This is a genomic window from Kribbella sp. NPDC049227, from assembly GCF_043197265.1.
Classification (GTDB): domain Bacteria; phylum Actinomycetota; class Actinomycetes; order Propionibacteriales; family Kribbellaceae; genus Kribbella.
The window spans coordinates 674,590-731,476 of the sequence record NZ_JBICST010000002.1 but is presented as its reverse complement, the minus strand read 5'-3'; the positions used below and the strand labels follow the sequence as shown (position 1 = coordinate 731,476).

Here is a 56,887-nt window from a genome sequence, read left to right as displayed (position 1 = left end):
AGAGCCTCGAGCACGCTCTCCGAGGCGCCGGACAGGTTTCCCCGCTCCAGCCGGACGTAGTAGTCGACCGAGACGCCCGCCAGCAGGGCGACTTCCTCGCGCCGCAGGCCCTTCACCCGGCGATTGCCGCCGTACACCGGCAGGCCGGCCTGCTCGGGGGTGAGCCGGGCACGGCGGGAGCTGAGGAATTCCTTGATCTCGGCTCGGTGGTCCATGTCGTCAACACTACGGACCGTCGCGATCCCGAGGGAGGCACTGGCGTTACCTGGAACGACAGTGACTCCCCCACCCACCCTCCGTGACCTTCACTGGGACCATGCGAGCGACTTACATGTACAGCGCCGGCGACGTACGGGTGATCGACGTACCGGACCCGGTGATCCAGCAACGAACCGATGCAGTGGTGCGGGTGACCGGCTCCTGTATCTGCGGCAGCGACCTGCACCCGTTCCACAACCTGCCGGCGACACCCGGCGGCAAGTCGATGGGACACGAGTTCGTCGGCGTGGTCGAGGACGTCGGTGCCGACGTGGCGACGCTGCGGAAGGGCGACTTCGTCATCGCACCGTTCGCCTGGTCCGACGGGACGTGCGACTTCTGCCGGGAGGATCTGCAGACGTCGTGCCGGCATGGCGGGTTCTGGAACGCGAACGGCGTCTTTGGCGGTCAGGCAGAGGCGGTCCGGGTTCCGCTCGCGGACGGGACGCTGGTGAAGGTTCCCGCCGGCGAGGATTCCGGTCTCCTGCCGTCGTTGCTCACCTTGTCCGACGTCTACGGCACGGGGTACCACGCTGCTCTGAAGGGCGGCGTCGACGAGCGCACCTCGGTCACGGTCATCGGCGACGGCGCGGTCGGCCTGCTCGCCGTGCTGTCGGCCCGGCAACTAGGTGCCCAGCGCATCATTCTGATGGGACGGCACAAGAAGCGGACCGACCTCGGCGTCGAGTTCGGCGCGACCGAGGTCGTCGCCGAGCGGGGTGAGGAAGGCATCGCCAAGGTTCGTGAACTCACCGGCGGCGACGGCACACACGTCGTCCTCGAGGCCGTCGGCCACATGCCGGCGTACGAGCAGGCTGTTGGTGTCGTTCGCCCCGGCGGCGTGATCAGCCGTGTCGGCGTACCCCAGTACCTCGACGCTGCGGTGGGCTTCCCCAGTCTGTTCGGCCCCAACATCACGTTGACCGGCGGACCGGCTCCCGCCCGCGCCTACATCGAACGCCTGCTGCCCGGCGTCCTGTCCGGAAAGGTCAACCCTGGCAAGGTTTTCGACCGGACCGTCACCTTGGGCCAGGTCCCCGAGGGCTACCGCGCCATGGACAGCCGCGACGCCCTCAAGGTCCTGATCCGGTGACCCGCTCCGGACAGGACGACTAGCCATTGCCTTGACGTCGTCATCGCGGGGGCCGCCGTTGTCGGCCGATAGTGACCAATTCGTCACAGTTGGTGAGATCGTCGGGCAGATGTGTTAATTCCGTGACGAAAATGTCCCGGTGAAGCCCCCGCGCGGCTAATCTGCCGGACCATGCACAGACGCGCGCCGGCCCGCCCCAAGGTCGTCCAGTCAGTGGTTCTCTTCCTGCTGACCAGCGCTCTCGCCGGAGCGCTCGTCGCCGGCCTGGCCCTTCCGCTCGCCGGACTGGCCGGGGTGACCACAGCGAAGGCCCACGACACGGTCCAGTACCTGCCGCAGGACCTCAAGGCGGCGCCGGTTTCCCAGAAGAGCATCATCCAGGCGGCCGACGGCTCGCTCATCGCCACTCTGTACCAGGAGAACCGGGTACCGGTGACGTTGCGGCAGATCAACCCGATGATGCGCAAGGCGATCGTCGCGATCGAGGACGACCGGTTCTACGAGCACGGCGCACTGGACCTGAAGGGCACCCTGCGCGCCCTGCTGCGGAACCAGTCGCAGGGTGCCGTCCAGCAGGGTGGTTCCAGCATCACCCAGCAGTACGTGAAGATGAACCTGGTCGAGAAGGCGAAGACACCGGACGAGGCCGCGGCCGCCACGGCCGACACCTACGAACGCAAGGTCGCCGAGCTCCGTTATGCGATCGCCGTCGAGAAGGAGTACTCCAAGGACCAGATCCTGGAGAAGTACCTCAACCTCGCGAACTTCGGTGATGGTGCCTGGGGCATCGAAGCGGCCGCCTTGCACTACTTCTCGGTGCACGCGTCCCAGCTGACGCTGCCGCAGGCCGCCATGCTCGCCGGTCTGGTGAAGAACCCGACCGGGTACGACCCGACGAACAACATGAAGCGGGCCAAGGACCGCCGCGACGTGGTGATCCGGCGGATGCAGGAACTGAACATCGTCACCGCCGCGCAGGCCGCGGCCGCACTGAAGACCCCGGTGATCGATCCGAAGAAGGTCCGCAACGTACCGAACGGCTGCGCGAACTCGAAGTACCCGTTCTACTGCGAGTACATCGTCTCCCAGCTGAAGAACAACCCGAGTTTCGGCAAGACCCCGCAGGCCGCGGAGAACTACATCGAGACCGCCGGTCTGGTGATCCGGACGTCGCTGGACCCGAAGATCCAGAAAGCGGCCGAGGACTCGATGAAGAAGCACTCCAAGCCCAGCGACCAGGCGGTGGCCGCGGTCACCATCGTCGAGCCCGGCACCGGCCTGGTGAAGGCGATGGCCCAGAGCAAGCCGTACGGCAACAAGAAGGGCCAGACGTCGTACAACTACAACGTCGAGAAGTCCTATCCCGGCGGGTACGGCGGGTTCCAGAACGGATCGACGATGAAGGCGTTCACGATCGCCGCCGCGATCGAGAAGGGTGTCCCACTCACCTACCGCATCACCTCGCCGCAGCAGATCGACCTGAGCGGCAAGAAGTTCAGCACCTGCAGCGGTACGACGTCCGACCCGGACTACAAGCCGAAGAACTCGACCAAGACGATTCTGGACCCGTCGATGATCGACGCGGCGAAGGCGTCGACGAACACCTACTTCCTGCAGCTGTCCGAGCAGGTCGGTCTGTGCCCGATCGCCACCATCGCGTCCAAGCTCGGCATGCAGGATGCCCAGACGATGAAACCGCTGCAGCAGGTCCCGTCGTTCACGCTCGGGTCCGCCGGTCTGATCACGCCGCTGATGCTGGCCAACGCGTACGCGACCTTCGCCGCCCGCGGCAAGTTCTGCACACCGGTCCTCGTCACCGCGGTCACCACCAGCAAGGGCAAGTCGATCCCGGTCAAGGGCCGCAGCTGCAAGCAGGCGCTCACCCCGCAGGTCGCCGACGGCGTCAACTACGTGCTGAACAAGGTGATGGGCGACGGCGGCACCGGCAGCAAGCTGAAGTTCGGCCGCAGTGACCTGGCCGGCAAGACCGGAACGATCAACGGCAACATCGCCGTCTGGTTCGCCGGCTACTCGTCCAGGCTCGCGGCCGCGTCGGTGGTGGCCGACGCGACGCCGAAGTACACGGACCTGGCCGGGCTGACGCTGAACGGCAAGGAGATCGGGAACGCGTCCGGCTCCGGGACCGCGGGGCCGATCTGGGAGACCGCGCTGCAGGGAGCCTTGAAGGGTCTGCCATCAACCCACTTCGTGCAGCCGGACGACAAGACGATCCGCGGCGACGTGAAGGACCTGCCACAACTCAAGGGCGTCATGCCCCCGATCGCGATCGCCCAGCTGCAGCAGCTGGGCTTCCAGGCCGAGGTCGCGCCGACGCCGGTCGACTCCGACGCACCGGCGGGCACCGTCGCGTACACCAGCCCACGCCAGGAGGACGGCGCACCAGCCGGTGCGAAGATCACGCTGTACCTGTCGAACGGCAGCCAAGCGACGCCGCCGCCGACGACACCAGGACCGCCCGGTACGCCGCCGACGATCCAGCTGCCGCCGGGCTGGCCGACCTGCCCGCCGACGGACCCGCGCTTCCCGAAGTGCCGGCGACGCTGACCCTGCCCACAGTCGCGGTCGGGCGATCACTAGGCTTGGACCATCACCCGACCGTGAAAGGACTCCCGTGAGCGTCGACGAGCTGACCGCCCAGCGTGACCGTGCCCGCCAGGACTACGAAGCGCTGGTGGCCAAAGGGCTGAAGCTGGACCTGACGCGTGGGAAGCCGTCGCCCCGGCAGCTCGATCTCGCCAACGGTGTGCTCGGGCTCGAAGGTGATCCGGTCGGAGCCGACGGCACCGACCTGCGCAACTACGGCGGCCTGAACGGGCTGCCCGAGCTGCGGGCGATCTTCGCGGCGGATCTGCAGGTGCCGGTCGAGCAACTGCTGGCCGCCGGGAACTCCAGCCTCGAGCTGATGCACGACGCCGTGGTGTTCGCGCTGCTCGGCCTGGTGCCGGGCGCCGAGCGCCGGTGGGCCGACCAGCCGGAGATCGCGTTCCTGTGCCCGGTGCCGGGGTACGACCGGCACTTCGGCATCTGCGAGCGGTACGGGATCCGGATGATCCCGGTGCCGATGACGCCGGACGGCCCGGACATGGACGTGGTCGAGCGCCTGGTCGCCGAGGACGCCCGGATCAAGGGCATCTGGTGTGTGCCGAAGTACAGCAACCCCGACGGCTCGGTCTACTCCGACGAGACCGTGCGGCGGCTGGCCGCGATGGAGACCGCGGCGCCGGACTTCCGGGTCTTCTGGGACAACGCGTACGCCGTACACCACCTGACCGACGCACCGGCGGAGATCGCCGACATCCTGGCGCTGTGCGCGGAGAACGGTCACCCGGACCGGGCCTTCGTGTTCGGGTCCAGCTCGAAGATCACCTTCGCCGGCTGCGGCGTCGCATTCTTCGGCTCCTCCCCCGCGAACGTCGAGTGGTGGCTGAGCCACACGGTCAAGCGGAGCATCGGGCCGGACAAGATCAACCAGTTGCGGCACGTCCAGTTCCTCCGCGATGCCGACGGGCTGCACGAGCACATGCGGAACCTGGCCGGCCTGATCCGGCCGAAGTTCGACGCGGTCGACAAGATCCTGGCCGCCGAGCTCGGCGGCACCGGGCTGGCGACGTGGACGAGCCCGGCCGGTGGCTACTTCATCAACCTCGAGGTGCCGGAGGGCTGCGCCCGTGAGGTCGTCGCCAAGGCGAAGGCGGCCGGCATCGCCATCACCCCGGCCGGCGCGACCCACCCGTACGGCGACGACCCGGCCGACCGCACCATCCGGATCGCCCCGACGTACCCGGAACTCCCCGAGGTGGAAGCCGCGATCGCCGGTCTCGCCACCTGCGTCCGCCTGGTCGGCACGGAGAAGCTCCTGGCCGGCTGAGGTCAGGCGGTCGGCAGCTCGAAGATGAGGCAGGTGGAGGTGGCGTGAGCCAGCAGCGCGCCGGCCTCGTCGAACAGCCGTGACTCCGCGACCGCGGTACGGCGGCCGCGGCTGATGATGCCGCCTTCGCAGCGGAGCAGACCGGACTTGGTCGTCACCGGCTTGATGAAACGCGTCATCAGGTCCAGCGAGGTGTAGCCGAACCCGGCCGGCAACGTCGAGTGGACGGTGCAGCCGGCCGCCGTGTCGAGCAGGGTCGCGATGATCCCGCCGTGCACGGTGCCGAGCGGGTTGTAGTGGAATTCCTGCGCCGGCATCAGCACGGTGACCCGGCCTTCCTCTGCCTCCATCCCGGTGGCGCCGACCAGTTGCAGGATCGGCGGCGCCGGGATCTCGCCGTTGCCCATCGCGTGCAGCATCTCGAGCCCGGACGTGGTCCCGATCCGCGCCGCGGTCAGTGCCGGGTCGGTCCACGAGAAGGTCCGGCTGCGAGTCTGCTCCTGCGTCTCTGTCATGGACCGAGCTTCACACGCCGAGCTGGGTCCGTCAACGAGACCTAGCACTCACTACCGTTCAAGCGCATGAAAACAAGGGGTTCCGACCCCGGTACTTGCCTCTGGCGCGGCCCTCGCTAGGCTGCTGGGCGTACTGGGGGAGGTTTGCGTGAGGCAGTTCAACACACCGCCGGAATGGCCCGATCCGCCGACGGCGCGGTGGCGGCCACCGAGACGCTGGAGGCCGAACGAGTCGTGGCCGCCCGCCCCGGCGGGATGGTCCTTCTGGGTAGACGAGCGCGGGCGTCGCGTCCGTGGCCCGTTCGGACGCTACGGCGGTCCGAGCACGGTCAAGCTGGCGGCGATCACCGTGATCCCGCTCGTCCTGATCGGCGCGCTGCTGTTCTACCAGCCGTTCAGCAGGGGCGACACGGTCACCTCGGCGACGGCTCCGGAGCCAACGGTGATCCAGTCCACCTCGGTGGCACCCGCCACCGAGCCGCCGACAGTGCGTCGTACCGAGAAGCCGACCCGGCAGATCGAGCGCACGCCGACGTCGACACCGGCACCGTCGGCCACGCCGCAAGGAACGCCGGTCGTCGAGCCCACCGCCGAGCCGACGGACCCGTCAACGGCCCCAGGGCCGTCAGCGACGCCGATCGTCTCGTCGACGCCGTCGACCTCCGTCGTGAGCGCGGTCCACTACCAGGACTGCGCCGAGGTCCGCGCCGCCGGCAAGGCGCCGCTCCATCGCGGTGACCCCGGCTACTCGCGCGACCTGGACCGCAACGGCGACGGCGTCGCCTGCGACCACGGCAACTCGTGACCCGGCCCGATCACGGCCGGACGACCACCGGCTGGAAGGCGGCCCGCACGCTGGCGCTGGTCGGGGTCACGTACTCCGTGGACGGCACGTAGAGGTCGGAGTCGAAGTACGACGTGAAGTGGAGCGTCCGCGGACACGACGAGCCGTTGATCTGGAGCGTGGTGCGCGCCACCAACCGGCCGGTGCGCAGCTCGTAGGCCTTCAGCGGGATCGCCATCTTGTGGAAGGTCACGTCGGTCGGGAAGGCGCTCGGGTTCTTCACCGGCGTGTACGGGCAGGTGCGAACCGCCGTCCCGTAGGCGGGATCGTCTGCACAGACGATGAGGGAGGCGACGGTCGGGTCAGTCGTCTTCCAGCTGCCCGGCAGCTTCGCCGTGTAGTCCTCCGCGTCGCCGAGGAACAGCGTCCGGTTGACGCCGCGGTGGTACGGCGGCGCGGCGCTGTACCTCCGCACAGGCCACCAGCGCGGCCGGCTCGATCCGCGGGACGACAGCGCTCGAGCGGTCCAGCGCCGTGTGGTTCGGGGTGCGGGTCCGGAGCCAGCCGGCGATCGGGACGTTCGCGCACGGGTCGTTCTTCGGCAGTGCGGCGAGGAACTCGTCGAGGGCGACCCCGACCGTCTGCTCCTGCCCCGGCTCACGCAGTACCGAGTCGAGGATGCGGAACCCGAACGCCAGCTCTTCGGGGTCACCTGACAGCGCGGCACGAAGCTGCTCCCTGCCGGTGCCGATCCGATCGCACGCATTGACGTCGGCCTCGGCACGCGCGGTCTTCGGGCCGTCCACGACGCGGTGGCCGAACCAGTACCGCTGCTCGGCTGTCGTCACGCACCACAGTCGCCGGCCTCGCGCGCCCCGGTCACGCTGCCGTCGATCCGCGACGCGTCGAACCGCAGGAGTCCGACGACCAACAGGATCGGCACCGTCACCCCGAGCGCGATCAGTCGCTTCCGGCGGACCGCCGCCTGCCACGGTTGTGCTCTGGCCAGGAACCACCCGTGGACGGTGACGAGCACCCACAGGCCGGCGATGGCGAGCTCGCACCACAGCTCTCGCAGAACCACCGCGAGTACGACGAGCGTCGCGGTGACCAGCCAGTTCGCGACCGCCGTCTTCCACCGCCGCATCATCAGGTAGCCGAGGCCGAGGAGGGAAGCGTTGCCCAAGGCAACGGCCAGCGGGTCGTGCGCCACCGGGCGCGGCCCCGGGTAAGGGCCGGTGCCCGGTGCGGGCGGCGGCAGGAAGCTCATGCTGAATCACTTTCCGTCACAGATCGTCACTCAGAGCATGAGGTGTTCTGCCGGCCGCCGCCGCGGCCTGTCCGGTTCCTGCCAGCTACAGGCGAATGGACTTCTTGTTCATGAACTCCTCGATGCCGGCCGGCCCGAGTTCGCGGCCCATGCCGGAGCGCTTGATGCCTCCGAACGGGAGGTCGGCCTGGGAACCGCCGGCCCGGTTCAGGTAGACCATGCCCGCCTCGATCTGTTCGGCGACGCGCCGGGAGCGCTCGTCGTCGGTGCCCCAGACCGATGCGCCGAGACCGAACGGCGTGTCGTTCGCGAGGGCGATCGCCTCGGCCTCGGTCTCGGCCTTGAACACGATCACCACCGGCCCGAAGATCTCCTCGTAGTACGCGTCCATCTCCGGCGTGACGTCGGTCAGCACGGTCGCCTCGAGGAACGCGCCCGGGGTGATCCGCCGGCCACCGGTGCGCAGGGTCGCGCCCTGCTCGACCGCCTTCGCCACCTGGCCCGCGACCTCGTCCGCGGCCGCGTCGGAGGCGAGCGGCGGCAGCTTCGTCTCCGGGTCGCCGGGATCGCCGGGGACGTAGTACTCGGCGACGCGCTTGGTCAGGCGGTCGACGTACTCGTCGTAGATGTCGGCGAGCACGATCATCCGCTTCGGCGCGTTGCAGGACTGGCCGCAGTTCCGCATCCGGGCTGTGGCGGTCGCGTTGACGGTTTCGTCCATGTCCGCGGTGTCGAGCACGATCAGCGGGTCGGACCCGCCGAGCTCGAGCACGGTCTTCTTCAGGTTCTTCCCGGCTTCGGCGGCGACCGAGACACCGGCCTGCTCGCTGCCGGTCAGCGAGACGCCTACGATCCGCGGGTCGGCCAGGATCGCCGGGATCTGCCGGCTGGACGCGAACGTGTTCACGTACACGTCGTCCGGTACGCCGGCCGCCCGCAGGATCTCCTCGATCGCGCGGCCCGAGCGCGGGCAGATCGACGCGTGCTTGAGCAGGATGGTGTTGCCGAGCACGAGGTTCGGCGCGACGAACCGGGCCACCTGGTAGCACGGGAAGTTCCACGGCATGATCCCGAGCAGCGCGCCGATCGGGCCCTTCGTGATGACGGCCCGCCCGCCCTTGATGTCCAGCGGTTCGTCGGCCAGCAACGCCGGTCCGTTCTCGGCGTAGTACCGGAAGATGTCGACCACGATGCCGACCTCGCCGCGGCCCTCGTTGATCCGCTTGCCCATCTCCTGCGTCATGATCGCGGCCAGCTCGTCGGCACGCTGTTCGAACAGGTCCGCGGCGCGTGCCACGATCGCGGCCCGCTCCTCGACGGTCCGGCGCCGCCACCCCGGATAGCCGGAGTGCACCCGCCCGATCGACTCCCGCACCTCCTCGTCCGTCGAGTTCGCGACTTCCTCGATCAGCACACCCGTGGCCGGGTCGGTGACTGAATACATGGGTCCTCCATCCAAAGACGACGCAAGCGCCCAGGCTAACCACTTCACTCCATACTGTATACAGTGGTCTCACCTGTTGTCGTCAGGGGTGTCGCCGAGGCATGCTCATCGCTGTCCCGCCCACTCGTTGATCGGATGCCCGCCCGTGTCTGAGCTACGGAAATACCGTCTTGTCGTTGTGCGGCTGGTCGCCGTACTCGCTGCTGTCTCGGTGCCGAGTCTCGCGCTCGCCGCGCCGAACGCCACCGCTCCCCCGGATCCCGCGAACGCCTGGCAGTACCCGCACTGGCCACAGCAGCAACCGTGGCAGGAGTCGGGCACGGCCGGGCCGGAACAGCGGATCGCCACCACGGCGAAGGACGGCCTCCCCGCGCCGATCGATCCGCAGAACTGGGAGAACCCCGACCACATGACCTGGAACGACTACCGCAAGCCGCCCGGGACGAACTGGGCCGACCCCTCGGTCCCGGGCTCGGTGCGGACGTTCAAGGGTGCGCTGGTGCTGGTCGACTACCCGAACCAGGACTTCGTCATCACCAAGCCGAAGGGCTCCACGCCGTTCGGCAACCCGAGCGCCGAGGCGAACGGCGTACCGCGGGACCAGGTCGCGCAGTTCTACAAGAACTTCCTCAACACCCCCAGCGCGCTGAACCGCGGACACACCCTGCACGAGTACTGGATGGAGGACTCCGGCGGCCGGTACGGCGTCGACCTGACCGCGTTCGGTCCGTACCGCATGCCGGGCAAGTCGCACGAGTACGCGATGGAGTTCCAGGGCGACTCGGCCTGCCCAGCCGGTGACGACTGCACCAAGGACATCCGTGCCGACGGCCGCGCCGCCTGGATCGCCGACCAGGGGACCGAGGTCCCGGCCGGGTTCGACTTCGTCTTCTTCCTCAGCGCCGGGCAGGACGAATCGTCCACCTGGCAGGAGTTCGGGATGATGAAGTTCCCGAACAAGGAGGACGTCACCGACGACTTCGGCCCGCCCGACCCGGCGCTGCCGAACTGGTCGGACACCCGGTACGTCGACTGGACCTCGTGGGCTGCCGGCGCGTCGATCTGGCCGAACGCCGGCGGCGGTTCGTCGACCCAGGCCGAGAGCTCCGGGATGGCGGTCTTCGCGCACGAGTTCAGCCACATCCTCGGGATCGGCGACAACTACAACAATCCGTACGGCGTACCACCGAGACGCGCGTACACCGGGATCTGGGAGATGCTCAGCCGCGGCAGCTTCAACGGTCCCGGCGGGCCACACAGCCGGTGGATGATCCCGGCCACCGGTGGCGCCTCGATGGGCGCGCAACACATGCTGCGCAACAAGATGAAGCTGCAGATGGTCGACGAGCAGAACGTGCTCCGGCTGTCCCGCGAAGCCCTCGCCTCGTCCGGTGTGGTGATCGCCGACGTCACCGCACGGTCGGTCGAACCGGGAGCGAAGGGCCTGTCCGGGGTCAACATCGAGCTCGGCGGCGCGGGCGACCTGGCACCGCCCTGCGACGTCAACACCGACGCGTTGTGTGACGGCCGCGGCTACCAGAACTACACGGTCGAGGTGGTCGACCGGATGGGCACCGACTCGTTCACGCCCGACTCCGGGGTCCTGCTGGCCAAGACCAAGAACCAGGACCGGGCGCCGTTCGAGTGGGTCGTCGACGCGAACCCGCAGGACATCAAGATGACCGACTACGTGCTGCCCGACGGCACCGAGGTACCGATCACCATCGGCGACTACCGTCAGCTGTCCGACGCCCTGTTCCACGCGGGCACGAGCTCCGGCAGCGAGTACGAGTACACCGACACCGCCAACCGGCTGCACTTCTACATCACCAACATCCACCGCAACAGCCAAGGCGTCCTGTCCTACACGGTCGCGATCCGCTCGCTCGACGGCGCCGGCCCGCAGAAGCGCGGTGTCCGGGTCCTGCCCACGGTGGCCAAGCCGGGCCAGGGCGGTGTCCAGACCTGCAACTTCTCCCTCACCAACACCGGCAAGGCCGGCACCGGAGCACAGCACCCCGAGGACGTCACGCCGTACCTCAAGGGCGATGTGTACCGCGTGTCCGCGAAGGTCGACGGCAAGAACTGGAACGTCCAGCTCCCCAACGCCCTGGCCACCGCCAACGCCGGCCAGCACGTGAACGTCCCGGTCTATGCGAAGGCCGGCACCTCTCCACTCGCCAAGATCACTCTCACCGCCACCTCCGAGAGCGACCCCACCAAGAAGTCCACCGCCACCTGCGTCGCGATCAAGCGGTAAACAGGTCGGTCAGTGCGCCGGGCGTCCACGACAGTTGGACGCCCGGCGCGGCGTACAGGTAGTCGACGATCCGCGGTGTGGTCCAGCCGTGGGATTCGGTCAGGCCGGTGGCTATCCAGCGGAGGTACGGCGCTGTGGGGGCGCCCGGGTCCAGGTCGGACGCGTTTCCGTGGGTGACGGTGAACATCGGGAGGCCGTCGCGTTCGCCGAGGCGGGCGACGGTTTCGTAGCGGCCCGGACCCATGGTGTGGAGGGACTCGACGTTGGCCAGGAGGCCGGCGAGGTCGCGGGCGAAGGGACCGCCCGGCTCGCGACGCATCTCCTGCGCGGCGACGTCGCCGAGCTGGTCCGGGGTCAGCAGGTACGCACGTCCGGCGACGCGGCCGGGCCCGACCGGATCGTAGAAGGCGGACCCGCCGCCCCAGACCTTGGACGCCCCGGCGAAGAGCAGACGCCCGGGTACGTCGACCCCCGCGATCTGCTCGGGATCGCTGTGATCCCGGCAGCCCGGATACACTCGCGCGCCGCCGGCCGGGCGGCCGCCGGCCAGGTAGCAGCGGAAGCGGTCGAGGGCGAGGTTGGAACCGTAGGCGACGTACCAGACTCGCTCCATCGAACCTCTCAGATCGGGAGGGAACGCTCCACGAAGGCCTGCTCGGCCTCCGCCAGCACGATGCGGGAAGCATCACGGTACCGGCGATCCGCCTCGGCCGGAGTGTCGCCCACAGCGGTCAGCCCGAGCCGGCCCTTCTCGGTCAGGCAGCTGATCATGTGGAACACCACGCCGACCTGCCGGGCTTGGTCGAAGTGCAGCCCGTGCCGCGCGACGATGTCGAACAGGTCCGCGGGCATCAGGCCCTTCAGCAGTTCCGACTCCAGGTGATCGGTCGCGACCAGATGCTTCTCCTGGCCGCTCGACGTCAGGAACAGTGCCGTCCGCGGGTCGTAGCGCCCGTCGGTCAGGAACTGCAGCGTGAGGAACGGATGCGTCGTCCCGCCCTTGCGCAGGTTCAGTTCGATCGCGTACGGCGTCCAGCCACCGAGCTCGTCCTTGACCACGACGAAGTCGATCGCGAACCGCCCGAGCGCCCCTTCGCTCGCGAGCCGCCGCCCGATCGTCGCGGCGTGCTCGGAGATGATCCGCGCGTACTGCGGTGCTGCCGGGAAGATGCATCCCAGGTAGCTCTGACCGCTCGCACCGCCGAGCAGCTGGTCGTGGGTCGACAACAATTCGACGGCTCCTCCGGGCACGACTCGCAGTTGGACACTCGGACTCTGCAGCTCCGTACCGACGATCCGTTCCTCGACGATCCCGCCGTTCTCGGCGAACTTGGCGACGTACGTCTCGAACGCCAATTTCTGCGACTCCAGCTCCATCGCCCGCAGCCGTTCCAGCACCTCGTCGCGCTCCCCCGCCGACCCAGGCGCGGGCAACCCCTTCAGCCGCACGACCGCGTTGCCCTCGCCGGACACGCCTTCGTTGAGTTTCACGATCGCGCTGTCCATCGTGGGCCGTTCGGCCCGCATCGCGAGAAGTGCGTCGGCGATGTCGTCCAGGGTGCGCAGGTTCTCCGCCCCGAGCGGATGCGGTACGCCGATCTCGGCGAACAACCGGCGGCACCCGGATTTCGAACCCAGTGGAGCCAGCCGCGGATCGGCGGCGTACATCGGAATGCCGAGGCTGATCGCGACGTCGCGCTCGAGCTCGGTGGTGTTGTAGGGAATCAGGTGCGAACGCAACGGATTGGGGATCAGATCGGCGATCCGCTGGAGCAACCGCGGACGGGCCAGCAGCTTCTCGCTGAGCGAGATCGGCGTGGCGTCGTTCACCGCGATCAGCGACAGCCGGGCCCGCGCATGACTCGGGATCACGCCGGGCAGCAGGGCCAGGTAGTACTCGATGATCTCGGGCGTGATCGGTACCGAGGTCACGTAGATCATCCGCAGCCGCGGCTCCCGCAACAGGATCAGCAGGAACAGGAACCGTTCCTCGTAGGCCTGCATCATCGTCCCGGTCCCGGCCGACTCGGTCCGGTCCAGCGTCAGCGACGGTACGACGACCACCGACTCGTCGTCGTGGTTGAGCCGCATCGCCGCCCACACCTCGGCCATCCGCGACTGCAACTGGTCGAAGTACTGGTACCGCTCGTCCCCGGTCATGGTGGACAGGCCACGAGCCGCCTCACCCGGAGCGGTCCACAGGTCGCCGGTCATGACGCGACCTTGGAGTTGTCGAGACCGCGAATGCTGTACGCGTGCACGGTCCGGCTGAAACCGCGGACCTCCCGCAGCCCGGCATCCTCGCCGATGACCGCGTTGCCGGCGGCGCTGTAGACCCGTTCGGTGGCGAGGATCTGCCATGCCTCGGCGTCCGCGCACAGACGGGCGGCCAGGTTGGTCACGCTGCCGATCGCGGCGTAGTCCAGTCGTCCGTCGAACCCGATCGTGCCGAGCGTCGCGTAGCCCTGGGCGATCCCGATGCCGAGCCCGAGGTCGTGCCCGCGGCGGCTCCACGCCTCGGCCAGTCCACGGACCCTGGTACGCATCGCGACGCTCATCCGCAGAGCCCGCAGCGGTCCGTCCTCGCAGCGCACCGGGTCGTTGAAGAACACCATCAAGCCGTCACCCGCGAACCGTTCCAGCGTCCCCTCGAACCGGAAGATCAGGTCACCGAGCGCGTGGTGGTACTCCTCCAGCACGCCCATCACCTCCTCCGGCTCGCTCGCCTCGGCGAACGTGGTGAAGCCGCGCAGGTCGCAGAAGACCACGACGATCTCGCGCCGGTGGCTGGCCAGGAACGACTCGTCGCCGGAGTCCACGATCAGCTCGGCCAACTGTGGGCTGAGGAAGCGACGCAGCCGGTTCATCCGCTGCAGTTGCGAGACCTGGCTCTCGACCCGCGACTCCAGTTCCTGGTTCCACGCAGACAACTCGGACGCCTGGCGCTTGATCGTGTCCTGATAGTCCTTGATCCTCGCCAGCGAAGCGACCCTGGCGAGCAGTTCACTCTGGTTGACCGGCTTGGTCAGGAAGTCGTCGGCGCCTGCCTCGAGCGCCTTCACCTTCTGCTCGTCGCCGCTGGCCGTGACCATCACCACCGGCAGGTACGCCGTGTCCACCTGGTCGCGGATCCGGCGGCAGACCTCGTAGCCGTCGATCCCGGGCATCAGGATGTCGAGCAGCACGAGGTCGACGTCCTCGGCCGCGATCACCTCCAGCGCCTGTTCCCCCGACGACGCGGTGAGGACGTCGTACCCGCGCGGGGTGAGGATCGCCTCCAGCAGTCGAACGTTCGGTGGTTGGTCGTCGACCACGAGCACCTTGGTCATCGTGCACCTCCGAGCTGGAGGAAGTCCCGGACTTGCTGTGGCAGGAGGCGGACGCTGATCGGCTTCTCGACGTACCCCGTGAAGCCCGACGCGAACGCGTGTTCCCGATCGTGGTCCATCGCGAACGCGGTCACCGCGACGACCGGTACGGCGCGGCTGTGTTCGCTCGCACGGATCCGGCGCAAGGCCTCGGCACCGTCGATCCCGGGCAGCTGCAGATCCATCAGGATCAGGTCCGGCTGTTCGGACTCGGCCAGCCGGACACCGTCCTCACCAGAGGTCGCCTCGATGACGTCGTAGCCGGAGAACCGCAGCACGTCGCGCAACAGCTTCAGGTTCTTCGGGTTGTCCTCCACCACCAGGATCAGTCCTGGGCTCATCGATCCTCCCCCTCGTCTCCCGCGACGGCTCCCACAGCCCGCAAGGCCTGGAGCAACGCGTCCCGGCTCACCGGCTTGACCAGATAGGCGGCGGCACCGAGCTTCGTGCCTCGGGCCCGTTCGTCGACAATCGACACGATGATCACCGGGATGTCGCGGGTGTCCGCCTCGGCCTTCAGCGCCTGCAGCACGGCCCAGCCGTCGATCCCCGGCAGCCGGATGTCCAGCAGGACCGCGGCGGGCCGCACCCGGCGGACGGCGTCCAGTCCGGACTGGCCGTCGCCGGCCACCGTCACCCGCAGCGCGGCACCGGACAGGTACGCCGTGATCAGGTCGAGCGACGGACGGTCGTCCTCGATCACGACCACGTCGCCGACGGTCCGGGCCGCGTCCCGCCCCGGCTCGCTCTCCCTGCTCCGCAACGAGAATCCGAACGTGCTGCCGACCCCGACCTCGCTGTCCAGCCACATCCGCCCGCCGAGCAGCTCCACGATCCGGCGCGACAGCGTCAGCCCGAGACCGGTGCCCTCCTCCTGCGACGGGCCGCGGCCGCCCTGCTGGAACGACTCGAAGATCCGCTCCCGGTCCTCCGGCGGTACGCCGCGGCCGGTGTCGGTGACGGCGATGTGGACCTCGGCCCCGGACCGCGTCGCCCGGATCACGACCGCTCCGTCGTCGCCGGTGAACTTCACCGCGTTGGTCGCCAGGTTCAGTACGACCTGCTTCAGCCGGAGCTCGTCGGCGTACACCTGGTCGATGCCCGGACCGACCTCGACGTGCAGGTCGATGCCGTGCGCGGCCGCCCGTTCGCGCAGCATCGCCGCGGTGTTCTCGAGCACGCGGCGCAGCGGGAAGGTCGTGTACTCCAGCTCCATCCGGCCGGCCTCGACCTTGGACAGGTCGAGGATCTCGTTCAGCAGTTCGAGCAGGTGCTTGCCCGAGCCGTGGATGTCGCGCAGGTACTCCTCCTGGCGTTCGTTCAGGTCGCCGAACATGCGCTCCAGCAGGACTTCGGAGAACCCGAGGACGGCGTTCAGCGGCGTACGGAGCTCGTGCGACATGCTGGCGAGGAACTCCGACTTGTGCCGGCTCGCGACCTCGAGCTCCGCGCTGCGCTGCTTCAGCTCGCGGTACAGCTGCGCGTTCAGCAGCGCGAGCGTCGACTGATCCGCAAACATCTCCAGCAGCGTCAGTGTCTCTTCGGCGAACTCGCCCGGCCGCATCCGGCGGACCACCAGCGAACCGACGATCTGTCCCTCGCGCAGCATCGGTACGGCGACCAGCGAGCGCCAGCCGGCGTCGTACAGAACCTCCAGATGTGGGTCGCGCTCGACCGCGCTCAGGTCGGGCACCGCCAGGGGCCGGCCGAGCTTGGCCGCGCGACCGACGAGTGTCTCGTCGAGATGGATGCGGGTATGGCGCAGTCGTTCGATCACGCTCGGAGCGGTCTGGTAGACGCTGCGGACCAGGAAGCACTGGTGGTCCTCGTCGTACTCCATGATCGAGCCGCCGTCGGTCGCGGAGATCCGGACCGCATGCTTGGCGATTGTCGACAACACGTTCGCCACATCGAGACTGGAGTTGACCGCTTCCCCGACCTCGCGCAACGCCTCCAGCTCACCGAGTCTGCGGGTCAGCTCCGCGCCCCGCGCCTCGAGCTGCTGGACGAGCTTGACGCTGTTGACCGCCATCGCAGCCTGTCCGGCGAACGCGGTGACGAGATCCTGCTCGCCCTGGCCGAAGGGGCTGACCTCGTTACGCCAGACACACAACGCTCCGACAACCTGATCGTCGACGAGCATCGGCGCGCCCATCGTGGTCCGGAAGCCGGCCACCCGCTGGAGTTCCTGACGCCCGTACGCCGGATCCGCGAGAACGTCAGGGATCTGCTGGGTGGCGCGATCGAGGCCGACCCGGCCGATCAACGTGCCCCGGTCGACCGGCGTCGGATGCTCGATCAGATAACGGGTCGCCTCGGCCGACAGCCCGACCGCCTTGCTCAACTGGAAGTTCCCGCCTTCGAGCAGGTACAGCTGCGCGGCCTGCGATCGGCACAGGCGGCAGGCGCTCTCGACGATGGTGGTCAGGACGGTGTCCGGGTCACCGGCCGAGCGACCGACAGCGGACAGAACCTCGTTGGCCGCGGCGAACTGGTCGCTCAGTGCGGCGAACTCCTCCTGGAGCCGCGCGAGTCCGTTTTCCCTGGCGCCGAAGAGCGCGCGCCCGCCCATCGCAGCCTCCCCCAATCCCCCAGGCCGCGCTAGTCCAGTCTCCCGCCGATCATCGCGGAGAGCAATCACTGCCCGGTGATCGACCCACTTTTCAATGATCGGAATGGTGTGAACAGCAGCTGCAATGAACAGCAGAGTTCATCTTCCGTCGGTTAATCGTTCAAGCTAGGGTGCCTGCGATGCCGTGCTGGTGCTGAACCCTCCATCCGTCCCCTCCGCCCACAAGGAGAGCAGGCATGCCAGACATCAACCGCCGCAGGTTCCTGCAGCTCGCCGGTGCGTCCGCCGCGTTCGCCGCGATGGCCAACAGCATCGAGCAGGCCGCCGCGATCCCCGCGCACCGCCGGTTCGGAGACATCAAGGACGTCGAGCACATCGTCGTCCTGATGCAGGAGAACCGCTCGTTCGACCACTACTTCGGCACTCTCAAGGGCGTCCGCGGCTTCGGTGATCCGCGGCCGGTGACGCTGCCCAGCGGCAAGCCCGTGTGGCACCAGACCGACGCCGCCGGGAAGGAGATCCTCCCGTTCCGGCCCGAGGCGGACAACCTGGGCCTGCAGTTCATCCAGGACCTCGCGCACAGCTGGTCCGACGCGCACCAGGCGGTGAACAACGGCAAGTACGACCAGTGGATCCCGGCCAAGACCGCGACCACGATGGCCTACCTGACCCGCGAGGACATCCCGTTCCACTACGCGCTCGCCGACAAGTTCACCCTGTGCGACGCGTACCACTGCTCGTTCATGGGCTCGACCGACCCGAACCGGTACTACATGTGGACCGGCTACACCGGGAACGACGGCACCGGCGGCGGCCCGGTCCTCGGGAACGACGAGGCCGGCTACGGCTGGACGACGTACCCGGAACGGCTCGAGCAGGCCGGGGTGTCGTGGAAGATCTACCAGGACATCGGCGACGGGCTCGACGCGGCCGGCGGCTGGGGCTGGATCGACGACGCCTACCGTGGCAACTACGGCGACAACTCGCTGCTGTACTTCGACAACTACCGCAACGCCCAGCCCGGGAACCCCTTGTACGACAAGGCGCGTACGGGCACGAACGCGAAGGCCGGCGAGAGCCTGTTCGCCCGGTTGACGGCTGATGTGAAGGCGGACCGGTTGCCCGAGATCTCCTGGATCGCGGCGCCGGAGGCGTTCACCGAACACCCGAACTGGCCGGCGAACTACGGCGCCTGGTACATCTCCCAGGTCCTCGACGCGCTCACCTCGAACCCGGAGGTCTGGAGCAAGACCGCACTGTTCATCACGTACGACGAGAACGACGGCTTCTTCGACCACGCCGTTCCGCCGTACCCGCCGCTGTCCGCGGCGCAGGGACTGTCGACCGTCGACCCGGCGCCCGACCTGTACACCGGCACGAAGGTCTCGCACGGTGCGTACGGTCTCGGTCAGCGGGTGCCGATGCTGGTCGTGTCGCCGTGGAGCACCGGCGGCTTCACCTGCTCGGAGGTGTTCGACCACACCTCGATCATCCGGTTCATGGAGCGCCGGTTCGGCGTCCACGAGCCGAACATCTCCCCGTGGCGCCGGGACGTCTGCGGTGACCTGACGTCGGCCTTCGATTTCGGTACGACGAGTTCCCGGCCGGCCCAGTTGCCGGACACGTCGGCGTACCAGCCGCCGGACAACGAGCGGCACCCGGACTACGTGCCGACGCCGCCGCCGGTCGGCCGTGTCCCCGCTCAGGAGCGCGGCGCCCGCCGGACCCGGCCGTTGCCCTACGCACCGGTCGTCGACGGATCGGTTGCCGGTGGCAAGTACACGCTGAGCTTCCGGTCCGGTGCCCACGCCGGGGCGCAGTTCCTGATCACGTCGGCGAACCGGACCGACGGGCCGTGGACTTACACGACCGAGGCCGGCAAGAGCATCGCGGACAGCTGGAACACGATCTACTCCAACGGCGTCTACGACCTGACCGTACACGGACCGAACGGCTTCCTGCGCACCTTCCAGGGCAAGCCCGCCACCGGCTTGGAGATCACCGCCCGCGAGAACGCGCGCACCGGCAACGTCGACCTCACGCTGACCAGCGACGCCGCCCGCCGCGTCACCATCACCAATGCGTACGGCGGCAAGCCCAAGCACCTCGACCTCCGCCCGGGCAAGACCACCCACACCATCGACACGACCGAGCACTGGTACGACGTCACCGTCACCACCACGACGGACACGACGTACACCCGCCGCCTCGCCGGCCACGTAGAGACCGGCACCCCAGGCCGCAGCGACCCCGCCATCAAGACCGTCTGAGCAGCTGAAGTGGGAGGGTTCGCGAAGCCCTGGCGGGCTCCGATCGCGCTGACCGGCAAGGCCCAGAGGCGGCTCCGTCTACAGGATGGGCGCTGCGGGCTTGGTGGCGTCGGCCGGGGTGTTGTCGTCCAGTTCCTCGACGGCGTCGACGTTGATGCGGGTGGTCCAGCGGTTGTCGGGGTCGGGTTGAGGGATGGAGTCGAGCAGGAGCCGGGTGTACGGGTGGGACGGCTCGTGCATCACGGTGGAGACCGGGCCACGTTCGACGATCGAGCCCTTGGTGATCACCATGACCTCACCGCCGAGGTAGTAGACGGTGGACAGGTCGTGAGTGATGAACAGCGTCGTCATCCCGTGTTCGCGCTGGAAGTCGAGCAGGATGTCCAGGAAGTGCCTGCGTACCTGGGCATCCAGCATCGACACCGGCTCGTCGGCGATGATGAACGACGGCCGCAGCATGTGGACCCGGGCCAGCATGATCCGTTGCCGCTGGCCACCGGACAGCTGGTGCGGATACCGGCCGAGAACGTTCTCCGGCTCCAGCCGCACCGCCCGCAACGACTCCTCGATCAGCTGCAGACCCTTGGATCGGCTGCTGGTGAGCCCGAACTTCTTCACCGCCTTCCACAGCACCCGATCCACCCGGTAGAACGGGTTGAAGATCGCGTAAGGGTCCTGGAACACCGGCTGGACGTCGCGCCGGTACTGGTCGTACTCGGCTCGGCTCAGCTTGAAGATGTCCTTGCCGCCGTAGAGCACCGATCCTTCGGTCGGCTTCTGCAGGCCGAGCACGTTGCGGGCGATCGTGCTCTTCCCGCTGCCGCTCTGGCCGACCAGGCTGACGACCTGCGGCGGCTCGGCCGCGAGCGTGAAGCTCACGTCCTCGACGGCGGTGATGTAACCGCCTTCCACGCCACGCGCATGGAATCGTTGCTGTACGCCACGAAGTTCGAGCTCGGACTTCACGAGGCCCTCCGTCCTAGCCGTGGGATCGATTCGATCAGCTGCCGGGTGTAGGGATCCCGCGGGTCCTTGAACACCTGGCGTACGTCGCCGACCTCGACCAGCCGGCCCTCGTACATCACCGCGACCCGATCGGCCAGCTGCGCGTGCACTCCCATGTCGTGGGAGATCACCATCAGCGTCACGCCGAAGTCGCGGCGCAGGTCGCCGAGCGACTGCAGGATGACCCGCTGGATCGTCACGTCCAGCGCGGTGGTCGGCTCGTCCGCGATCATCAGGTCCGGCTCCAGCGCGACCGCGATCGCCATCAGTACACGCTGTTTCATCCCGCCGGACAGCTCGTGCGGGTACATCCCGGCGACCCGCGGCTCCAGCCCGACCTCTCCGAGCAGCCGCGGGATCATCGTGTCGACCTCACCCCTGCGACCGGGCGCGTGTTCGAGGATCACGTCCTTGAACTGGTCCCGGACCCGCATCACCGGGTTGAGCGAACTCATCGATCCCTGCGGGAGATAGGACAGCGCGCTCCAGCGCAGGACCCGAAGCTCCTCGCCGTTCACCTTCAGCAGGTCGACCGGTGACCGGCCGCCCGGATAGAACTTCACCGAGCCCGCGGTCACCTTGCCGGGCGGTTTGAGCAGCCGGAGCAGCGCCACCGCGAGGGTGCTCTTGCCGCTGCCCGACTCCCCCGCGATCCCGAGGATCTCACCACGCCGGACGTCCAGATCCAGCCCGCGCACGGCCTTCACGTCACCGCGGTTGGTCGAGTACGTGACGTCGAGGCCCTTCACTTCGAGCACGGAGTCACTCACCGGCCACTCCTCTCAGCCGCGGGTTGTAGACCTCTTCGAGCCCGATGTTGACCATGTTCAGCGCCGCGAACAGCAACGTCAGCAACACGATCGGTACGACGAACATCGGCCAGGCGCCCAGCGTCAGCGCACCGGTGCCGATCGCGTTGAAGATGATCTGCCCGAGGTCGATCACCCCACCGGGCCCGAGCCCGATGATCTCCAGACCGACCAGACCGAAGATCGCACCGAGGGCGGACGACGCGAATCCGACGCCGATGAACGGCAGCAGGTTGGGCAGCAGCTCGGTGACGATGATCTCCAGGTCTCTGGACTTGCTCACTCTGGCGAGGTCGACATACGGGCGCGATCGCAGACTGAGCACCTGCGACCGGATCGTCTTGGCCGCGAACGGCCAGGAGAAGATCGAGATCATCACGCCGACCTGGAACAGGCTCACGTTCTTGGCGTACGCCGACAACGCGATGAGCAGTGGGAACGTCGGGATCACCAGCAGAATCCCGGTGAAGGTCGACAGCACCCCGTCGATCCACCCGCCCTTGTACCCGGCCACGAACGCCACGATCACGCCGACGACGGTCGAGATCACGCCCGCGATCGCGCCGATCTGCAGCGACACCGAGAGCGCCTTCACCACCATCGCGAACACGTCCCGGCCGAACTGGTCGGTGCCGAGCAGGTGCTGTGACGACGGCACCAGCCACTTCTCGTACGCCGCCAACTCGATCGGATCCTGGCCACCACCGACGGCCTTCGCGATCAACGGGCTGCACAGCGCCAGCAGCACCAGCAGCACGAGGACCACCAGTCCGATGGCCAGTCGCCGGCTGTTCCGGATCGTCCGCAGTACCGCTGTCAGGAGTCTCATCGTGATCACTTCCAGTACTTGACCCGCGGATCGAGCAGCGGGAGCAGGAGGTCGAGGATCAGGACGGCAGTCAGCACCGAGAAGATCGCGATGTTGGTCACCCCAAGGATCGTGTTGAAGTCGAGCTGCTGGATCGCGGTGACCAGCGTCGTCCCGAGACCCGGGTAATTGAACAGCTGCTCGACGAGCACGTTGCCGTTGAAGATGAAGCCGAGCGAGATGCCGAACGCGGTGATCTGCGGCAGGTAGCAGTTCCGCAGCGCGTACCGGGTCAGGATCCGCGAGCCCTTCAGGCCCTTGGCCTCGGCGTACACCAGGTAGTCCTCGCCGAGTATCGGGATCATCAGCATCCGGGTGGACAGGATCCAGCTGAACGTCCCGATCACGACGATGGACAACGCCGGCAACAGCCCGTACTTGAGCACACTGCCGATGAACTCCGGCGTGATCCCCGGACTGATGTTGGAGTCGTACGCCGATCTGGCCGGCAGCATGCCGAGTGAGTACGCGAAGATGTACACCAGGATCAGCGCGACGAAGAAGTACGGCACGTGCGACAGCGCGATCGACAGGTTGGTCGCGATCCGTGATCCGAGCTTGCCGCGACGCCAGCCCGCGATCGCGCCGATCACGACGCCGAAGATCCAGGCCAGCACCGCGGAGATGCCGAGCAGACCGATTGTCCAGGGCAACGATCTGAGGATGACCGTCTGCGCCGAGGTCGGGTAGTTGATCAGCGAGGGCCCCATGTCGCCGTGCAGGATCAGCTTCTGCATGTACTTGAGGTACTGGGAGAACAGATTGCCGTCGAGACCGAACTCGTGCCGGTAGCGCGTGATGATCTCGACACTCGCCTGCTGGTTGTAGATGTAGTTCTGCTGCAGGGTCTGGATCAGCGTCTGGATCGGGTCACCCGGCATCAGCCGGAAGAAGAAGAACGCGATGGTCAGCGCTCCCCACAGCTCCACCAGGTAGAGCCCGAACCGGCGGATCGCGTACGCCGCCAGCGGATGCCGCGACAGCCAGGCCCGCACCCCCGAGACGGGCACGGAGTCCTGGCTCTTGTCGACAGCTACCGCGGGCGGGGCCTCCGCCGTCACGCGGGTCCCTTCTGCCCGGTGGCCTGGATCTTGCCGAGCACGAAGATGAAGTGCGGCCACCAGTTCAGCGGCACCTCGTAGAGATCCTGGTCCGTCGGCCAGTCCTTCCAGAACGCCGTGTTGAAGTACGACGGGTAACCGGTCTGGATCACCGGGAGCAGCGGCAACTGCTGGTAGTAGATCTCCAGCGCCTTGTCCAGCAGCGGCTTCGCCTCCTCGCTCTCCGGGTCCATCCCGGCCAGCTTCTTGGAGACCTCGTCGAACTCCGGGTTCCGGAACCGCATCTTGTTCTTCTGGGCGGCGTTCTTGCCGATCGGCTGCGCCTTGCCGCTCTCCCAGTCGGTGTAGAGCTGCTCGGGGTCGATCGCGAATCCGGCCCAGTTGGAGTCGATGTCGTACTCGCCGCGCTGGAACTTCTCGTCGTGCACGCTGCCGGCCAGGCTGCGCAGGGTTGCCGGCACGCCGACCTTGCCCAGCTCGGTCTTCAGCAGGTTCGCGATCGCGTACTCCGGGCCGTCGACCGGCGAGACCGTGATGATCTCGAGGTTGATCTCCTTGCCCTTGTAGGTCCGCTTGCCGGCCCCGTTCTTCGGCGCGATCTCGTCCAGCAGCTTAGTGGCCTTGTCCGGGCTGAACTCGAACTTGTATTTGTTCGCGAGATCGTCGTTCTTCCACTTGTCGTTCGTCGGGTAGTCCGCCCACGGGTACTGCGCCGGCGGCACCTCGACCGGCCAGATGGACTTGCCGATCTTCTCCCGGTCCACGCAGTAGTTGATCGCCCAGCGCATCTTCTCCTCGGCCATCACACCGCGGCCCGGGTCGCAGTTCAGCCAGATCGTGCGCGGGTTCGGGTCGTGGAACTGCGTGGTCACCAGGTTCGGGTAGCCGGTGTTGCGCAGCTGCTTGGCGTGCGGCTCGTCGACCGAGCCGACGTCGAACTCGGCCCGCTCGAAGGCCAGCGACGCCTGGTCGAGCTGCTTGGAGGTGCTCTGGAAGACGACGTACTGCGGTTTGACGTCGAGCTTGTCCTTGGCCCAGTAGTTCGGGTCCTTCTCCCAGACGAACATCTTCTGGTTCCGGATCGCCTGCTTCAGTTTGTACGGGCCGGACCGCACCGGCGGGTTGTCCTTGTACTTCGTCGGGTCCTGTGGCTTCCAGATGTGCTCGGGCATGAGGTTGATCGGCGCACCGGCGATCGCGGCGATGAAGTTGTAGTGCAGCCGCGGCGTCGGCTTGAGCAGCTTGACCACCGCGGTGTGGTCGTCGGTCACCTCGACGTCCTTGACGAACTCCTTCAGGTCACCACCGCCGCCGAACAGGTCGGGCCGGTCCTTCAGCAGCATCACGGTGAACTTGAAGTCGTTCGCGCCCAGCGGCTTGCCGTCGTTCCAATGGGCCTTCGGATCGAACTTCATGGTCAGCTCGGTGTGGTTGTCGTTGTATTTGTACTCCGTCGCCAGCCACGGCGTGAGCTTGCCGGTGGCGAAACTGAGGAAGAACAGCGGCTCCGTGCTGAGCTCGACTCCCGCACCGCCCGGCGTACCGTTCGGGATCATGCCGTTGAAGCTGTCGAAGACGGTGTACTCGACCTGACCGACGATCACCGTCTGCTCCCGCGGGACCGGGATGTTGGCCTTGCCGATCTGGATCGACTTGGTCGCGACGGGCTTGTTGTCGGCGGGCTTGTCGGAATACGAACCGCCGCCACCGGAGCAGGCGGCCAGGAAGGCGGTCATCGCCGCCGCGGCGCCTCCACCGACGAGGCTTCGCCGACTCAGCTGATAGCGGACGACTTCTTCGACATCTTCGAACTGCGGGCGCGGCGCTTCATCCATGACGAAAGTCACCTCCGTTTTCGTTGCGCGGATACGGCGGTCACCGACCGAGAGGTGTCACGGACTATAAGTAGCGTTGACAACGTTGGCAAGAGTTCATTGCCACGTTGGAAGTTGGTCACCGAATGCGCAGATCAGTGGATATACCAACCTCTGACAACGATGTTTTGCTCTGCGTGACCAGGCGCACGGCTGGTCTCGTCGTGGTCGTCACACGCCGCGTCACACGGTGACCGGGTTCGATGTCCGGTATCGGCCATCACAGCGGCCGGAAACGATTCCGAAGTGGTAGTGACTTCCAGGGGGAGAGATGACGAGTACGGCCGTGGATTTCGAGGCGATCAAGGACAAGCAGCGGGCCGGTTGGCAGACCGGCGACTACCCCCGCGTGGGCAACACGTTGCAGATCATCGCCGAGCTCCTGGTCGAGGCCGCCGATGTACGCGCCGGGCAGCAGGTGCTCGACGTCGCGTGCGGTCAGGGCAATGTGGCGATGGCGGCAGCGCGCCGCTTCGCCGAGGCGACCGGCGTCGACTACGCCGTGAACCTGCTGGAGCAGGGGCGTGAGCGGGCCGCGGCGGAGCACTTGCCGGTGACGTTCACCGAGGGGGATGCGGAGAAGCTTCCGCTGCCTGACAAGGCGTTCGACCTGGTCGCGAGCACCGTCGGCGTGATGTTCGCGCCGAACCATCAGCAGGCCGCGGAAGAACTGGTCCGGGTCACCAAGCCAGGCGGGAAGATCGCGCTCGCGTCCTGGACGCCGGCCGGCATGATCGGCCAACTGTTCAAGGTCGTCTCGAAGTGGGCGCCGCCGCCCCCCGGCGTCCAGCCCGCCACACTGTGGGGAGCCGAGGAGCACCTGTTCGACCTGTTCGGCGACCGGGTCGAGTGGACGGCGCTGACCAAGCGCGAGTACGTGTTCCGCTACCACTCGCCCGAGCACTTCGCCGAGTGGTTCATGGACTTCTACGGCCCGATCACGCGCATCGCGGGCAGTCTGGACGGCGAGGACTACCGCCATTTCGCCAGCGATCTCGCCGACGTACCGCGAGCGTTCGACTACGCGGACGACGGAACCGTTGCCGCCCGCGCCGAATATCTCGAGGCGGTCGGAACCCGCCGCTAGCGGGCACTCCCGGGATCGCGGGGGGCGGGTGACACTGGAGACCTCACGGAGGGGGTGAGGTCTTTGGCGACGATCCGTCTGCTGGGACCACCGGAGATCGAGGTTGACGGCCGACCGGGCCGTCAACCTCGGGGGCGCAAGGCGTGGGCACTGCTCGGCTACCTGCTACTGGCCGAGCGGCCGCCCAGCCGGCGTCGGCTCGCCGAACTGTTCTTCGCCGACGCCGAGGACCCACTCGGCGCCCTGCGCTGGACGTTGGCGGAGCTCCGCCGTGCGATCGGCGTACCGGATCTGCTCACCGGCGATCCGGTCGTGACAGCTCTCGACGATGCCACGACAGTCGACGTCCTGCTCGTCGGCGAGCCGTCCACGGCGCCGGAAACCCTGCTGTCATTGGGCGGAGAGCTCTTGGAGGGCATGGACCTGGAGTCCTGTCCGGAGTTCGAGTCCTGGTTGCTGGTGGAGCGGCGCCGGGTGGCCGGCGCGCTCGAGGCACGGCTGCGGCAGAACGCGGTCGCTCACCTCGCGGCCGGGCAGGCTGACCAGGCGATCCCCTTCGCGGCGAAGGCGGTCGCGATCAATGCGCACGAGCAGGGCAACCATGAACTCCTGATCCGCAGTTTGGCAACATCAGGTGACAGAGTGGCCGCACTGCGGCAGATCGCGATCTGCGAGGACCTGTTCCGGCGCGAACTGGGCGTCGAGGTGTCGACCTCGCTGCAGGAGGCCGCGACGGTCGCACCGCAGTCGCCCGCTCCCCTGAGCGGCCGGGCGGCTGCCGTCAGTCAGCTTCAGGCAGGGCGTGCCGCGATCGTCGCCGGCGCGGTCGATGCCGGTCTGCAGTGTCTGCGACAGGCTGCCGCGCTGGCCGTGCAGTGTCGTGACAAGACGCTGGAAGCACGCGCACTGGCGGCTCTTGGCGGCGCGCTCGTGCACGCGATCCGCGGTCATGACGAGGAAGGCGCGATCGTTCTGCACGAGGCGCTGCTCGTGGCAGATGAGGCCGGAGAACGCTCCACCGCCGTTCTCGCATTCCGTGAGCTGGGGTTCATCGAGGTCCAGGCGGGCCGCCGGAAGACGGGTGACGAGTGGTTGGCGAAGGCCCAGGCTCTCGCCGCATCGGATGAGGAGAACGCCGCGATCCTCGGCGTACGCGGGATGAACTCCTCGGACCGATCCGACTACCCGACCGCCTTCGAGCAACTGGGCCAGTCGGTCGAACTCGCGGGACGCTGCGGCGACCGCCGTCAGCAGGCGTGGTCGCTGTCGCTGGTCGGACGCGCACACTTGCTGCGCGGCGAGTACGACGAGGCCGCGGCAGCGCTGGCGGAATCACTCGACCTGGTCCACCAGGAGCGCTGGATCGCCTTCCTGCCCTGGCCACAGGCATTCGTCGCCGAACTCGACTTGCACGCCGGCAAACTCGACGCCGCGGTCGAAGGGTTCGAGCAAGCCTGGGCGTTGGGTTGCCAACTCGGCGACCCCTGCTGGGAAGGTATGGCGGGCCGGGGCCTCGCGATGCTGAACGCCCAGCAAGGCGACCACTCCGCGGCGACCAAGTGGCTCGACCTGGCCCTCACCCGCGCCAGCACCGAACCGGACCGCTACCAGTGGGTCCACGCCCACGTCCTCGACGCCGCGATCACCGCGGCCCTGGACCAGTCCGACCACGACCGCGCCCTGCAACTAGCCGGCCGACTGTCCGCCCTGGCCGCCCGCTGCGACCTCCGCGAACTCCTCGTCCACGCGAACCTCCACCTGAGCCACCTGGGCAACCCGCAAGCAGCCGTCACCGCCCACACCCTCAGCACCACAATCGACAACCCCGCCCTCCACGAACTCGTCGGCCATCAGTCGTAGGCGGCGTCGGTGAGGAGCTCGGAGCTTCGGTGCGGTTCGTTGAGTACGGCGCGGATCACGTGGCGCTGGTCCCAGCGGCCACTGGCCCACGCCAGCGCCTTGGCCAGGCCGTCGAACGTCGCGGCGTGTGGCGCGCCGTCGCCGTCCACCCACCACGACACCTCGACCCTGTCGACCGTGAGTTCCTCGTGCTCCCACCAGGTCTGCGGGACCCCGGGGACAAGCTCACGGACGAGGTCCGGCACCTCGGCCGCCGTACCCTCGCCATCGATCGTGCCCTCGGCAACTTCATGCGCCATCGGTACGTCGAGCAGGTCGCTCAACCCGTCGGCCGCCGCGCCGGACGCGACCACGAACCCACCGAGATCCTCGCGCTGCAACCACATCGGCCCGTCGACGACCACCGCCTGACCCGCATCGATCACCTGGGTCGTCCCGTCGTCGCAGAGCACGCGTACCTGATCCGGCGCATCGCCCGGGAACAGCGACAACGTTCCCAGCTGACGCCACAGACGCAGCAGAGCACTCTCGTCGACCTCGCGCTCAGGATCCGCGATCCGGTCCAGCACCAGACTGATGCCATCGGCATCGAGATCGCCGACCTCACGGACCAGCCCGATCGCCGTGCGTACCTCAGGATCAAGCACCGCGGTCCATTCCGGCGCCTCGTCGAGAAACGTCGCCAGCACGGGCTCCGCATCCGGATCGGCCCGCCCGGCCAGCGGTTCCCCGTCCTCCAGCAGGACGCGCTCGCGGATCCACCAGGCCGAGTACGACGGTACGCCGAGCGGCCGGTCGTCCGGCCCGACAACGCGCACCTGCGTCACCAGGGCGCGGCGCAGGTCCGGAGACGATCCGAGCAGCTCGAGCACCCGCGGCCAGGCGTCGTCGGTGATCCAGTCCAGATCGCGGATCGCGCTCAGCTCGCCGACGGTCGCGCCGTACCGAGATCCATCCGGCGCCACGTCGTACGCCCAGTCCTCGATGCCGTCCAAGTCCTTCAACGACTCGGGCAGTTGGTCGAGCGCGACGTCCGAAGCCGTCACCAGGCCGAGCGTCGCGAGGACGCCGACGGCCTCCAGCGCCGGAAGACCGTAGCGGTCGAGGACGGCGCGATCGATCGGCGCGACTTCGTCGTCGTCGAGCACCTCCGCAGCCTCGGACCCGGGAATCACGAGCGCGTTCGCCGGCACGAGCTCGCCGTCAGCGTCACGCAGGACGAGGTCCGAGAGCCACCACACTCCCTTGGCCTGCGACGGATCGGCAGCGACCAGACTGAGCACGGCCTCCGCGATCGCGTCCGGATCGTCGGCATCGACGGAGTGCTCGACAGCCGTCCGTACGGCGCTGTCCTCGAGCAACGATCGCGGCGTCGCGGGAAGCGCCCCGAGCCGCTCAAGCGCCGGGTCCACCGCCTCCGGATGAACGATCCGTACGCCGTACTCCCCGAAGGCGGCCAGGATGCCGGTGGGTATTTCCGGGCCGGGCAGGAGCAGACCGCGCACACCACGCACGAGCCGGCCGTCGGCGAGCGGGACCGGAAGTGTGCCAAGGGATTCACGCAGCAGGGCATCGGTGACCATGCCGCTGAGAGACGCGTAGAGAGCGCTCCACCAGGCGGGAGGTTCGTCGGCGGCGACTCCCCCGAGTTGATCCACCACCTCGGCCAACTCGAGCCTGCGGACGCCGAGCGTCTCGAGGGCCAGCGTGTCCTGCAAGGTCGACCGGATCAGCCCGCGGACGATCGGCGCGAGTACTGCGTTGAACGCGGCGTCGGCGCCATCGACCACGACGGCGTCCCGCGGCCGGAGCAACGTCTCGTCCTCGACCGCCCGGACGATCGGAGTGCCCGGGAGGACGGCGACGATCTCCTCCCGGAGAGCGCGATCAAGCGTTCCCGCCGCGAGCCCGGTCGGCACGAGCTGGAGGACGTCGTCGCCGTCCTCGACCCGCGTTCGCAGCAGCTCGGCGTACGCCGTCGCCGCTTCGCGGACCAGTCGATCGGTCAGCGGGCCCTTGGCGACGTGCCGCCGGGTCGGGTCCAGCGGGAAGCTCGCGAGCAACAAGGCCTGCAGCGATAGCGGTTCGTCGGTCGGAGTGGGCGCCTGGACGACCCCGGGCAGCTCCACCTGATCGCGTGGGAGAGCCCAGAGGACCGACCAGGTCGGGCGAGCGCGCTCCTCGATCGGGCGATCGGCGAGCAGCTCCTGACGTTCACGGTCGTCGAAGACACCGGCTGCGCGACCCACCCACCAGCGGGATTCCGCGTTCTCCAGGACCCTGCGACCGTCCGCGGTCTGGATGTCGATCCGGTCGAGATCCGGGAGCGCGAGCAGCAGCGCGTCGCCCGCCTCCTCGAGCAGCCGGCGAACGAGAGCGGCCGCGTTCTCGTCCCGCAGCGGCAGGATCACCGCGGTGTCGTATCCCTGCGGCGGCTCACCGTCGGCTTCGAACGGCAGCCGCAACACCGGTACCTGCCCGTCGCGCCGCCGTACCTCGGTGTCCAGCCCGGACGACCCGAGCGCCGTGATCGCCGCCGCCGTGTCCGCCTTCGAGAACCGCACGGCGCCGGTGCGCGACAGGATCACCGGCTCGTCGCTCACCGCGAGGACGGCGGAGAACCCGACCCCGAACCGCCCGACCGCGGCCTCGTCCCGCTTGGCCGAGGCGCGCAACGTCGCGAGTGACTCAACTCCGTCGGCGGACAACGGCGTACCCGTGTTCGCCACAACCAGAGTGCTGCCACGGAACTCGTAGAGAACGCGTCCTGGCGTACCGGCCCGTGCCGCGGCGTCGGCCGCGTTCTGCGCCAGTTCGATCACCAGGCGGTCGGCGTACCCGCCGAGCGCGAGATCCTCCTCGGCGTTGGCGTCCTCACGGAACCGCACCGGCGCCGCCGACCACCCGGCCAGCACCCGCTCGCGAATCCCCGCCGTACCGAACACGTCGTCGCTCACCGGTGCAGTATGCCGGGTGAGCTGGAACGGCTCCGGACCGGCATGTGTCGCCGGCCGGGCTGGAGTCGGGTCATGGTGTCAGGTCGCTATCGTGGTCAGGTGATCGATCCCGGCAGCCGGTACGTCGCCCTTGGCAGTTCCTTCGCGGCCGGACCGGGAATCGACCCGATCGTGCACCGGCCGGCGGGTCGATCGGGCCGCAACTACGCGCACCTGGTCGCCGCGGAGTTCGGCCTGGACCTCGTGGACGTGACGTACTCCGGCGCCACCACTGCACACCTCCTGGACACTCGGCAGGACGACGCGCCGCCGCAACTCGACGCCGTCACGCCGGGCGCCGCCCTCGTCACGATCACTGCCGGAGGCAACGATCTCGACTACGTCGGGACGTTCGTCCGCGGCAGCATGCTCAACACCCTCGCGAAACCGGCCACTCTCCTCGGCCGCCGTGTCGCCAACCGGATCCGTGCCCGGGTCAGCTACCTCAAGGACGACGCGGACTACCAGGCCGTCACCGACTCGCTGACGAAGGTCGTCGAGCAGGTCCGCGACCGTGCCCCGCACGCCCGCATCGTGCTCGTCGACTACCTGACTCTGGTCGGGCCGAGCACTCGGCCGCGTCTCGACGTACCGCTGAACGAGGAGCAGTTGCCGAGCGTCGCGATGATGGCCGACAGCCTCGCTGCCGCCTTCGCAAAGGCTGCCGCGGCCGGCGGCGCTGACCTGGTCGCCGCGTCGGCCGCCAGCCGCGACCACGCCATCGGCTCGCCGGAGCCGTGGACCACCGCATTCACGCTGCGCCCGCCGGGAATGCTCGGCGGCGTCGTTCCGTATCACCCGAACGCGGCCGGCATGCGTGCTGTCGCGGATCTCGTGATCGACACGCTGAAGGCCTGACGTCATGGGCAGCCAACAGGTGCGGCAGGCAACGGTCGCGGACGTCGAGCCCGCGGTCCGGACACTGGCCCGCGCGTTCGAGGACTACCCGATGACCCGGATGGGTCTCGACCCGGACGACTACCTCGCGAGACTCACGCAGTACCAGCGCCTCTTCCTGACCGAGATCGGCCTGGCGCACGGCCGGGTCTGGGTCACTGACGATGTCAGCGCCGTCGCGGTCTGGACGACTCCGTCGACGCCGGCGGACGTCTTCGCGCCGCATGCGGACGCGTTCCAGGCGCTCGCCGGTTCGCGGGCCGCGCTCGCCGCGGAGTACGAGCAGGCGATGGGGATCTTCCGTCCGCGGGAGCCGGTCTGGTTCCTGGGTCTGCTCGGTGTCGAGCCTGACCTTCAGCACCAGGGACTCGGGCGAGCGGTGGTCGCGCCCGGTCTGTCCGCGGCTGATCAGGACCGCTCGCCGGCGTTCCTCGAAACCCAGGTGCCCACGAACCTGCCGTTCTACGAGTCCCTGGGCTTCGTCACCATCGCGGAGCTGCAACTCCCCCACGACGGGCCGATCCACTACGCCCTCTACCGGCCGCCCGCTCCCGCCGTGTGAGCTCGGCTCCGGCCTAGGCCGGAGTGTGGACGTACGGCGTGGTCGTGGTGATGGCGAGGAAGCCGAGACGCTGGAGGATCGGGGAGCTGTCGTCCGACGCGTCGACGTGGAGGTACCGGTAGCCGAGCTCGACCGCGCGGGCGGCACGAATCGCAACCAGCGCCTTGTAGATACCCTTCCCGCGCCAGTCGGCCAGCGTCGAACCACCCCACAGGCCGGTGAACTCGGTGCCCTTCTTGTAGACCGCCCACGCCGCGGACACGACCTCTCCGTCGGCCTCGGCGACATAGACGTCGGTCAGGCCGGTCGCGTGGCGACGTTCCAGGTCGTCGGCCAGCCAGGACCAGTTGTCGTTCCACACCACAGACTCCATCGCGGCGATGCGCTCGAAATCAGCGCGGTCGTTCACCAGGCCGATCGTCACCCCGTCGACGGTCGCACGGCCACGCAGGCGTTCGGCGATGTCCGAACTCTCGGCCACGAGAACGGTCTCCTGCTCCTCCGGCTCGAAACCCGCCGCACGCAGCCGATCGGGCAGGTCCGCGGGGAGGTCGTGGCCGCGCAGCTTCCACTCGACCGCCTGGCCCTTCGCGGCGAAGTAGTCGCGTTGGCGTGCGATCAGTGCGTCCACCTCGGCGTCGTCGAGGCCCTCGAGCGTGCGGTAGCTGACGAACCCCCGCATCGGGTACTCGACCCGGATCACCGGCCCGTCCATGCTCGTCGGTACGTCCGCGCCCTCGCTCGTCCCGCGCAACTGCTCGTCGTACACGGCCAGCAGGCGCTCTGCCAGTTCACTCTTCGCAGCATCAGTCACGGCAGGACTCTGGCACGCTTCCGCGTGATCCAGCGTCCCATTTCACCGTGCTTTTCAGCGTGTCGCGACTCTCGTCACTCCCCGCCACCCCAGTCGCAACCACCCGTGAGGGCTCCGCCGACGGCTCGGCCTGCGCTTGCGCTCGACCCGGCCGTGACTCTCTGTGGTGATCGGATCGGTCTTCTGCTCACGTCGGTCCGCGGCGTTGTGACTCAGCGACACCATCAGGTTCAGCGGTTCCATCGTCCCGTCCTCCGGCTCCTGGCACCGTCTCCCGGCGCCTACACCCGTACGTCGGAGCCGACCGGCCGACTTTGACATCAGATCCGGACCGGCAGTGCGAAAGTCGCCGGGACGCCTGGGCTGTGGAGGACGTGGTCGGGTGGGCGGGTCGGTTCCGCGAGGCCGACGGAGCGGAAGAGGCCGTCGATCTCCGAGGCCCTGACAGTCGCGGTGCGGAACGACCAGACCGGGTGGTGGTTGGGGAGGTACCAGGTACGCCGGGCTCGGGGCGTGTGGAGGCCCCAGCGGGCGGTGAGGAAGTCGGTCAGCGGGTCTGAAGCCACGGGCGAGCCGATCGCGACGGTGATCGTCGATGTCGCGTGCACACCCGGCCAGCGGAGAACCGACGTGTACGTGTGCTGGTCGGCTACCTGCGTGTGGGTCATCTGAGCCCAGCGATACGGCAGGCCGAAGATCGTGCGGGCCGCCGCGACCACGGCGAGGCGGTCGGCGTCGAGGCTGAGGAAGACGACACCACGACGCCCGGAATCGTCGACGGAGTACAGCCGGATGTTGGTCTCGAGGAACGATCCCAGCACAGGTACGGCGGGACCGTGCGGGAACCCGGTGCCGGTCATCCGGAACGGCACCAGCCCGACGTACGTACGCCCCTCGAACGTGTCCGGACGGGTACCCGCCGGGAAGAAGTGCGCGACCTCAACCGGATCCAGCGCCCAGTGCAGGAACGTCAGATCCAGCCACCGCTGCCGCAGGATCCATGGCCGCTCCAGCTCCGGTGCATCCGGCCAGATCGCGTCCACCCTTCAGTCGGCGGTCGGGCGGACCTCGCAGGTCGGCAGGCCGTTGTTCAGTTGGCACACCAGGTACGGCGACGAGGACTCGTCCGGGGACCGCCACGGCATGACCGCCTCGCCGGTCAGCAACGTGTCGAGCGTCTGGAGCTCCGGGTCGCGCTGCTCGGCATGATGCCGGTACCCGGCGGCGCCGAGTGCGAGCGCGATCGCCATGCCGAGGAGGTTCACCTCGGTCGGCTGATCGGGAGCGACCGAGTCCTCCGCCGGGTCGAGCTTGATGCCGTGATCCGGCACCTCGACGATGCGCGCGACGTACCTGCCAGCTGTCATGAGTCCGAGCGTAGCCCCAGACCCTCGGCCGCCGTGGGAGGTCCCCGACAGGACCTCCCACACAGGACCTACGAGGAGAAGGCGGCGTCGAAGGAGGCGGTGGGCGGGTCGAAGGCGAGCGAGCGGACGAACTGGAGGGCTTCGGCGGCACCGACGAGGCGGTCCATGCCGGCGTCCTCCCATTCGACCGAGATCGGACCGGTGTACCCGATCGTGTTCAGCATCCGGAAGCACGCCTCCCACGGGACGTCGCCGTGGCCGGTCGAGACGAAGTCCCAGCCGCGCCGCGGGTCGCCCCAGGCCAGATGCGAACCCATCCGGCCGTTGCGGCCGTTGCCGACCTGGCGCTTCGCGTCCTTGCAGTCGACGTGGTAGATCCGGTCCTTGAAGTCCCACAGGAAGCCGACCGGGTCGAGGTCCTGCCAGACGAAGTGCGACGGGTCCCAGTTCAGGCCGAACGCCTCCCGGTGGCCGATCGCCTCCAGCGTCGCGGTGGTCGACCAGTAGTCGTACGCGATCTCCGACGGGTGCACCTCGTGCGCGAACCGGACGCCGACCTCGTCGAACACGTCGAGGATCGGGTTCCAGCGGTCGGCGAAGTCCTGGTACCCGGCCTCGATCATGGCCGGCGGCACCGGCGGGAACATCGCGATCGTCTTCCAGATCGACGAACCGGTGAAGCCGACGACCACATCGACCCCGAGCGCCCGGGCCGCGCGGGCGGTCGTCTTCATCTCCTCGGCGGCGCGCCGGCGCACACCTTCGGGATCGCCGTCGCCCCAGATGTGCGCGGGCAGGATGGCCTGGTGCCGCTGGTCGATCGGGTCGTCGCAGACCGCCTGGCCCAGCAGGTGGTTCGAGATCGTCCACACCTTCAGGTTGTGCTTCTCCAGGATGTCGCGGCGATCGCGCACGTACGCCTCGTCCTCGGCGGCACGCCGCACGTCGAGGTGGTCACCCCAGCAGGCGATCTCCAGCCCTTCGTAGCCCCAGGAGGACGCCAGCCGGGCGACCTCCTCGAACGGCAGGTCGGCCCACTGGCCGGTGAACAGGGTGATCGGTCGAGCCATGGTCATCTCCTTGTCGAACAACTTCTTCCGGTACGTCGGTCCAGCCGGGGCGGGCTGCACGGATCGGGTCGGGTATCCCCCGGCGGCGCCTGGAGCGCGGGGCGGCGCCGGGGGTCCCCGCCGGCCGCGGGAGGTCGCGCTGCCGGGTGCCCCGATCGGGGCCCGACGGCGGTCAGCAGCGTGCGGCTGGGCACGTTAACGGCGCCAACGTCGCCGCGATCAGGGCGAGCACGAGAACACACAGCAAGGTGCCGTGCCTGCGTAGCTGGATCATGCGGAGCTCCTCATGGGTCGGACAAGGGCGCGCGCTCCATCACTACAGTTCCCGTGCTCTGCCCTGCGCGGGAGTTACTACGGTGGTGTCACCAACCGGATCAGCGAACGCCGAGCAGGTGCTCCATCGCCAACTGGTCCAGCTTCTCGAACCCGAGACCGCGCTCGGCCAGCGCTTCCCGGTCGTATTTCTCGTTGCGGAGGTCGGCCAGGCTCTCACCCTCGGCCAGGGTGGGCTCGGACAACTCCGCCACACGTGCGGCGGCCAGCGCCTCCGCGACCTCGGGATCGGCACGGAACGCCTGAACCTTGTCGCGCAGGATCAGGTAGTTGCGCATGCAGCCCCGCGCGGTCTCCCAGACGCCTTCCTCGTCCTCGGTCCGCGGCGGCTTGTAGTCGAAGTGGATGTATCCGTCGTACGCCGGCTGGTTCCCCGATCCCTGCAGTACGTCGACCGTCCAGAAGGCCTCCCGCAGGTTCCCGGCACCGAACCGCAGGTCCTGGTCGAAGCGCGGACCGTGCTGCCCGTTGAGGTCGATGTGGTACAGCTTCCCGTGCCACAGCGCCTGCGCGATGCCGTGCGCGTAGTTCAGGCTGGCCATCTGCTCGTGGCCGACCTCGGGGTTGATGCCGACCAGTTCCGGATCGGCCAGATCGTTGATGAAGGCGATCGCGTGCCCGATCGACGGCAGCAGGATGTCACCGCGCGGCTCGTTCGGCTTCGGCTCGATCGCGAACCGGATGTTGTAGCCCTGCTCCCGGACGTACGCGCAGAGCAGATCCATCGACTCCTTGTACCGGTCGAGCGCGGCCCGCACGTCCTTGGAACCGCCGGACTCGGCGCCCTCACGCCCACCCCACAGCACGTAGGTCGACGCCCCCAGCTCGGCCGCGAGGTCGACGTTGCGGAGCACCTTCGCCAGGGCGTACCGCCGGACCTGGCGGTCGTTGGCGGTCAGCCCACCGTCCTTGAAGACCGGGTGGCTGAACAGGTTCGTGGTCATCATCTCGACGCCCAGGCCGGTGTCGGCCAGGGCCTTCGTGAAGCGCTCGAGCACCTGCCCGCGGGTGGCGTCGTCGGGTACGACGTCGTCATCGTGGAACGTGACCGCCGCGGCGCCCAGTTCCGCGAGCTTCTCCACCGCGTGCACGGGGTCCATCGCCGGACGGACCGCCGTACCGAAGACGTCGACGCCCTGCCAGCCGACCGTCCACAGACCGAACGAGAACTTGTCGTCCTTGGTCGGGGTATAGCTGTTCATTCAGGAATCTCCTGCCATTGTCGGGAGGTCGAACTGGCCTCGACCGCGGCCAGCACACGCTGGACCCGCAGCCCGTCGGCGAACGACGGCGTCGGATCGGCTCCTTCGGCGATCGCGGTCACCAGGTCGACGGCTTGATGAGTGAACCCGTGCTCGTATCCGAGCAGGTGGCCGGGCGGCCACCACGCCTCGACGTACGGGTGGGCGGACTCGGTGGCGAGGATGCGGCGGAAGCCGGCCGTCCTCGCGTCTTCGGTTGCGTCGTAGTAGTGCAGGAGGTTCATGTCCTCGAAGTCGAACGCGAGGCTGCCGTCGCTGCCGTTGATCTCGATCCGGATCGCGTTCTTGCGCCCGGTCGCGAACCGGGTCGCCTCGAACACCCCGAGCGCGCCGGATTGGAAGTGCGCGAGGAAGACCGCGGCGTCGTCCACGGTGACCGGTCCGCGCTCGGTGCCCGCCGTACCGGCCAGGCCCGAGTGCTCGGCCGCGACCGGACGCTCCTTCACGAACGTCTCGAGCTGACCGCTCACCTCGGCGATGTTGTCACCGGTGATGTACTGCGTCAGGTCGATGATGTGCGCGCCGATGTCGCCGAGGGCGCCGGAGCCGGCCTTCTCCTTGTCCAGCCGCCACGACAGCGGCGCCTCCGGATCGGCGATCCAGTCCTGCAGGTACTGCGCCCGGACGTGCCGGATCGTCCCGAGCTTGCCCTCGGCAACGAGCTGGCGAGCCAGCCCGATCGCCGGCACCCGGCGATAGGTGAACCCGACCATCGACCTGATCCCCTTGGCCCTGGCCGCTTCCGCCGCGGCCGTCATCGCCTCGGCCTCCTCGACCGTGTTGGCCAGCGGCTTCTCGCACAGGACGTGCTTGCCGGCCTCCAGAGCGGCGATCGCGATCTCGGCGTGGCTGTCCCCCGGCGTGCAGACGTCGATCAGCTGGATGTCGTCGCGGCCGAGCAGCTTGCGCCAGTCGGTCTCGGTCTCCTTCCAGCCGAGCTTGGTCGCGGCCGCCTGGACGGCCTCGGGGTTGCGGCCACACAGCACGTTCATCGCCGGGTCCAGCGGCAGGTCGAAGAAGCGCGGCGCGCTCCGCCAGGCCTGCGAGTGGGCCGCTCCCATGAACGCGTAGCCGATCAGGCCGATGCCCAGGTTCGTCATGACTCTCCTCGTGTCAGCTCTCGAATGCGGTAGGCATGTACTGGTCCACGTTGTCCTTGGTGACGACCGGCGCGTACAGCTGCACGGTGCGCGGCACCTCGACCTCCACCAGGTCGCCGAGGGCCTTCTTCTGCACCAGCAGCCGGGCCAGCCGGACGCCGTCGGCGCCCTGCGTGGACGGGTAGATGACGGTGGCCTTCAGCAACGAGTTGCCGGACTTGATGTCCCGCATCACGTTCGCCGAACCGGCCCCGCCGACGACGAAGAACTCCTTGCGGCCGGAGTTCTTGATCGCGGCCATCACGCCGACACCCTGGTCGTCGTCGTGGTTCCAGATCGCGTCGATCTTCGGTGCCGCCTGCAGCAGGTTGGCCGCGGCCTTCTCACCGGACTCGACGGTGAACTCGGCGGCGACCCGGTTGCTCACCTTCAGGCCGCAGTCGGCCAGGGCCTCCTTGAAGCCCTTGCTGCGGTCCTGGGTCAGCGGCAGCGAGTCGATGCCGGCGATCTCCGCGACCACGGCGTCCTTCTTGTCCTTCAGCTGCTGGCAGACGTACGTGCCGGCCGAGACACCCATGCCGTGGTTGTCGCCGAGGATCGTGGTCCGGGCCGCGAACGAGCTGTCGAACTCACGGTCCACGTTCACCACCGTGATGCCGGCCTCCATCGCCTTGGTCGCCACCGGGGTGAGTGCCGCGCCGTCGAACGGCAGCAGCACGATCGCGTCCACCTTCTGGTTGATGAACGTCTCGACCTGGCTGATCTGCAGGTTCACGTCGTTCGTGCCCTCGGCAACGATCAGCTCGACGTCGGGGTACTTCTTCGCCTCCGCCTGGGTCGCCTTGGTGATGGCGCCCATCCAGCCGTGGTCGGCGGCCGGTGCGGAGAACCCGATCCGCACCTTCTGGCCGGGCTCGTCGTTCTTCCCGGCCGCGACTGCCGGTGCCGGGGCGTTGTCGCTCTCCTCGGCCTTCGGGGTGTTGCTCGTACAGGCGGCCAGGGCGAGCACACCCAGACCGGCGATGGCAACGCTTGCGAGTGTTCGTGCGGACATCGTTGTCCCCTCCTTGTGGTGATTCATTGGCTGGTTGCCCGGGCGGCGAGTCGCTGCTGGAGGAGGACGGCGATCACGATGATCGCCCCCTTGGCGACCGACTGGGCGGAGATGCTCAGGTTGTTCAGCGTGAAGACGTTGTTGAGGGTGGTGAAGATCAGGACACCGAAGACGGTGCCCACGATCGTGCCGCGGCCGCCGGACAGCAGCGTGCCGCCGATCACCACGGCCGCGATCGCGTCCAGCTCGTACAACTGGCCGTGGGTCGCGCTGCCGGTCGTCGTCCGGGCCATCAGCATCACCGCGGCGATCCCGCAGCACAGCCCGGCCAGGACGTAGAGGGCGACGGTGTGGCGCTGCACCTTGATGCCGGCCAGCCGGGCGGCTTCGGAGTTGCCGCCGACGGCGAAGGTGCGGCGGCCGAACGTGGTCCGGTTCAGCAGCACCCAGCCGGCCGCGGCGACCAGCAGGAAGATCCACACCAGCACCGGTACGCCGATCAGCGATCCGCCGAAGAAGTCGACGAACGAGTTCACCGTGATGATCTGGGTCTTCCGGTCGGAGATGATCTCGGCCAGGCCACGGGCCGCTGCCAGCATCGCCAGCGTCGCGATGAACGGCACGATCTTGCCGTAGGCAATGAGCAGGCCGTTCACCAGACCACAGGCGGCACCGACGGCCAGCGCCGTGGTGACCATGAAGATCCAGTGCAGGTCGGACCCCAGTTGCTGGGTGGCCACCGTGGTGGCCCAGACCGACGCGAGGGCGACCATCGCGCCGACGGACAGGTCGATCCCGCCGCCGGTGATGACGAACGTCATGCCGATGCTGACCACACCGATCACGGCCGCGAGCCGCAGGATCGTCAGCACGTTGGCGCCGGTGGCGAACGTGTCCCCCGAGGTGATCACTCCCACGATGCAGAGCAGAACCAGCGCCACCACCAGACCGAGGTTGCGCCCCACGCCACTGTTCAGCAGACCACCGGACCGCGGGGCCGCCGGTTGGGTGACCGTTGCCTGGGTCGATGCAGTTGTGTCCTGAGGTGCGATCTCGTCACTCACACCGCACTTCCTTCCATCACCAGGTCCAGGACCTGATGCTCGTCGATGTCTTGCGCGGGCCCGATGTGGACGGCACGCCCCTCCCGAAGTACGACGACCCGGTCGGCCAGACCGAGCACTTCCTCGACCTCACTGGAGACCAGCACGATCGCGACCCCGTTGGCGGACAGATTGCGGATCAACGCGTAGATCTCCGACCGCGCGCCGACGTCGACGCCCCGCGTCGGCTCGTCGAGCAGCAGCACGCGGCACTCCCGCAGCAGCCAGCGGGCCAGCACGACCTTCTGCTGGTTCCCGCCGGACAGGTTGCGTACGGGATGCTCCACCCCAGCAGGGCGGACGTCCAGCGCGGTGGCGAGCTGCGCGGCGGCCTCCCGCTCGGCCCGGCCGTTCAGGAATCCCCCGCTGGCGAACCGCCCCATGCTCGACACCGTGATGTTCTTGAACACGGCCTCGTCCAGCAGCAGCGCCTGACTCTTGCGTTCCTCCGGCGCCAGCCCGACGCCGGCCTTCACCGCGGCCTGCACCCGCCCGGGTCGCAGTGTCACGCCGTCGACCCGGACCGATCCGGTCGCGGCCCGGCGGGCGCCGTACACGGTCTCGAGGACTTCGGACCGCCCCGAGCCGACGAGCCCGGCCAGCCCGACGATCTCGCCGGCCCGCACGGTGAACCCGATGCCGGCGAACTCACCCGGCCGGGTCAGGTCCTCCACCTCCAGAACGACGGGCGCCGTACTGAGGATCTCCCGGCGGGGCGGGAAGGCGTACTCGATCGAGCGACCGGTCATCAGCCGGATGAGTTCCTTGGTCGGGGTCGCGCGGGCGTCGAGGCCGGTGGCGACGGTCGCACCGTCCTTGAGCACGGTGACCCGGTCGCCGACCTGGCGGATCTCCTCGAGCCGGTGCGAGATGTAGACGACCGCCACGCCGCGCGCGGTCAGGCCGCGGATGACCCGGAACAGGTTGGCGACCTCTTCGGGATCGAGCACCGCGGACGGCTCGTCCATCACGATCAGCTGCGCGTCCCGCGACAGTGCGCGGGCCATGCTGACCACCTGCTGGCCGGCGGCGGGCAGCGAACCGACGGACCGATGCACCGGGATCTCGCCGTGCCCCAAGCCCTGCAGGATCTCTCGGGCCCTGGCCGTCGCCTCGTGCCGGCGGCTGAAGCCGAAGCGGGACGGCTCGTGGCCGAGGAAGATGTTCTCGGCCACGGACAGTTCGGGGACCAGGTCGAGCTCCTGGTAGATGGCGGCGATACCGCGCTGGATCGCAGCGGTCGGGCTGTTCAGCTGGACCTGCTCGCCGTTGATCCAGATCGCCCCGGCATCGGGCTGATGAGCGCCGGTCAGCACCCGGATCAACGTGGACTTGCCGGCGCCGTTCTGGCCGAGCAGGCAGTGCACCTCGCCGGCCCGGACGTCCAGGTCGACGCCGCCGAGCGCTCGTACGCCGGGGAACTCCTTGACGATCCCGGTCATCATGAGCAGATCGTTCATTGCGCCACCCCCGAGTCCACACGGCCGATCACGGTCGGATCGACCAGGACCTGCTCCAGCGAGATCTGCGCGCCGCCGCGGACCGCCGCGGCGAACCCGAGGTCCGAGCGGACCACCTGGCAGCCGCCGCCGTCCGGCGCGATCACACGCTCGCGGATCGCCTTCTCCAGTGGTTCCTTCAACCACGGCCCGAGGACGGCGAAGTAGCCGCCGAGCACGAGCACGTCCGGGTTCAGGATGTTCACCAGGATCGCTCCCCCAATCCCCAGCCAGGTACCGACTTCCTTCAGCGCGGTCAGTGTCCGCGCGTCCCCCGCCTCGGCCCGCCGGGTGATCCCGGCCAGCCGTTGCTCCACGTCCAGGGACGGATCCCGGACCGGGTCGTCCCTGTCCGTTGCCTTGTGCAACAGTGCGCTCAGGCCGACGACCGTCTCCCAGCAGCCGGTCCGCCCGCAGCCGCAGGTCCGGCCGGGTGGCGCGACGGGCATGTGGCCGACCTCGCCGCTGTAGCCGCGTCCGCCGCGGAGCAGATGCCCGTTCGACACCATCCCGCCGCCGACACCGACCGCACCGGTCAGGAGCACGAGATCCTGCACCGGCGTGTTCTTGCGCAGCTCCGAGTACGCCGCCAGGGCCGCGAGGTTCGCCTCGTTGTCGACGTGCAGCCGGTACGTCGGTTCGCCGAGACGCGACCGCATCTCCTGGATCACCTGGACCTCGCCCCAGCCGAGGTTCGGCGCGAGCTTGAGGTCGCCGGTGTCGCCCTGGACGAGGCCGGGCACGGCGACGGTCACGCCGGCCAACTGTCCGGCCCGCGCCTGCACGGCGGCCACGGCCTCGCGGACGAGGTCGGCCACCCGGTCAAGCGTCGTACTGGGGTCGAGGTGGGCCACGTCGAGCGGGTCGCGGCGTTCGATGACGGTGTCGCCGGCCAGGTCGAGGGCGGAGACGGCGATGTAGTCGACGTTGATCTCGGCACCGATGCCACACACGCCGCTGCCGTCCAGCTCGACCAGCTGGCCGGGGCGGCCGAGGGCGCGGGTGGAGTCGGCCGGGCCTTCGCGGAGCAGGCCGCGCTCGACCAGCTCGGCGACCAGGCTGCTGACGGTGGCCTTGTTCAGGCCGGTGTCGGCGGCGATCCGGGCTCGCGACTTCGGCCCGGACTCGCGGACGTGGCGCAGGACCACGGAGAGGTTGTTGCGGCGCAGCGAGACGTGGTCCGCGGCAACGGCTCGGTCTCCCGGACGGCGGCCGTCGGTCAACGTCATCAGGCCACCCCTCCTCAGACTTTGTCTGTTGAGGCAACAAACTAAGTTTCAGCGGTGGGGCCGTCAAGGGCTTGTCACGATCGCTTTCTTGCAAGACTCTGTTCGAGATTTCCTCCGCCTCCGACAGGAGTCCGCCCCATGAAGCTCTCCCGCCGTACTTTCCTCGCCTCGACTGCCGCCACCGCACTGGCCGGGGCAGTCCCTCAGGCCGCATCCGCCGCCAGTCCGCCCGGTGACGTCGTCGGCAAGGTGACCGTCGGCTACCAGGGCTGGTTCGCCTGCGGTGGCGACGGTGCACCGATCAACGGGTGGTGGCACTGGAGCAACAACTGGGGCCAGCCGCCGTCACCCACCAACACCGCGATCGTGAGCTGGCCGGACGTCCGCGACTACAGCTCGACGTACCAGACGGCGTACCCGAATCTCGGGAACGGGCAGGCCGCCCGGCTGTTCTCGTCGTACGACCAGCAGACCGTGAACACGCACTTCCAGTGGATGCAGCAGAACGGCTGCGACACGGCCGCCCTGCAGCGGTTCAACCCGACCGGTGGCGAAGAACCGACCCGCGCGGCCGGCTCCGGGATCCGCGCCCTCGACGAGGACGGTACGGCGTGTACGTCGGACTACTACTTGCGGTTGACCAACGACGGCGGCCGGATGTTCAAGGGCCAGGCGCCCGTGACGGCAACCCGGCCCACGCAGCCGTGGCCCGCCTAGAACAGCTCCATGCTGTCCGCGGCCGCGGTGATGACGGGGTTGTCGAGGTACAGGCGGCAGGCGATGGCGTGTCCGGCACAGGTCAGCAGCGACGGACCGGCCGCGTCCACGACGCGGTAGGCCACCGGATGCTGGCAGCGCTCGACCGCGCCCTCGTTCTGCCGGTGGCAGCCGAGGATGTGGCAGGTGACGGTGTCGCCGACGTTCATCAGTGTCAGGCCGTGCTCGGGGCACACGCCCCAGCCGACGCCGCAGGCCTGGGCTTCGTTCGCGGCCAGGCGGACGAGGCTGCCGGCGGTCGCCTCGAGCTCGCCCGCGATCGTGCGGAACGTGCTCGCGGCCTGGTCGAGCTCACGCCGGAACCGGCGCAACTCGACGGACTCGGGCATGCCACGGGTGGCGGCCTGCAGGTTCTCGGACAGCGCCATCGCCGCGACCGCGATCTCGTCGACGCGGACCGGGGTGTTGAACTCGCCCAGCGGCGTACCGTTCACGCGCGTGCTCGGCCGCTGGGACCAGTGCACCTGCTCGGGGCCGTTCTCCGGGCGGTTCTCCGGGCCGGCCTGAGGACCGGCCTCGGGCCCGCTCGCGGGGTTGGCTGGTCGAGCCCCGGTGTCGCGTGCGGGAGCGTTCTCCGCGGCCTTGCCGCGGCCCCGCTTCTTGTGGTCGCGATGCTCCGCGGGAGCTCTGTGCTCGTCGGCCCCTTCGTCCGCCGGCAGGTGGCCGAGTGGAGCTTGGGGCTGCGAGCCGTGACCATTGGTCCCGTCAGCCGCCGGGGTCCCGTTGACCGGGAGCCGGCTGTCCTGTGCTGTCCGCCCGTTCATACAGCCTCACTCTTCAAGTGCCTGGCCATCGCCATGCCTGCCCCCTGATGTGCCTCCGGGGGCCGATCGTGCCATGTCCCCGGCGCTTGATACCAGAGGAAATCACCGAGCGTCACCCACTGCTCCCCCTCCCTTGCAGAACGCAACGATCCACCCCAGATTTCGGTATGTTTCCCCACCCGGAGTCCGGATACTCACACGCTGCGTATTCCTCGACGCCGCCTTAACATTTCGGCACCGACGGTCATAGCTACTCGGCACGCTGTGACGAACGGCCGGTTACCGCAGAGTTCAATCGTGCGGTTGAGTTTCGCCTTTCTCCACAAGGTGTTCGCGGAGGAACTCGACCGTCCGGGCACGCGCCCGGTACGCCGAGTTGGGCGGGTCCTCCCGCACCTCGTGGGTGACGACCGCGTGAGCCGAGGTCTTGAAGCCGTCCGGATTGCCCGGGCCGGAGTCGAGCTCGATCACCTCGAACGCGTCACCGAGCGCCGCGCGGAGTGTGGCGAAGCGCTCCGGCGGCACCGCCCGGTCCTTGCTGAACCGCAGACCCAGCACGCAGAGTCCGTCGTTCCGCGTCCGTTCCCTGACGATCTCGAGCTCCCGCCGGGACAGGCCTGGATCCTGCCGCATCCTGCGCGTCACCGGGAACGGCACCGCCGGCTGGCTGAGAACCGGCGCCGTCACCGACTCCTCGACGGCCGCGGCCAGGGCGAACCCTCCGGTGAAGCACATCCCGATCACGCCGACCCCACGGCCCGGCGTCCGGGTGGCCAGGTCGGCGGCAACGGCCCGCAGGTACTTCGTGATCGGCCGTTCCGCGTCCGTCGCGAAGGCCCGGAACTCCTTGGACACGCACAGGCGCGCGATCGTCCGCAGCGTGTAGCCCATGCTCGGGTCGCGTCCCGGCGTACCGAACGGCGACGGAATGACGACGGTGAACCCCGCGCCGACCAGATGCTCGCCGAAGGACTGGACCTCGGGTGTGAGTCCCGGGACCTCGGGGATCAGTACGACTCCTGGACCGGACCCGTTCTCGAAGCAGTCGTAGGTCAGTCCGGCGCCGGTGAACGGTCCTCGCCGCCAGCCGGACAGATCGGAGCCCGATGCCGCCATCACGCCTCCTCGACGTCGTGCCCAAAGCCTAGAGCGCGCCGCAGGCAACTGCCTGTCGTCCAGCGCGCGCTGCAGGCGCACCACCCTCGGCACGCCCCGGTCGAATCGGCCGGGGCGTTGCTGTTGGTCAGGGGGTGTAGTGCTGGACGGCGCCGCCCTTCGAGAGATCCACGAGGGTGTGGGCCAGGTCGCGGGCTTCGGCGAGGACCTCGTCGAGATCGAGGGTGGTGAGTCGACGGTCGCGTACGACGACCTGGCCCGCGACGAGGACGGTGACGACGTCGGACGGTCGAACGGAGTACACGAGAGCCGCTCGAGGGTCGTGGAGCGGTTGGCAATGCGGCCCGGAGAGGTCGACCAGGGCGATGTCGGCCTGGCGGCCAGGTTCGAGGGCGCCGATGGTGTCGGGGAGACCGGCCGCCTTGGCGCCACCCCGGGTGGCGAGGCGGAGGGTGTCGGAGATGGTCATCCACTCGGCGTCTTGTTCGCGTTGCTTCTGGGTGAGGGCGACCATGCGCATCGACTCCCAGACGTCGAGCGTGTTGTGGACCGCTGCTCCATCGGTGCCGACGCCGACCGGCACACCGATCGACTGCAGGCTTCGGATCGGTGTCACCGAACCCATCGCGAGCTTCAGATAGACCTTCGGGCAACTGGCGACCGCGATGCGATCGGCGTGGGGCTCGAGGATCGCCAGGTCGGACTCGCGAATGCCGCAGCCGTGGGCGATCAAGGCGCCGGCGTCCAGCACGCCGGTCCGGTCGAGGACCTCCATGGGCGTGACACCGAGTCGGTCCATCGACGAACGCGTCTGCTCCTCGGTCTCGGCCGCGTGCAGATGGATCCGGAACCCCTCGGCTCGCGCGATGTCCGCCGTACGACGAAGGTCCTCGTCCGTCACCGTGTACGTCGCGTGTGGGCCGAGGCTGACGGTGATGCGCGGGTTGAGGGTGCTGAGGTCGCGAGTGGTCGCGACGGCTGCATCGATGGCTTCCGGGCCTGTCGAGGAGAAGTACGTCGGGGCGAGGTCGGCGCGGATGCCGGACTCGACCACGGCCCGCGCGATCTGGTCGGCGTAGAAGTAGTGGTCCACGAACGTCGTCACGCCGGCCAGCAGCATCTCCGCGCACGCCAGGCGTGCTCCGACGCGCACCCGATCCGGCGTCAGATTGACCTCCATCGGCCAGATCCGCTGGTTGAACCAGTCGTCGATCGACACGTCCTCGGCCGCGCCCCGCATCATCACCATCGGACTGTGCGTATGCGAGTTCACCAACCCCGGCACAGCCAGCAGCCCAGTCCCGTCGATCACCTCCAACTCCCCCAGCGAACTGCCTGCCTCCTCCAACGCGACTCCGGGGTCGGCTCCGGTCGGGGCAACAGCAGTGATCCGGTCGTCGTGAACATGCAGATCCTGAAACTCGTCGATCCGGCACTCCCCCGCCTCAGGCACCACCAGCACCGACACGTTCCGAATCACCAGCCGCGCCATCTGCCCTCCACCCGATCGCCCCGCCATCCCGTCATCCCGTCGTACCAGAGTCTTGTCGATGGGCGGGCCAACCATCGGCGGGACGACGTCGCCGAACTGCTGCATGGCCGGCCGGTTGCCGACCCGTACCGTGCAGTGGGGCACTGCAAGGCAATCGGTCCGTGCTAAATTCATGCGAAAGCGCGAGCTAGTCTCCAGTCTGGGCGCAACGGCGCAAGACGCCGAAAGGGCAAGGCCCACCTACTCCAGCTCAACCCTGGGAGGAACGCCATGCCCGTGCTCGAAACGTACAAGAAGCAAGCCAAGCAACTCCTGCGCTGGCACCGCGACCGCAACCACTCGGTCGGTGGCCGCATCCGCCAGCTGCCGCGATACCGCGATGTGACGGATCACGAATCGCTCGCGCTGAACTTCAAGCTCACGGAGGCGCAGGAGATCATTGCGCTCGAGGCGGGCTACGACAGTTGGGCCGCGCTGAGGGCGGCCGTCGAGGACGCGTCGCCACGACCACCCGAGGCTCCGAAGCCCGTCCTGCTCGACGCCGCGCGGCCGGTCCTGTTCGTTCGCAATGTACGGGCGGCCGCCGAGTTCTATCGCGATCGCCTCGGGTTCCGTGTCGACTTCCTGCACGGGCATCCGCCGTTCTATGGCTCGGTGTCGCGCGACGACGCTACCTTGCACTTGCGGTTCGTGCATGAGCCGGTGCTCGCTGCTGACACCGCGCGCGAGGAAGGGCTCATCATGGCCTTCATCGAAACTCGAAACGTCAAGGAGTTGTACGCGGAGTATCTCGCAGCGGGCGTGGAGCCAGCCCAGAAGCTCACCAAGCAAGCCTGGGGCGGCACGGACTTCATCGTGCGCGACCTGGACGGCAACACAGTCGCCTTCGTCGGCTGAACGAAAGCCGCAAGCTGTGACAAAGGACGGGCATCCGACGCAGGAGCTGCAGACGTTGATTGCGTCGGCACTAGGCAAAGAGCCGATTGACTGGCATCGGCCGCACACCGGGCTGTCGGCCGCGTCCTTCGTCGTTGGCTTTGCTGACGGCTCGAGCGCCTTCGTGAAGGCTGCCGTCGATGACCAGGGAGCGAAAGGGCTCCGTACAGAGCATGAGATCGTCTCCAGTGTCGACAGCGACCTGGTCGCTCGGGAGCTGGCCTGGCTCGAGGACGGCGATCGCCCGGTCCTCGTGATGGAGGACCTGCGTGCTGCGCATTGGCCGGCCGACCATGACCCGGTGACGTGGAAACCCGGTCAGTTCGATCTCCTGTTCGCGGCACTGCGGCGGGTCGGTGAGCTGCCCCCGCCGGCATCCCTTCCGTCAGCCCGGGACGGATTCCAGCCGCAGTGGCCGTTGATCGAGCGCGAGGCGGATGACTTCCTGGCGCTCGGCCTGTGCAGCGAGGCCTGGTTCAGCGCTGCGCTGGAGGGACTGGTGGAAGCGGAGGGCAACGTCCCAGTCGGGGGTGATGCGCTGGTGCACAACGACGTCCGGAGCGACAATCTGTGTTTCGTCGGGCGACGCGTGGTGCTGGTGGACTGGGCCCAGGCCATTCGTGGGAATCCACAGCAGGACCTCGCTTCGGCACTCGCTACGTTGCCACTCGAAGGCGGCCCGGATCCGTTCGACGTCCTACCTGAAGGAGGGCCTTGGGCGGCCCACATCGCCGGTCGGTACGCTCGCCGGGCCGCTCACGAGACGCAGGCTCCGCAGTGGCTCCGCAGGGTCTTTCAACGTATCGCCGTGATCTGCCTCAGCTGGGCATCCCGCTCGCTCGACCTGCCACCTTGGACCGGAGTCCGCTGGAGCGAGATCCGCTGACCATGGCAGCTGATCACACGCCGGTCAACAAGCTCGCTCACAGGCACGCGGCGGGCCGTAGCTCGCCCGGCCTGCCTGGCCTGGCTGCTGTTGGCCGACTCGATCCGAAACCGGGTTGACAGCGGACGGGCCGACCATTCCGATGGGGCTCGTGAGTCCCCGCAAGGTCTACGCCGATCAGGTCGATATCGACACGCCGCTCGTCCGCGAACTGGTGGCCGCTCAGTTCCCGCGGTGGGCCGCGTTGCCGCTGGAGCCGGTCGACTCCGGTGGATTGGTGAACGCGATCTACCGCCTCGGTTCCGACCTGTCCGTACGGCTGCCGCTCCGGCCCTCGATCAACGACATAGTCCGACGGGAGCAGGCGAAACTCGCGGCACTCGCGCCGTTCCTGCCTGTGGCCATCCCTTCTGTCGAGGCGATCGGCTCACCCACTGACGCGTTCCCGGGCGAGTGGTCCGTCCACCGCTGGCTCAGCGGTACGCACCCCTTCCCCGACGCGCTCACCGACCCATCCCGGCTGGCGACGGACCTCGCGGTGTTCGTCGACGCGTTCCGGCGGATCGACCTGCCAGACCGGCCCCCGGCGTATGCGGGCGAGCGCCGGACGCGCGCTCCGATGGTCTCGATGGACTCCTCGACGCGGAAGGCGATCGGCGAGCTGGATGGCCTGATCGACACTCGCGCCGCGCTGGCGTCGTGGGAGGAGTCGCTCGCGGCGCCGTACGACGGGCGCGAGGCGTGGGTGCACTCGGACCTGACGCCGAGCAACATGCTCGTGTCGGCTGAGGGCCGGCTGACCGCGGTGCTCGACTTCGAGACGTGCGGTGTCGGCGATCCGGCGTGCGACCTGTTCCCCGTGTGGTACCTGCTGCCCGCGAGCGTCCGCGACGAGTTCCGTGCGGCGCTGGACGTGGACGACGCGACGTGGCTGCGCGGACGCGGGCGCGTGCTGTCACAGGCCCTGATCGTGTTGGCGGATCACAAGGACACCAACCCGGCGCTGGCGAACGATGCGCGACGCGTCATTGGCGTGGTGCTCCCAGCTCCTCAATGAGCCGGACCAAATTCATCGAGCACCAAACGGCGCCCGGCGTGACTTACCGCGGCAACGGCCGACCTCCCGGACAACGCCCAAATCGCCCCAGCTGAACTCTCCACGATGGTTCGCGAAGCCGCACGTACGATCGCGGACGGTTAGGTGCGCGCGGCCATGGACATGGCGCGTTATCTGCGTGATGGTGAAATGTGGGGGCGACCAATTCGTCCCTGCCGAATGGGGGAAAACCGTGCTGAAGAATCAACGACTCATGTTCCTGTTCGCCTTGGTGATGAGCGTACTGATAGCGCTCCCTGTGAATGCGCAAGCGGCGGCGAATCAACTCTCCGGGGACGCGTTGTATGACGCGGTCCAGTGTCCTGCCCCGCCCACGGGGTACGAGGAATTCGTCAGCTACCCAGGGCTCGCCATGACTGGCAGCCTGGACGGCTGCTTGTACACCAGAGTCGACTCGGTCCATCAGACGCCGAGCGGCGCATACCTGGAGACCGGTGAAGAGGTCTTCGTCGGCAGACTCAATGGTGGTCCCGAGGGAACGTTCGCGACCACCTACAGGTTCGAGGCCAAGTTCGAACCCGATGGCACGGAATTTCGCGGGCGTTGTCAACACCCGATCGCTGCGGGCAGTGGCACTGGCGGCTTGGCCGGCGCCACCGGCCGCCTCGACTTCAAGGACATCATCGGAGAACCAGTCACCTACGTTTACCGGGGTCATATCACGCTGACGTAATTCGGCAGCAAATCATCGACGTACTGCCAGAGTCTTGCCACCTTCTCGGTCTGGTTCTGCACGTTGAGTGCGTCCACCTGGATCCGATGGTCGGCGTCCGGCGGATTCGCCGCGTCCGCCTCGTGGAGCATTCGGAACTTGTCATCAGTCAGCCAAAACCTTGCGGGACGCGGCACGCATCAGACCCATGACCGCGAACACGACGCTGCCTCAACCCACAGGACCCGATGGCCACACCGTGTAGGCAGCGCGCGTGGCTGTGCTCATGGCGGGCATGCCGGTCCAGGTCTCTCGATAGCTCAGGCCGGCCGGGACTGTCCGGCGCGTTGTCCGAGGTGCCCGTGTCGCCGCCGACCACCTGGCCGGCACCGTCGTACATCACGACCTGTTGGGTCACACCGCCAGCCAGGGTCCGCGGGAGCCTGACCAAGCTGGTCGAGGACACCCAACCGGCGCCCGGCGTGACCTACCTCGGCAACGGCCGACCTCCCGGACAGCGCCCAAGACTGGCTGAAACGTCACCGATGTCCTGAGACATCAACTGTCACCGATGTCCTGAGGCAGAACTGTCACCCATGTCCTGAGACATCACACATGTCCGTCCAGGCCGACGAGATTCAGGGGAACATATGTTCGAATCTCAGGTATGGTGGGGTTATGGCTGCTGGGCTTCAAGGGTCGTTGCTGGATGCGTTCGAGGATCCTGCGCTGGGTTCGCTGGCGGGGGTCGGGCGGACGGAGCTGGGACTTGGGGCGTGGATCGACGTGCTGCCGCGGTGGTTGACCGGGGCCGATCAGGTGTACGAGCGGTTGGCGCGGGATGTGCCGTGGCAGGCCGAGCGGCGGCAGATGTACGACCGGGTGGTCGACGTACCGCGGCTGTTGTGCTTCTACGGGGAGAACGAGGAGCTTCCGGTGCCGATCCTGGATGAGGCTCGGGATCTGCTCAGTGAGCATTACGCGGACGAGTTGGGTGAGCCGTTCCGGACGGCGGGGTTGTGCTTCTACCGGGATGGGCGGGACAGCGTCGCCTGGCACGGGGACCGGATCGGGCGCGGGAATCACGAGGACACGATGGTCGCGATTCTGTCGGTCGGGGAGCCGCGTGTGCTCGCGTTGCGGCCGCGGCCGGGTGGGACGAGTGGGCCGGTGGGTTCGACGGTGCGTTATCCGCTCGGGCATGGAGACCTCATCGTCATGGGTGGCTCGTGCCAGCGCACCTGGGAACACGCGATCCCCAAGGCGTCCGGCCGCGTCGGACCTCGCATCAGCATCCAATTCCGCCCCCGAGGCGTCCGCTGACCCCTCGGCCGGTGGGTAGAGCGGGTGATCGGTCGGCTGCTGCTGTCGACGGGTGTGGGTAGTAGGCGGTGGCCATGGGCTAGGTGCAGGGTGCTTGGTCTGGCTGCGGACGGAGTGCGAGGTGGTTGACCTGGCTGCGGCCGTGGACGGGGTGCGGGATGCTTGGTCCTGCTCTGACCGTGGACCGGGTGCGAGGTGGTTGGCCTAGCTGCGGCCATGGACGGGGTGTGGGGTGGTTGGTCTGACTGTGGATGGGGGCGGGGTCAGGCGGCGGCTTGGGTTTGGGGTTGGGGTTGGGGTTGGTAGATGTGGTCGGCTGAGGCTACGTAGAAGCCGAGGAGGCGGACGTCGGCGGCTTGGCAGATGCGGGTGGCGGCTTCGGCCCACTCGGTGTCCATCTCCGGCTGGAACGGCGGTCCTGGGCGGCCTAGAGCCAGAATGAGACCGGTGCCCGGCGCTGTTCGGACAGCGGGCAGGATCGGGTCCAGTGCGGATGAGCAGACGCCGGCGGTCCCAGCGGGGTGGTGATTCGATGCAGTCCCGGCGCGGTGGTGATGCGGGCCGACGTGCTCGATCGGAGTCGCGAAGTCTTCGGGTAGGGCGAGGGTCAGGGCTGCTCGGTAGTGGTTGTCGGGGTCGCAGAGTAGGACGGTGAAGGTGCCGCGGCGCCGGTCGCCGAGGGTGACCATGAGGTCGACGACGTCGGCGGCACGGGCGGGATCGGACAGAGGCTGGCTGGTCCACGTGGGTGGGAGGTTCTGGAAGCTCATACCTACAAAGTGCCGTCGTTCCGACCGCCGCAGAGAGTTATCCACAGACCAATTCCCGCGCCCACAGTCGGTGGTGCTGATGGTCAGGTCGCCGCTCAAATGGCCCACCACAGGAGGCATGAAGTGGATCTGCCTGCTGGGCCGCTGCTCTCCTAGGCTCGAAGCAGACCGAGCCGAGGGAGACTCCGATGAGCATCACGACAGACCGAGTACGCAGCGGACGCGGCGGCATCCTGCCGCCGGCCGGAGCACCCCGCGACCTCGCGATGGCGCAACTGGCCAACTCGGTCGGCGACGGCGCGTTCATCGTCACCTCGGCGCTCTTCTTCACCCGGGTCGTCGGACTGTCGACCGCCGAGGTCGGCCTCGGCCTCACGATCGCCTGGCTGGTCGGCTTCCTCACCGGTGTCCCGCTCGGCAACCTCGCCGACCGTCGGGGCCCCCGCGGCACAGCCGTCCTGCTCGCCCTGACGACCGCGGCCTCGGTCGCCTCGTTCCTCTTCGTCCGCAGCTTCGCTCTGTTCCTGGTCGCCGCGATCGTCTACGCCTGCAGCCAGACTGGTCTCACGGCCGCCCGGCAAGCACTCCTGGCCGGTCTGGTCACGCCGGCCGAGCGCACCCGCATCCGAGCCTTCCTCCAGTCCACAGTCAACGCAGGCCTCGCAGTGGGCGCCGCACTCGGCGGTATCGCGCTCCGCTTCGACACGTCAACGGCGTACCTGACGGTCTTCGCACTGGACGCACTCAGCTTCCTGATCGCGGCCCGCCTGCTCCACCGCGTGCCGTCGGTGGCGGTCAGACTGCGCGTGAAGGGTGAGCCGCGGCTCGCCGTGCTACACGACCGCCCGTACGCCGTCCTCGCGCTGCTGAACTCGATCATGCTGCTGTTCATGCCGCTGCTCAGCCTGGTAGCGCCGCTGTGGATCGTCTCGCACACCGACGCACCGGACTGGGTGGTCGCCTCGCTGCTGATCGTCAACACGCTCGGAGTCACGTTCTTCCAGGTGCGGATCGCCCGCAGCGTTCGCGACCTGCGCACCGCCACCCGGTCGGTCCGGTTCGCCGGAGTCGCGATGCTGGCCGCGTGCGCGGTGTTCGCCATCTCCGCCGCCAAGATGAGCGCCTGGGCCGCGGCCGTCGTACTGGTCGTCGCCGCCGCACTGCTGACGCTCGGCGAGATGAAGCTGGCGTCCGGTGCGTGGGAAATCAGCTTCGGACTGGCCCCGGCCGACAAGCAAGGGCAGTACCAGGGCTTCTTCGGCACCGGCCCTGCAATTGCACGCATGCTAGGTCCGGCACTGCTGACCACAGTGGTCCTGGGGTGGGGTCCGATCGGCTGGATCGCTGTGGGTGCACTGTTCCTAGGGACCAGTTGCGCAACTGGTCCCGCCGTACGATGGGCTGCACGGACGAGGACCGTCAGTGAGACGGACCAGCCGTTGCCGGTAGAGGAGAACGCCGTCTGATGGACATCCCCGGACTGGTCGAGATCACGACGTACGACGAGCTGCGCAGCGTGGTGCCGCAGCCCCTCGGGGCCGCCGCCGACAAGACCCGCAAGGAACTCCACGAGCTCGACCGGCAGTGGTTGTCGGTCTCGCCGTTCTGCCTGATCGCGACGTCCGCGGCCGACGGCAGCTGCGACGTCTCGCCGAAGGGCGACCCGGCCGGGTTCACCAAGGTCTTTGACGACAGCACGATCGCGATCCCCGAGCGCGCCGGCAACCGGCGGGTCGACGGCTTCACCAACATCCTGTCCAACCCGCACGTCGGCCTGGTCTACTTCATCCCGGGCCGCGGTGACACGCTCCGGATCAACGGCCGGGCCCGGATCGTCCGCGAGGCGCCGTTCTTCGACGAGATGATCGTCAAGGGCAATCGGCCGCAGCTCGCGCTGCTGGTGGAGATCGAGGAGGTCTTCCATCACTGCTCGAAGGCGTTCCTGCGCTCGCAGCTGTGGAAGCCCGAGACCTGGGACCCGACCGCGATGGCGAACCGGGCCACCATCTCGAAGACCCTCGAGCGGAAGGACACCGACCTGGCCGAGCTGGAGGAGTACTACGGCAAGGCGTACGAGGAGAAGATCTACAAAGTCAAGTACTGACTCCGGATACTCCCGGCGGAGCAGAACGAAGTACTCCGTGGCGACGATGACACCTGACCGCGCGGCCCCGTACGGTTTCGTACTGTGAGCACGACTGACCTGACAACCGAAACCGCACCCACCGCCTTGGCCCGGGTGCGGCGGATCGCGTTGCCGCTGGTGCTCTCCCTGATCGGCGTGGTGGGCTCGCTCGGCGCGTCCCGGGGCGAACCGGAACGCCGGGCCGCCGACTGGTTCATGGTCGTCCTGGTGCTGATCGGGACGGTGTCGCTGTACTGGCTGCAGACCCGGCCGATTCCGGTGCTGTGGGCAACGGTCGGCTCGACGCTCGTCTACATGCTGATGCAGTACGCGTACGGCCCGGTGATCTTCGCGTTCGTGATCGCGGTCTTCAGCGTGATCCGGCGCGGCTACCGGCTGGCGGGCTGGACCGCCCTCATCACCTTGTACGTCGGACATCTCCTCGGCCGGTTGGTGCTCGGGATCAACGAGGACGGCGTCTACCAGGTCCTGCTCGTCGGCACCTGCTTCGTCGTACTCGGGTTCATTGCCGAGCTCTTCCGCGCGCACCGCGACCGTGTCATGGCTGCGGCCCGGACCCGGCGGGAGGCGGAACTGCGCAAGGCCGGTGAGGAACGGCTGCGGATCGCGCAGGAGCTGCACGACGTGGTGGCTCACCACATCTCGCTGATCAACGTGCAGGCCTCGACCGCGCTGCATCTGGTCGACCGGCAGCCCGAACAGGCCGGACCGGCGCTCTCGGCGATCAAGGACGCCAGCAAGGAAGCCCTGGTGGAGCTGCGCTCGATCGTCGGCATCCTGCGGCAGTCCGACGAGACCGCACCACGCCAACCGGTCGCGGGACTCGAGCGGCTCGAGCATCTGGTCAGCCGGACGTCCCGGGCCGGCCTCGAGGTGCACACGGTCGTCCACGGCGACCCGCATCCGCTTCCGACCGGACTGGACCGGGCCGCGTTCCGCATCATCCAGGAGTCGCTCACCAACATCGTCCGGCACGCCAAGGCGAGCGAGGCGACCGTCCGCATCCAGTACGGCGAACAGTCGCTCGTACTGCAGGTCGACGACGACGGTCAGTCCCTCGCAGGCCCGCCGAAGGAAGGCAACGGCATCATCGGCATGCGTGAGCGAGCCACCGCCCTCGGCGGGACGCTCACCGCCACCCGAACGCCGACGGGTGGCCTGCGCATCATCGCCAACCTGCCGCTATAGCGGCCTGCTCCGGCAGGCGGACGTGTGACGGGTTGAGGTCCGCCACCTGCGAGACACCGAGCAGCGCCATCGTGCGGCGAACCTCCTTGGTCAGGATCTCCGCAGCACGCGCCACACCGCGCTGGCCGCCGGCCATCAGGCCGTAGA

Annotated in this window: 52 protein-coding genes (2 of these 52 running past the window's edge); 19 read left to right on the top strand and 33 right to left on the bottom strand. The window is 68.3% G+C overall.

Annotated features, from left to right (window positions below; translation table 11 throughout):
* Positions 1–215: the beginning of a helix-turn-helix transcriptional regulator gene (locus ACGFH6_RS10315; protein ID WP_393382276.1), read on the bottom strand. It extends 661 nt beyond the left edge of the window; 215 of the gene's 876 nt are visible here — the first part of the coding sequence; its start codon is at positions 213–215; its stop codon lies off the left edge, out of view.
* Between the two features lie 101 nt (positions 216–316).
* Here ACGFH6_RS10315 and ACGFH6_RS10310 point away from each other — a divergent pair, with 101 nt between their 5' ends.
* The 3 genes from ACGFH6_RS10310 to ACGFH6_RS10300 all read left to right on the top strand — a co-directional run bounded on the left by ACGFH6_RS10310 (position 317) and on the right by ACGFH6_RS10300 (position 5,240).
* Positions 317–1,351, top strand: a complete 1,035-nt coding sequence (locus ACGFH6_RS10310) for a zinc-binding dehydrogenase (RefSeq protein WP_393382274.1) — start codon at positions 317–319, stop codon at positions 1,349–1,351.
* A gap of 171 nt (positions 1,352–1,522) precedes the next feature.
* On the top strand, positions 1,523–3,916 hold the full coding sequence (locus tag ACGFH6_RS10305) for a penicillin-binding protein (RefSeq protein ID WP_393382272.1): 2,394 nt from the start codon (positions 1,523–1,525) through the stop codon (positions 3,914–3,916).
* 67 nt (positions 3,917–3,983) lie between these two features.
* On the top strand, positions 3,984–5,240 hold the full coding sequence (locus ACGFH6_RS10300) for an aminotransferase class I/II-fold pyridoxal phosphate-dependent enzyme (RefSeq protein WP_393382270.1): 1,257 nt from the start codon (positions 3,984–3,986) through the stop codon (positions 5,238–5,240).
* 2 nt (positions 5,241–5,242) lie between these two features.
* Here ACGFH6_RS10300 and ACGFH6_RS10295 read toward each other — a convergent pair whose 3' ends face one another.
* On the bottom strand, positions 5,243–5,755 hold the full coding sequence (locus ACGFH6_RS10295) for a PaaI family thioesterase (protein WP_393382268.1): 513 nt from the start codon (positions 5,753–5,755) through the stop codon (positions 5,243–5,245).
* 148 nt (positions 5,756–5,903) lie between these two features.
* Between ACGFH6_RS10295 and ACGFH6_RS10290 the strand changes: the two genes are divergently transcribed.
* Positions 5,904–6,560 (top strand): excalibur calcium-binding domain-containing protein, encoded by a 657-nt coding sequence (locus ACGFH6_RS10290; RefSeq protein WP_393382266.1) that lies wholly within the window; start codon positions 5,904–5,906, stop codon positions 6,558–6,560.
* 10 nt (positions 6,561–6,570) lie between these two features.
* Here ACGFH6_RS10290 and ACGFH6_RS10285 read toward each other — a convergent pair whose 3' ends face one another.
* The 4 genes from ACGFH6_RS10285 to ACGFH6_RS10270 form a co-directional block, all read right to left on the bottom strand.
* Entirely contained in the window at positions 6,571–6,822 is a 252-nt protein-coding gene (locus ACGFH6_RS10285; protein WP_393382264.1) for a hypothetical protein, read from the bottom strand.
* A gap of 79 nt (positions 6,823–6,901) precedes the next feature.
* The gene (locus ACGFH6_RS10280; RefSeq protein ID WP_393382262.1) at positions 6,902–7,387 is read right to left on the bottom strand and encodes a hypothetical protein; all 486 of its coding nucleotides are present in this window, start codon (positions 7,385–7,387) and stop codon (positions 6,902–6,904) included.
* Entirely contained in the window at positions 7,384–7,809 is a 426-nt protein-coding gene (locus ACGFH6_RS10275) for a hypothetical protein (RefSeq protein ID WP_393382260.1), read from the bottom strand. The genes ACGFH6_RS10280 and ACGFH6_RS10275 overlap by 4 nt, the downstream gene beginning before the upstream one ends.
* Positions 7,810–7,894: 85 nt before the next feature.
* Entirely contained in the window at positions 7,895–9,253 is a 1,359-nt protein-coding gene (locus ACGFH6_RS10270) for an NAD-dependent succinate-semialdehyde dehydrogenase (protein WP_393382259.1), read from the bottom strand.
* 145 nt (positions 9,254–9,398) lie between these two features.
* On the opposite strand from ACGFH6_RS10270, the gene ACGFH6_RS10265 reads away from it, so the two are divergent.
* On the top strand, positions 9,399–11,513 hold the full coding sequence (locus tag ACGFH6_RS10265; RefSeq protein ID WP_393382257.1) for a M6 family metalloprotease domain-containing protein: 2,115 nt from the start codon (positions 9,399–9,401) through the stop codon (positions 11,511–11,513).
* Here ACGFH6_RS10265 and ACGFH6_RS10260 read toward each other — a convergent pair.
* Genes ACGFH6_RS10260 through ACGFH6_RS10240 form a run of 5 tightly spaced genes read right to left on the bottom strand, consistent with a single transcriptional unit; the run spans position 11,503 to position 17,453 of the window.
* Complete coding sequence (locus ACGFH6_RS10260; protein ID WP_393382256.1) at positions 11,503–12,126, bottom strand: histone deacetylase; 624 nt, start codon at positions 12,124–12,126, stop codon at positions 11,503–11,505. The two genes, ACGFH6_RS10265 and ACGFH6_RS10260, sit on opposite strands and share 11 nt — an antisense overlap.
* 8 nt (positions 12,127–12,134) lie before the next feature.
* Positions 12,135–13,727 (bottom strand): peptide ligase PGM1-related protein, encoded by a 1,593-nt coding sequence (locus ACGFH6_RS10255; RefSeq protein ID WP_393382254.1) that lies wholly within the window; start codon positions 13,725–13,727, stop codon positions 12,135–12,137.
* Positions 13,724–14,842, bottom strand: a complete 1,119-nt coding sequence (locus ACGFH6_RS10250; RefSeq protein ID WP_393382252.1) for an adenylate/guanylate cyclase domain-containing protein — start codon at positions 14,840–14,842, stop codon at positions 13,724–13,726. Before ACGFH6_RS10250 ends, ACGFH6_RS10255 begins: the two co-directional genes overlap by 4 nt.
* On the bottom strand, positions 14,839–15,222 hold the full coding sequence (locus ACGFH6_RS10245; protein ID WP_360443575.1) for a response regulator: 384 nt from the start codon (positions 15,220–15,222) through the stop codon (positions 14,839–14,841). Before ACGFH6_RS10245 ends, ACGFH6_RS10250 begins: the two co-directional genes overlap by 4 nt.
* Positions 15,219–17,453 (bottom strand): GAF domain-containing protein, encoded by a 2,235-nt coding sequence (locus tag ACGFH6_RS10240; RefSeq protein ID WP_393382249.1) that lies wholly within the window; start codon positions 17,451–17,453, stop codon positions 15,219–15,221. Before ACGFH6_RS10240 ends, ACGFH6_RS10245 begins: the two co-directional genes overlap by 4 nt.
* 236 nt (positions 17,454–17,689) lie before the next feature.
* Between ACGFH6_RS10240 and ACGFH6_RS10235 the strand changes: the two genes are divergently transcribed.
* On the top strand, positions 17,690–19,723 hold the full coding sequence (locus tag ACGFH6_RS10235; protein ID WP_393382247.1) for a phosphocholine-specific phospholipase C: 2,034 nt from the start codon (positions 17,690–17,692) through the stop codon (positions 19,721–19,723).
* A gap of 78 nt (positions 19,724–19,801) precedes the next feature.
* On the opposite strand, the gene ACGFH6_RS10230 is transcribed toward ACGFH6_RS10235, so the two are convergent.
* The 5 genes from ACGFH6_RS10230 to ACGFH6_RS10210 are packed head-to-tail and all read right to left on the bottom strand — an operon-like array spanning position 19,802 to position 25,301.
* Positions 19,802–20,689, bottom strand: coding sequence for an ABC transporter ATP-binding protein (locus tag ACGFH6_RS10230; protein ID WP_393382246.1), 888 nt, complete (start codon positions 20,687–20,689; stop codon positions 19,802–19,804).
* On the bottom strand, positions 20,686–21,498 hold the full coding sequence (locus ACGFH6_RS10225) for an ABC transporter ATP-binding protein (protein ID WP_393382244.1): 813 nt from the start codon (positions 21,496–21,498) through the stop codon (positions 20,686–20,688). The genes ACGFH6_RS10230 and ACGFH6_RS10225 overlap by 4 nt, the downstream gene beginning before the upstream one ends.
* Positions 21,491–22,366, bottom strand: coding sequence for an ABC transporter permease (locus tag ACGFH6_RS10220; protein ID WP_393382242.1), 876 nt, complete (start codon positions 22,364–22,366; stop codon positions 21,491–21,493). The genes ACGFH6_RS10225 and ACGFH6_RS10220 overlap by 8 nt, the downstream gene beginning before the upstream one ends.
* A gap of 5 nt (positions 22,367–22,371) precedes the next feature.
* Positions 22,372–23,466 carry an ABC transporter permease gene (locus tag ACGFH6_RS10215; RefSeq protein WP_393382240.1) on the bottom strand — a complete coding sequence of 365 codons (1,095 nt, stop codon included), beginning with the start codon at positions 23,464–23,466 and terminating at the stop codon, positions 22,372–22,374.
* Positions 23,463–25,301 (bottom strand): ABC transporter substrate-binding protein, encoded by a 1,839-nt coding sequence (locus tag ACGFH6_RS10210; RefSeq protein ID WP_393382238.1) that lies wholly within the window; start codon positions 25,299–25,301, stop codon positions 23,463–23,465. The genes ACGFH6_RS10215 and ACGFH6_RS10210 overlap by 4 nt, the downstream gene beginning before the upstream one ends.
* Positions 25,302–25,611: 310 nt before the next feature.
* Here ACGFH6_RS10210 and ACGFH6_RS10205 point away from each other — a divergent pair, with 310 nt between their 5' ends.
* Together ACGFH6_RS10205 and ACGFH6_RS10200 are read left to right on the top strand one after the other, a co-directional pair.
* Complete coding sequence (locus ACGFH6_RS10205; protein WP_393382236.1) at positions 25,612–26,427, top strand: class I SAM-dependent methyltransferase; 816 nt, start codon at positions 25,612–25,614, stop codon at positions 26,425–26,427.
* 63 nt (positions 26,428–26,490) lie between these two features.
* The gene (locus ACGFH6_RS10200) at positions 26,491–28,287 is read left to right on the top strand and encodes a tetratricopeptide repeat protein (RefSeq protein WP_393382235.1); all 1,797 of its coding nucleotides are present in this window, start codon (positions 26,491–26,493) and stop codon (positions 28,285–28,287) included.
* On the opposite strand, the gene ACGFH6_RS10195 is transcribed toward ACGFH6_RS10200, so the two are convergent.
* Complete coding sequence (locus tag ACGFH6_RS10195; protein ID WP_393382233.1) at positions 28,278–31,244, bottom strand: sacsin N-terminal ATP-binding-like domain-containing protein; 2,967 nt, start codon at positions 31,242–31,244, stop codon at positions 28,278–28,280. The two genes, ACGFH6_RS10200 and ACGFH6_RS10195, sit on opposite strands and share 10 nt — an antisense overlap.
* A gap of 99 nt (positions 31,245–31,343) precedes the next feature.
* Between ACGFH6_RS10195 and ACGFH6_RS10190 the strand changes: the two genes are divergently transcribed.
* The gene (locus ACGFH6_RS10190) at positions 31,344–32,141 is read left to right on the top strand and encodes an SGNH/GDSL hydrolase family protein (RefSeq protein ID WP_393382232.1); all 798 of its coding nucleotides are present in this window, start codon (positions 31,344–31,346) and stop codon (positions 32,139–32,141) included.
* A 4-nt stretch (positions 32,142–32,145) separates the two neighbouring features.
* A complete protein-coding gene (locus ACGFH6_RS10185; RefSeq protein ID WP_393382229.1) occupies positions 32,146–32,742 on the top strand; it encodes a GNAT family N-acetyltransferase in 597 nt (198 codons plus the stop codon).
* A 13-nt stretch (positions 32,743–32,755) separates the two neighbouring features.
* On the opposite strand, the gene ACGFH6_RS10180 is transcribed toward ACGFH6_RS10185, so the two are convergent.
* From ACGFH6_RS10180 to ACGFH6_RS10135, 10 genes are all read right to left on the bottom strand, one after another.
* Positions 32,756–33,556: a GNAT family N-acetyltransferase gene (locus ACGFH6_RS10180; protein WP_393382227.1), complete on the bottom strand. Its 801-nt coding sequence runs from the start codon at positions 33,554–33,556 to the stop codon at positions 32,756–32,758.
* A gap of 320 nt (positions 33,557–33,876) precedes the next feature.
* Entirely contained in the window at positions 33,877–34,599 is a 723-nt protein-coding gene (locus ACGFH6_RS10175) for a YqjF family protein (RefSeq protein ID WP_393382225.1), read from the bottom strand.
* A gap of 3 nt (positions 34,600–34,602) precedes the next feature.
* The gene (locus ACGFH6_RS10170) at positions 34,603–34,923 is read right to left on the bottom strand and encodes a hypothetical protein (protein WP_393382223.1); all 321 of its coding nucleotides are present in this window, start codon (positions 34,921–34,923) and stop codon (positions 34,603–34,605) included.
* 68 nt (positions 34,924–34,991) lie between these two features.
* Positions 34,992–35,993 carry a sugar phosphate isomerase/epimerase family protein gene (locus ACGFH6_RS10165; RefSeq protein WP_360443637.1) on the bottom strand — a complete coding sequence of 334 codons (1,002 nt, stop codon included), beginning with the start codon at positions 35,991–35,993 and terminating at the stop codon, positions 34,992–34,994.
* Positions 35,994–36,367: 374 nt separating this feature from the next.
* Positions 36,368–37,528: a xylose isomerase gene (gene xylA / locus ACGFH6_RS10160; RefSeq protein ID WP_393382221.1), complete on the bottom strand. Its 1,161-nt coding sequence runs from the start codon at positions 37,526–37,528 to the stop codon at positions 36,368–36,370.
* Positions 37,525–38,688 (bottom strand): Gfo/Idh/MocA family protein, encoded by a 1,164-nt coding sequence (locus tag ACGFH6_RS10155; protein WP_393382219.1) that lies wholly within the window; start codon positions 38,686–38,688, stop codon positions 37,525–37,527. The genes xylA and ACGFH6_RS10155 overlap by 4 nt, the downstream gene beginning before the upstream one ends.
* Before the next feature lie 13 nt (positions 38,689–38,701).
* The gene (locus tag ACGFH6_RS10150) at positions 38,702–39,742 is read right to left on the bottom strand and encodes a substrate-binding domain-containing protein (protein ID WP_393382217.1); all 1,041 of its coding nucleotides are present in this window, start codon (positions 39,740–39,742) and stop codon (positions 38,702–38,704) included.
* 23 nt (positions 39,743–39,765) lie between these two features.
* On the bottom strand, positions 39,766–40,806 hold the full coding sequence (locus ACGFH6_RS10145; RefSeq protein ID WP_393382215.1) for an ABC transporter permease: 1,041 nt from the start codon (positions 40,804–40,806) through the stop codon (positions 39,766–39,768).
* Positions 40,803–42,305, bottom strand: coding sequence for a sugar ABC transporter ATP-binding protein (locus ACGFH6_RS10140; RefSeq protein WP_393382214.1), 1,503 nt, complete (start codon positions 42,303–42,305; stop codon positions 40,803–40,805). The genes ACGFH6_RS10145 and ACGFH6_RS10140 overlap by 4 nt, the downstream gene beginning before the upstream one ends.
* On the bottom strand, positions 42,302–43,573 hold the full coding sequence (locus tag ACGFH6_RS10135; RefSeq protein WP_393382212.1) for an ROK family protein: 1,272 nt from the start codon (positions 43,571–43,573) through the stop codon (positions 42,302–42,304). Before ACGFH6_RS10135 ends, ACGFH6_RS10140 begins: the two co-directional genes overlap by 4 nt.
* A gap of 138 nt (positions 43,574–43,711) precedes the next feature.
* Here ACGFH6_RS10135 and ACGFH6_RS10130 point away from each other — a divergent pair, with 138 nt between their 5' ends.
* A complete protein-coding gene (locus ACGFH6_RS10130) occupies positions 43,712–44,290 on the top strand; it encodes a hypothetical protein (protein WP_393382210.1) in 579 nt (192 codons plus the stop codon).
* Here ACGFH6_RS10130 and ACGFH6_RS10125 read toward each other — a convergent pair.
* From ACGFH6_RS10125 to ACGFH6_RS10115, 3 genes are all read right to left on the bottom strand, one after another.
* Complete coding sequence (locus ACGFH6_RS10125) at positions 44,287–45,114, bottom strand: hypothetical protein (RefSeq protein ID WP_393382208.1); 828 nt, start codon at positions 45,112–45,114, stop codon at positions 44,287–44,289. The two genes, ACGFH6_RS10130 and ACGFH6_RS10125, sit on opposite strands and share 4 nt — an antisense overlap.
* 291 nt (positions 45,115–45,405) lie before the next feature.
* Positions 45,406–46,230, bottom strand: coding sequence for a dienelactone hydrolase family protein (locus ACGFH6_RS10120; RefSeq protein WP_393382205.1), 825 nt, complete (start codon positions 46,228–46,230; stop codon positions 45,406–45,408).
* 127 nt (positions 46,231–46,357) lie between these two features.
* Positions 46,358–47,722 (bottom strand): amidohydrolase, encoded by a 1,365-nt coding sequence (locus tag ACGFH6_RS10115; RefSeq protein WP_393382203.1) that lies wholly within the window; start codon positions 47,720–47,722, stop codon positions 46,358–46,360.
* A gap of 270 nt (positions 47,723–47,992) precedes the next feature.
* On the opposite strand from ACGFH6_RS10115, the gene ACGFH6_RS10110 reads away from it, so the two are divergent.
* From ACGFH6_RS10110 to ACGFH6_RS10095, 4 genes are all read left to right on the top strand, one after another.
* Positions 47,993–48,619, top strand: coding sequence for a VOC family protein (locus ACGFH6_RS10110; RefSeq protein WP_393382201.1), 627 nt, complete (start codon positions 47,993–47,995; stop codon positions 48,617–48,619).
* Positions 48,620–48,635: 16 nt separating this feature from the next.
* Entirely contained in the window at positions 48,636–49,544 is a 909-nt protein-coding gene (locus tag ACGFH6_RS10105) for a phosphotransferase (protein ID WP_393382199.1), read from the top strand.
* Between the two features lie 151 nt (positions 49,545–49,695).
* Positions 49,696–50,601, top strand: coding sequence for an aminoglycoside phosphotransferase family protein (locus ACGFH6_RS10100; protein ID WP_393382197.1), 906 nt, complete (start codon positions 49,696–49,698; stop codon positions 50,599–50,601).
* A 232-nt stretch (positions 50,602–50,833) separates the two neighbouring features.
* Positions 50,834–51,334, top strand: coding sequence for a hypothetical protein (locus tag ACGFH6_RS10095; protein WP_393382195.1), 501 nt, complete (start codon positions 50,834–50,836; stop codon positions 51,332–51,334).
* Here the strand turns inward: ACGFH6_RS10095 and ACGFH6_RS10090 are convergent.
* On the bottom strand, positions 51,316–51,465 hold the full coding sequence (locus ACGFH6_RS10090) for a hypothetical protein (protein ID WP_393382194.1): 150 nt from the start codon (positions 51,463–51,465) through the stop codon (positions 51,316–51,318). The genes ACGFH6_RS10095 and ACGFH6_RS10090 overlap by 19 nt on opposite strands.
* 526 nt (positions 51,466–51,991) lie before the next feature.
* Here ACGFH6_RS10090 and ACGFH6_RS10085 point away from each other — a divergent pair.
* On the top strand, positions 51,992–52,636 hold the full coding sequence (locus tag ACGFH6_RS10085) for an alpha-ketoglutarate-dependent dioxygenase AlkB (protein ID WP_393382192.1): 645 nt from the start codon (positions 51,992–51,994) through the stop codon (positions 52,634–52,636).
* 263 nt (positions 52,637–52,899) lie between these two features.
* Here the strand turns inward: ACGFH6_RS10085 and ACGFH6_RS10080 are convergent, their stop codons facing one another.
* The gene (locus ACGFH6_RS10080) at positions 52,900–53,406 is read right to left on the bottom strand and encodes a hypothetical protein (RefSeq protein WP_393382190.1); all 507 of its coding nucleotides are present in this window, start codon (positions 53,404–53,406) and stop codon (positions 52,900–52,902) included.
* A gap of 188 nt (positions 53,407–53,594) precedes the next feature.
* Here ACGFH6_RS10080 and ACGFH6_RS10075 point away from each other — a divergent pair, with 188 nt between their 5' ends.
* The 3 genes from ACGFH6_RS10075 (at position 53,595) to ACGFH6_RS10065 (ending at position 56,740) form a co-directional block, all read left to right on the top strand.
* Positions 53,595–54,872, top strand: a complete 1,278-nt coding sequence (locus tag ACGFH6_RS10075) for an MFS transporter (RefSeq protein WP_393382187.1) — start codon at positions 53,595–53,597, stop codon at positions 54,870–54,872.
* Complete coding sequence (locus ACGFH6_RS10070; protein WP_393382185.1) at positions 54,872–55,510, top strand: pyridoxamine 5'-phosphate oxidase family protein; 639 nt, start codon at positions 54,872–54,874, stop codon at positions 55,508–55,510. Before ACGFH6_RS10075 ends, ACGFH6_RS10070 begins: the two co-directional genes overlap by 1 nt.
* An 84-nt stretch (positions 55,511–55,594) precedes the next feature.
* Entirely contained in the window at positions 55,595–56,740 is a 1,146-nt protein-coding gene (locus ACGFH6_RS10065; RefSeq protein ID WP_393382182.1) for a sensor histidine kinase, read from the top strand.
* On the opposite strand, the gene ACGFH6_RS10060 is transcribed toward ACGFH6_RS10065, so the two are convergent.
* On the bottom strand, positions 56,718–56,887 hold the 3' portion of the coding sequence (locus ACGFH6_RS10060; RefSeq protein ID WP_393382180.1) for an alpha-hydroxy-acid oxidizing protein. Its footprint extends 1,072 nt past the window's final position; only the last 170 of its 1,242 coding nucleotides appear in the window; its start codon lies beyond the right edge, outside the window — the gene reads right to left on this strand; the stop codon is at positions 56,718–56,720. The two genes, ACGFH6_RS10065 and ACGFH6_RS10060, sit on opposite strands and share 23 nt — an antisense overlap.

Bases quoted from the DNA above. Each gene is read 5' to 3' on its own strand.
- ACGFH6_RS10310 (WP_393382274.1), top strand. From the start codon at position 317: ATGCGAGCGACTTACATGTACAGCGCCGGCGACGTACGGGTGATCGAC.
- ACGFH6_RS10305 (WP_393382272.1), top strand. From the start codon at position 1,523: ATGCACAGACGCGCGCCGGCCCGCCCCAAGGTCGTCCAGTCAGTGGTT.
- ACGFH6_RS10295 (WP_393382268.1), bottom strand. From the start codon at position 5,755: ATGACAGAGACGCAGGAGCAGACTCGCAGCCGGACCTTCTCGTGGACC.
- ACGFH6_RS10275 (WP_393382260.1), bottom strand. From the start codon at position 7,809: ATGAGCTTCCTGCCGCCGCCCGCACCGGGCACCGGCCCTTACCCGGGG.
- ACGFH6_RS10270 (WP_393382259.1), bottom strand. From the start codon at position 9,253: ATGTATTCAGTCACCGACCCGGCCACGGGTGTGCTGATCGAGGAAGTC.
- ACGFH6_RS10260 (WP_393382256.1), bottom strand. From the start codon at position 12,126: ATGGAGCGAGTCTGGTACGTCGCCTACGGTTCCAACCTCGCCCTCGAC.
- ACGFH6_RS10255 (WP_393382254.1), bottom strand. From the start codon at position 13,727: ATGACCGGCGACCTGTGGACCGCTCCGGGTGAGGCGGCTCGTGGCCTG.
- ACGFH6_RS10250 (WP_393382252.1), bottom strand. From the start codon at position 14,842: ATGACCAAGGTGCTCGTGGTCGACGACCAACCACCGAACGTTCGACTG.
- ACGFH6_RS10245 (WP_360443575.1), bottom strand. From the start codon at position 15,222: ATGAGCCCAGGACTGATCCTGGTGGTGGAGGACAACCCGAAGAACCTG.
- ACGFH6_RS10240 (WP_393382249.1), bottom strand. From the start codon at position 17,453: ATGGGCGGGCGCGCGCTCTTCGGCGCCAGGGAAAACGGACTCGCGCGG.
- ACGFH6_RS10235 (WP_393382247.1), top strand. From the start codon at position 17,690: ATGCCAGACATCAACCGCCGCAGGTTCCTGCAGCTCGCCGGTGCGTCC.
- ACGFH6_RS10220 (WP_393382242.1), bottom strand. From the start codon at position 22,366: ATGAGACTCCTGACAGCGGTACTGCGGACGATCCGGAACAGCCGGCGA.
- ACGFH6_RS10210 (WP_393382238.1), bottom strand. From the start codon at position 25,301: ATGGATGAAGCGCCGCGCCCGCAGTTCGAAGATGTCGAAGAAGTCGTC.
- ACGFH6_RS10205 (WP_393382236.1), top strand. From the start codon at position 25,612: ATGACGAGTACGGCCGTGGATTTCGAGGCGATCAAGGACAAGCAGCGG.
- ACGFH6_RS10185 (WP_393382229.1), top strand. From the start codon at position 32,146: ATGGGCAGCCAACAGGTGCGGCAGGCAACGGTCGCGGACGTCGAGCCC.
- ACGFH6_RS10170 (WP_393382223.1), bottom strand. From the start codon at position 34,923: ATGACAGCTGGCAGGTACGTCGCGCGCATCGTCGAGGTGCCGGATCAC.
- ACGFH6_RS10165 (WP_360443637.1), bottom strand. From the start codon at position 35,993: ATGGCTCGACCGATCACCCTGTTCACCGGCCAGTGGGCCGACCTGCCG.
- xylA (WP_393382221.1), bottom strand. From the start codon at position 37,528: ATGAACAGCTATACCCCGACCAAGGACGACAAGTTCTCGTTCGGTCTG.
- ACGFH6_RS10155 (WP_393382219.1), bottom strand. From the start codon at position 38,688: ATGACGAACCTGGGCATCGGCCTGATCGGCTACGCGTTCATGGGAGCG.
- ACGFH6_RS10150 (WP_393382217.1), bottom strand. From the start codon at position 39,742: ATGTCCGCACGAACACTCGCAAGCGTTGCCATCGCCGGTCTGGGTGTG.
- ACGFH6_RS10140 (WP_393382214.1), bottom strand. From the start codon at position 42,305: ATGAACGATCTGCTCATGATGACCGGGATCGTCAAGGAGTTCCCCGGC.
- ACGFH6_RS10135 (WP_393382212.1), bottom strand. From the start codon at position 43,573: ATGACGTTGACCGACGGCCGCCGTCCGGGAGACCGAGCCGTTGCCGCG.
- ACGFH6_RS10130 (WP_393382210.1), top strand. From the start codon at position 43,712: ATGAAGCTCTCCCGCCGTACTTTCCTCGCCTCGACTGCCGCCACCGCA.
- ACGFH6_RS10125 (WP_393382208.1), bottom strand. From the start codon at position 45,114: ATGAACGGGCGGACAGCACAGGACAGCCGGCTCCCGGTCAACGGGACC.
- ACGFH6_RS10120 (WP_393382205.1), bottom strand. From the start codon at position 46,230: ATGGCGGCATCGGGCTCCGATCTGTCCGGCTGGCGGCGAGGACCGTTC.
- ACGFH6_RS10115 (WP_393382203.1), bottom strand. From the start codon at position 47,722: ATGGCGCGGCTGGTGATTCGGAACGTGTCGGTGCTGGTGGTGCCTGAG.
- ACGFH6_RS10110 (WP_393382201.1), top strand. From the start codon at position 47,993: ATGCCCGTGCTCGAAACGTACAAGAAGCAAGCCAAGCAACTCCTGCGC.
- ACGFH6_RS10090 (WP_393382194.1), bottom strand. From the start codon at position 51,465: ATGCTCCACGAGGCGGACGCGGCGAATCCGCCGGACGCCGACCATCGG.
- ACGFH6_RS10085 (WP_393382192.1), top strand. From the start codon at position 51,992: ATGGCTGCTGGGCTTCAAGGGTCGTTGCTGGATGCGTTCGAGGATCCT.
- ACGFH6_RS10080 (WP_393382190.1), bottom strand. From the start codon at position 53,406: ATGAGCTTCCAGAACCTCCCACCCACGTGGACCAGCCAGCCTCTGTCC.
- ACGFH6_RS10075 (WP_393382187.1), top strand. From the start codon at position 53,595: ATGAGCATCACGACAGACCGAGTACGCAGCGGACGCGGCGGCATCCTG.
- ACGFH6_RS10070 (WP_393382185.1), top strand. From the start codon at position 54,872: ATGGACATCCCCGGACTGGTCGAGATCACGACGTACGACGAGCTGCGC.